Source organism: Nocardioides terrigena (assembly GCF_003047265.1).
Classification (GTDB): Bacteria; Actinomycetota; Actinomycetes; order Propionibacteriales; family Nocardioidaceae; genus Nocardioides; species Nocardioides terrigena.
Window position 1 is genome coordinate 57,206 of record NZ_PZYY01000006.1, and the last position, 56,293, is coordinate 113,498.

Consider the following 56,293-nt stretch of genomic DNA (forward strand, 5'->3'; position numbering starts at 1 on the left):
CCCGCGGGAACGCGGTGAAGGCGGTGACCTCGGTCTTGGCCTCGTCCGTCAACGGCCCGATCTTCGGGAACGACTTGGCGAGCTGGTCGCGGACCTCGTCCCAGGTGTCGCTAACCGCGGCGGCGTCGGGCTGGGCGAAGATCGTGCGGAACACCGCGGCGACCATGTCGCCGTGGGACTTGGGGACGTGGGCGAGCAGGTTGCGGGCGAAGTGGACCCGGCACCGCTGGTGGCCGGCGCCCTGGAAGGACCGTTCGAGGGCCTTGACGAGGCCGGAGTGCTGGTCGCTGATCACCAGTCGCACCCCGTGCTGCCCACGCTGCTTGAGTGCGATCAAGAAGCCGCGCCAGAACGTCTCGTCCTCGCTGTCGCCCACGTCGAGCCCGAGCACCTCACGTGAACCGTCGGCGGCGATCCCGGTGGCGACCACGACCGCCATCGACACCACCTGTGAGGTGGCGTTGCGGACGTGCAGGTAGGTGGCATCGAGGTAGACGTAGGGGAACTCGATGTGCTCCAGCGAGCGGGTCCGGAACGCGCCTGCTCGTCGAGCCCCGCGCAGATCCGCGACACCTCCGACTTGCTGATCCCGGCGTCCACGCCCATCGCCTCGACCAGGTCGTCCACGCTGCGAGTGGAAACGCCGTGGACGTAGGCCTCCATCACCACCGCATACAGCGCCTGGTCGATGCGTCGCCGTGGCTCGAGGATGACCGGGAAGAACGACCCCTTGCGCAGCTTCGGGATCCGCAGCTCGACGTCACCGGCCTTGGTCGAAGGCAGCCGGGCCCGGTGACCGTTGCGGTCGGTCACGCGGGTCTCGGCGCGCTCGTACGGTGCAGCGCCGATGCGTTCGCTCGCCTCGGCTTCGATCAGCTCCTGCAACGCCACTCGAACCGATTCCCGGATCAGATCCACGCCGTCACCGGCACGGAACGCCTCGAGCAGCTCGGACAGGGCAGACTGGGGTAGGGCCATCGGTGAACTCCTCTTCGATGTGTGCTTGGCCGTTCACACCGAAGATCTCGCCGATGGCCCCCTCACATGCGGAGCCCCGCCGTCCTACCCCAAACCCCCACCACTCCACGGGACGCTTACGATCGGTCGGCACCGAGGGCGGTGCGGCTCTGATTGATCGTCTCCCCAATGCGAGGGATCTAGGCCCAGCGGAGCTCATGGGCATCTGCGGCTCGCCATACCTTCCCTGAGCGGCGCCCGGGGCGCCGCTTTTGGTTGTCGCAGCCTAGGAGGCTCATGTGAGCAGGACAACGCCCCGCCAGCCGTCGAGCGGCTCTGGACTCGCGAGTCGACTCGCGACCTGGGCGGCCGTTGCGGCCATGGCCCTCGCCGTCGCGCCTGCCGGTGCCCGCGCGGCGCAGGCCGCCCCGCAGACCGTCGCGCCGGCCGGGCCGGGCTGCTCGCCCGTGGCGATCATGGCCTTCCGCGGCTCTGGCGAAGGCTCGGTCGGCGCGCAGGACTACCGGGGTCAGGCGTCGAACGGCTTCGAGGGCCCGACGCTCCAGCGGCTCCTGCGCGAGTACGCCTACTCCGAGTTCTGGGAGCAGGGGCTCGCCGGGGTGCCCATCGTGGGTGTGTCGGCTGACGACGGCTACGACGCGCCCGCGGTCGACATCGACTTCGAAGCCACCCGGATGTTCGCGACCGAGTCGAGGATCTGGCAGGGCGCTAACAACGGAGTGCTGGCCGCCGTCAGGAAGATGGGCACCTTCCAGCAGGCCCAGCCGGACTACTGCCCCATCACCAAGTGGGTGCTGGTCGGCTATTCGCAGGGCGCGATGGCGGCGCGGTGGACCTACGACACGATCGGCTCTCGCGTGGCGTCGCTCTACCTGGTCGGCGACCCCTTCCAGAAGCCGAGTGCGGCCGGCACCACGGGAGCGGGCGCCAACGGCCAAGGGATGCTGCGCTGGAACTGGCCAGGCATGCGCGACTCGTTGGACGCCTACTACGCCAAGAAGCCCTCGACGGCGATGAGCCTGTGCCACAACAACGATGTCATCTGTGACTTTGGGACGTATGGCCAAGCGGAGCACGAGAACTACTACAAGACGGACGCGGAGAAGAAGGAACAGGGCAAGGCACTCGGAGCCATCGTCCGCACGGCGGTGCAGGAGTCACTCAACCCGACCCGCACGCGCGACGTCGAGATCATGATCGCCGTCGACACCACGGGCTCGATGCAGGACTACATCGACGACGCCGTGGCCTCCGCGCAAGCACTGGGAAACCGGGTGCTGGCGATCTCGCCCGGCAGCAGGGTCGGCCTCGTCGAGTACCGCGACCACGGCGACTCGTTCGTGGCACGCACCGTTGTCGGCTTGACCCGCAACGTGTCCGTCCTCCAAGGGGGACTGGTCAACCTAGTGGCCGACGAGGGTGGCGACACCCCAGAGGCCGTCTACAGCGGAATCGTGCAGGCCGGACGTGCCGGGTGGGCGTCCGGGAGCACCCGAGCCATCGCGGTGCTGGGCGACGCCCCTGCCCACGACCCAGAGAGCGTCACGGGCTACACCGCGACAAGCACCAAGGCCTACCTGCGCTCATTGGCCTCGGGCGTGGTCGCCGCCCGAGCGGTCGGTGCCAAGGCCGGCCGCGCCACACCGGCCGCCGTCGCCGGCGCTGACAGTGCCCTCCTGTTCGGGCTCAGCGCGGATCCCTCGCTCACAGGTCAGCTCCAGGACATCGCGGATGAGATCGGTGGCGGCGTCTTCGACATCGGCAGCGACGGCACGGTCGCCCAGCTGCTCGAGGAGGTGGTCGCTGAAGCGGCCGCGGCACCCCAGGTGGCGCTGGGCGTCGGCCCGTCCATCACCGGTCAAGACACAGTCGTTTCCGCCTCCGCGATCGTCGCCGACGGTCCCGCCGTCTACGACTTCGACCTTGACGGCAATGGCACCTACGAGATCCTCAATGCGTCGCCGGTCCAGGTGTTGCGACTGGCGGCGGGGACACACGCGTTCGGCGTGCGCGTGACGGATTTGCAGGGCAGGGTCGGACAGGCCGCCGCCAGCACCCTCACCCTGGACGGTGCGACTTTCCTTGGCGGAGCCGGAGCCATCCCCGACGTCCGTCTCAAGCCGCGCAAGGGCGTGGCCGGCGAGGCACTTCGTATCGTCGTGGCCGGCTCGTCGGCCACCCACGTAGCGGGACTGGTGAGGAAGGCGGGGACCGCCGTGCTTGCCGGCACCGCGAGCGTGTCAGCGGGCCGGCCGCTGAGCCTTCAATTGCCGGGCACGCTGCGGCCCGGTGTCTACGAGGTGATCGTGACCGGTGACGACGGTCGTTCGCGCACCCTGCCGGTCAGGGTCCGCCAACGTCCTCGGTTAAAGGTGAAGGTGCGCGGTGGGTGGCCGGGAGCGACCACCCTCCGTGTTCGTGCAAAGTCGAAGGTAGGCGTGCCACGAGGCAAGGTAGTGGTGAAGGTCGGCAAGCGGAAGTTCCGCGCCGTCACCTTGAGACGCGGTCGTGCGGTACTCGTCCTGCCCACGTCTGCCATGCCGCCGGGAGGCCGAAAGGTCAAGCTCACCGTGCGGTTCCCGGGGAACAAGAAGTACGCCCCTACAAGCCGCACCGTGTGGCGGCGCCGCTGAGCCCCGAGGAGGACGCCCATCTCGTCCGTGCGCGTCTAACGTGTGACGTCATATCGCCGCGTTCCGGTGAGCCCCTGCGGTGATGATGCCGTCATCGAGCGTTGACGATCTACGCGCATACCTAGACAGAGCCTGGAAGTCGGTACCTATCGCGAGCTGTGTTGGTCGTGCTGGACCGGCGTCGGAGCATTTGGGTCGGACAGAAGTTCTGGAGCGAAGAGGCTCAGTGCCGCTACTACCAGAGACGCGACTCCGAAGAGCGCCATACCCTTTGACCAGATCGCGTACCCGCCTCGATACCCCAACTAGTTCCATACTCGTCCGGCGTCCGGGGAGACCCCGTTTCTGTACACCCGCCAGGCAGGTCCATGCATCGGCCACTGGATCGGCACACGTGGACCCTCTTCTCCCGATGCGATGAGCTCGGGCGCGGTGGCGAACAGGAGTTCAACTCTGCCCAACCACTCGCCGTCGGCGATCTCAGCCTGCCGGTGGCGCGTCAGCAGGTGGATACTCAGGAACAATATGAGAGTCGCCAATAGCGAGGTCAATATGCGTGCCGCCCGACTCGAATCCGGAGCGAGCGCGATCGAGAACAAGAAGGCCTGGGCCGTGAAACTGAGAACCGGCACCCGCCACAGCATGTTGTCGAATCCTGTTCTACGAGCAGCAACTGCGGCGTACACATCGCGCAAGTGATCCCTGTCCAGACGCTTCGACCAGGTCTGTCTGAAGAACCTGCCGGATGCGCTCTTTGCGGAAAGCGTCATCCTGGTTTGGACGCCCCCGGAAACGACATTGATGACATCGCCGCATTCTTATCGAGCGAGCGATCCGATATGAGCATGCCAGCCCCGAGCGTGTCGCTTCACGACGTTGTGTCTGCTGCACGAGTCAGTGTTGCGTGGACCTGACCCATTCCGGCGCCTGTTGGCGTCGGCCGACATTCGGGACTGCTGCACGGATGGGACTGCTGCACCGTGACGCTAGAAATCGCACCTAGCTGTTGAGGCCCCCGGTTTTCGCAGATGACCGGCGATGGGTGTCCGTCCACATCGCCGACCTTGCGCTTGTCAGGGGTGAGAACCATTCAACCCATCGGAGGAAGTCATGACCGTCACCAGCAGCACAGTCCCGTTCCACCAGCGCCACGACGAGGATCTCCTCACTCTTTCGGATGTCGCCGAGATCCTGAAGACTCTGGAAAACACGCTCCGCTGGTGGCGCCAGATCGGCAAGGGGCCGCAGTTCTTCAAGATCGGCCGACGCCTGGTGACCACCGCCGGCGACGTGCGCCAGTTCATGCGCGAGCAGCGTCTCGCAGCCCGACCCCTCATTCCTGAACCGCGGAGGCACTGATGGCCCGCATCAGCAAACGAACGATCCAGTGGACGACCCAGGACGGGGAGTCCAGGACGAGCGAGAAGTACGAAGCGTCTTTCCACGACCGGGTCGGCAAATGTCACCGGCGACTGTTCAGCCTCAAGAAGGACGCTCAACGCTGGCTCGACGAGCAGACCGCCGGGCTCGTCAGCGGGCAGTGGGCCGATCCGCGCGCCGGACGCGAGAGCGTCCGGGCGTACGGAGAACGCTGGCTCCGCCGTCAGGTGCTCGTGGTCAACACCGCGTCGACGTACGGCATCGTCCTGTCCAACCACATCCTGCCCACCCTCGGCACGATGCGGATGGACGCTGTCAACCGCGCCGACATCCAGTCGCTCGTGAAGGAGTGGGAAGCATCGTCGGCCCCCAGCACCGTGGCGGCCAGGTACTCGATCCTCGCGATCATGCTGAGGGCTGCCGTCAAGGACCGGGTCATCCCGGCCACGCCTGCGTGGACATCACCCTGCCCAAGACGGGGTCGAAAGCGGCCCTGGTGCCGATCTCCACCGACACGGTGGTCGCACTCCGCGACTAGTTGCCGGAGCGCTATCGCGCCGTCGCCACCGTCGCCGCGGGCACGGGCATGCGTCGGGGAGAGATCCTCGGACTGACGCTCGACCGGATCGCGTTCGACTTCGGCACCATCCGCATCGACCGACAGCTGGCGCGCTCCAGCAGGGCCGATCACCCGGTGTGGGGTCCGCCCAAGACCGAGTCCTCGACCCGGACGATCCCGATAACCGACGTCGTGGTCGAGGCGATCAGCCGGCACGTCCGGGACTTCGGACACCACGAGTCCGGTCTGCTCTTCACCACCGACGTCGGTGCCTTCATCGGCACCAGCACCCTCCACGGCGCCTGGCAGCGCGCGGCGAAACGAATCGGCACCGACGCCACCCCGCACGACCTGCGTCACTACTTCGCCTCGGTCCAGATCCGGGGCGGTCTGTCGATCAAGGTCCTTCAGGCGCTGCTCGGCCACAAGTCGGCGGTCGAGACCTGGGACACCTACGGCCATCTGATGGGCGACGAGGACGACCGCAGCCGCGCCGTCATCGACATGGCGCTCGGCAGCGGGCCACGCCCCTCCGCTGCTGCGACACCGACGAATGGCGGCGGTCGCGCACGACGGCGGCCGACAGACGAGTCGAAAACACTCCTACAGCAGCGCCACAGTAGGGGCGTGTGATTCACGTTTCCGCAGGTCAGGGGCCTGTGGCGAATGGGCTGGCCTGTAGGCCGGGTTCTGTCCGCCGTGAGGCGGGGCGACCATCCATCTAGGGGAGCCGTTGCCGGCCCCCTCGAGCGATCTACCCGTGCGCTCGGGCGGGCCGCCCTCGGTCACACACTGCTCGATCTTGCTCCGGGTGGGGTTTACCTAGCTGCGCCGGTCGCCCGGCGCACTGGTGGTCTCTTGCACCACCGTTTCACCCTTGCCGCTCCCCGTGGGGAGAGGCGGTCTGTTTTCTGTGGCACTGTCCCGCGGGTTGCCCCGGATGGCTGTTAACCATCACCCTGCCCTGTGGAGCCCGGACCTTCCTCGGTCCCCCCGTGAGGGGAACGCGGTCGCCCGGCCAGCCCATTCGCTGGCCCGAGCATGACAGGTGCGGAGGTGCTCAGGCCAGTCGGGTGACGGCGACCTCGACGAAGACCGACGAGGTGCCGGCGCCGTGGAAGATCCCGTGCAGCGGGCGCACGTCGAGGTAGTCGCGCCCGGTGGCCACCACGACCCACCGGTCGCCCGGCTCGAGGTCGTTGGTCGGGTCGAAGCCCTGCCACCCGTCGTCCCACCACTCGACCCACGCGTGCGACTCGCCCGCCACCGTCTCGCCGATCTCGGCGTCGGCCCGCGGGTGGAGGTAGCCGGAGACGTAGCGGGTCGGGATGCCGATGCTCCGCAGCGCCCCGATGACGAGGTGGGCCATGTCCTGGCACACGCCCGAGCGCTGGGCCCACGCCTCGGCCGCGGGGGTGGCGACGTCGGTCGTGCCCGGGATGTAGGCGACCTGCTGGTGGACGTGGTCGCAGATCCGGCGTGCCGCCTCGCCGGGCGTCGCGCTGTCGTCGGCGATCTCGCGGGCAGTGGTGGCGACGTCCTCGGGGGGAGCGACGAGGGGCGGCAGCTCGAGGTACTCCGTCCACCGGTCGGTGACTGCGGGGTCGGCGATCTCCGCCCACGAGAGGACGGGCCCGGGGGAGGGTGCCCGCTCGGTGTGCACGGTCGACGTCGCGGTGATCGTCATCGAGTCGTGCGGGTCGAGCACCTCGAATGACGTCACCTCGTTGCCGAAGTAGTCGCGGTAGGTCGCCGTCCACGGGGTCGGGCTCACCACGAGGCGGTTGTGCACGACGATCTGGCCGGGGGCGGTGAGCGGCGTCATCCGCGCCTGGTTGTACGACGCGAGCGCGTTGCCGTCGTACTCGAATCCGGTCGTGTGGATGATCCGGAGCTGCATCAGACCCGCCCTCCCTGCCAGTTGGTGCCCTCGGAGCCGGCGAAGAACCGCCGGGTGACCGCGTCGGTGGCCAGCGCGCAGGTGCGCTGGAGCTTCTCCATCTCGCCGGGCAGGTCCGCCACGACGTCGCTCAGCGAGCGGTACTCCAGGTCGGCACGGGTGCGGCCGATGAGACGCAGGGCGTCGTTCTGGAAGCCGGCGCGGCCGCCGGCCTCGAGGTTGTGCAGGCACTGCTCGGCCCGGTTGAGCGAGAAGATCACGGACCGCGGGAAGAGCCGGTCGAGCAGCAGGAACTCGGCCGCCATCCGCTCGGTCTCGGCGCCCTTGTAGGTGCGCAGGAAGGCCTCGTAGCCGCCGCACGCACGCAGCGTGTTGGTCCACGGCGAGCCGCTGCCCCCGGCGTACGCCGCCGTGGCGACGAGGCGCGACGTCATGTCCGCCCGCTCCAGGCACCGTCCCAGCATGAGGAACTGCCAGCCCTCGTCGCGGGTCATGGTGGCGTCGGCGGCACCGTTGATCAGCGCTGCCCGGTCGCGCACCCAGCGGAAGCCGGACGCCGGCCCCGCGGCCCGGAACTGCCCCGAGACCACGCTGCGGTGGGTGGTGTTGAGGGCCTCCCACATGGCGACCGAGAGCGTCTCGCGGGCCCGCCGGGCGCTCTCGCGGGCGGCGGCGAGGACCGCGGCGACCGAGGCGGGGGCGTTGGCGTCGTAGGCCAGCTGCTCGAGCACCAGCCGGGTGTCGACGCGGGCGTCGGGGTCGAACTCGACGCCCATGATGGCGAGCAGGTTGCGGCAGGTGGTCTCCTCCGAGCCGGAGGTGTCCTCGAGCAGGAGCTGGGTCTGGACGTCGAGGATGCGGGCGGTGTCCTCCGCGCGCTCGACGTACCGGCCGATCCAGAACATCGACTCCGCGATGCGGCTCAGCATGCGGTCCCACCCTTCTCGCGCGCCTGCTGCTGCTGTTGCTCCTGCTCGCCGGGTCCGGTCAGGTCGGTGATCGCCGGACCGCTGCTGGGCGGCTCGGCCTGGTGGGCGTGGACGACCACCTCCTCACGCACGGGGGCGACGGTCGGGCCGGCCAGCACCCAGGTGTCCTTGGAGCCGCCGCCGCGCGACGAGTTGACGATGAGCTCGCCCTCCGGGAGCGCGACGCGGGTCAGGCCGCCGGGCAGCACCCACACCTTGGTGCCGTCGTTGACGGCGAAGGGGCGCAGGTCCACGTGCCGCGGACCCAGCTTGCCGTCGACGAAGGTCGGCACGGTGGAGAGCTGGACGACGGGCTGGGCGATCCAGTTCCGCGGCTCGGCCAGCACCTTGGACCGCAGCTCGTCGAGCTCGGGCCGCGACGCCGCCGGCCCGATCACGATGCCCTTGCCGCCCGAGCCGTCGACCGGCTTGACGACCAGCTCGTCGAGGCGGTCCATGACCTCCTCGCGGGCGTCGGCGTCGCCGAGTCGCCAGGTGTCGACGTTGCGGAGCACCGGCTCCTCGTCGAGGTAGTAGCGGATCAGGTCGGGGACGTAGGTGTAGACGAGCTTGTCGTCGGCCACCCCGTTGCCGACCGCGTTGGCCAGCACGACCTGGCCGGAGCGGGCCGCGTCGATGAGGCCCGGGCAGCCGAGCAGCGAGTCGCCGCGGAAGTGCACCGGGTCGAGGAACTCGTCGTCCACGCGGCGGTAGATCACGTGCACCGGCTCGGGGCCGTTGGTGGTGCGCATCATCACGCGACCGCGGCGGCACTCCAGGTCCCGGCCCTCGACCAGCTCGACGCCCATCGTGCGGGCGAGCAGCGCGTGCTCGAAGTAGGCGCCGTTGAAGACGCCCGGGGTGAGCACCACGACGGTCGGGTCGGCGACACCGGCCGGTGCGGCCGCCCGCAGCGCGGCCAGCAGCCGCTGCGGGTAGCCGGCCACCGGACGGATGCGGTGGTGCGCGAACGTCTCGGGCAGCGCGGAGGCGATGGCGCGCCGGTTGGTCATCACGTAGGAGACACCGGACGGGACGCGCACGTTGTCCTCGAGCACGCGGAACTCGCCGTCGTTGTCGCGGATCAGGTCGATGCCGCTGACGTGCACGCGGACGCCGTTGGGCGGTCGCACGCTGGCCGCGGCCCGGTGGAAGTGGCTCGACGTGGCAATGACCCGGCGGGGGATGACGCCGTCGGTGAAGACCTGCCCGGCGTCGTACACGTCGGCGAGGAACGCCTCGAGCGCCCGCACCCGCTGCTGGACGCCGCGCTCGATGGTCGACCACGAGTCCTGCTCGATCACGCGCGGCAGGATGTCGAGCGGGAACGCCCGCTCCTCGCCGCCGATGTCGAACGTGACGCCCTGGTCGAGATAGCTGGCCTGCAGCGCCTCCACCCGGCTCGCCAGGTCGGCCATCGTCATCGTGTCGAGCGTCGAGCGGAACTGGTCGTACGCCGGGCGCATGGTGCCGGCGTCGAACATCTCGTCGTACGCCGGCCCGGTGCCCCCGGGGTAGTGGTGGAACATCGAGTCCATGGCGAGTCACCCTAGGGGTAGCGGTGTTACGCCGGGGTGAACTACGGGAGGGTCAGCACCTCGGCGCCGGACGGCGTGACCAGCAGCGTGTGCTCGAACTGCGCGCTCCGACGGCCGTCGCGGGTCACCGCGGTCCAGCCGTCGTCCCACATCTCCCACTCGTGGGTGCCGAGGTTGAGCATCGGCTCGATGGTGAAGGTCATCCCGACACGGATCTCGTCGTCGTAGCGCGGGTCGTCGTAGTGCGGCACGACGAGCCCGCTGTGGAACGACGTGCCGATCCCGTGGCCGGTGAACTCGCGGACGACGCCGTAGCCGAACCGCTTGGCATAGGCCTCGATGACGCGGCCGATGACGTTGATCCGGCGGCCGGGATGCACCGCCCGGATCGCCCGGTCGAGGGCCTCGCGGGTGCGCTCGACGAGCAGCCGTGACTCCTCGTCGACCTCGCCGGCCAGGAAGGTCGCGTTGGTGTCGCCGTGCACGCCGTCGAGGAAGGCGGTGATGTCGATGTTGACGATGTCTCCGTCCTCGACCACCCGCGAGTCGGGGATGCCGTGGCAGACCACCTCGTTGACGCTCGAGCACAGCGACTTGGGGTAGCCGCGGTAGCCCAGCGTCGAGGGGTAGGCGCCGTGGTCGCAGAGGAACTCGTGGCCGATCCGGTCGAGCTCGTCGGTGGTGACGCCGGGCGCGACGTGCGAGCCCACCAGCTCGCGGGCCTGGGCAGCCAGCCGGCACGCGGCACGCATCCGCTCGATCGTGTCCGCGTCCTTGACCTCGCTGCCCTCGAAGGGCGCGGGCGCCGGCCGGTCGACGTACTCGGGGCGGGGGATGGAGGCGGGGACGGCACGACGCGGCGAGATCGCCGCAGGAGCTAGGGCTGGCACGACGGCGAGTGTAGTTTCTCGATCATGAGCGACTCGGAGTACTGGTACTGCCTGACCCACAAGACGGTCGAGGGCCACGACGGCTGCCGCAACTCGGACCGCCTCGGCCCCTACTCCTCCGCGGAGGAGGCCGGCCGCGCGCTCGAGAAGGTCGAGGAGCGCAACGAGGAGTGGGACAACGACCCGAAGTGGAACGACGACGCCCCCGGCTCGGGCGACGGCCCGGTCGACGGCACCCCGGACAACTGAGCGGTCCCGCCCCGGCCCGCCGCGACGACGCGTCCCCGTGGGCGTTCGCGGGGATGATCGGGCTGGCGTGCGCCTTCTTCCTGCTGGCGGCGACGCCGACGGTGGTCGCCGCCCCGTGGTGGGTGACCGCGCTGATGTTGCTGGCGTGGGCGGTCGCGCTGGTGCAGGGCTGTCGCTGGTTCGTACGCCGCCCGCGCGCGGTCGCCGCGCTGCCGGCGCTGCTCGCGGTGGGCTGGTTCGCCGTGGTGCTGGCCGGCGCCCGCTGGCTCGGCTGGGCCTGAGTCGCCCGGTCGCAGGTCGGTCGGGGTCGGAGGTCTCAGCGGGGCGAGACGCGCAGCACCCTGTCGTCGGCGCCGTTGCTGGTGGTGACCAGGAGCTGGCCGTTGGCCAGCCGGGTGACCGACCGCAGCCGGCCGTAGCGCTGGAGCGCCGCCGGGGCCGACGTCCGCTGCAGGACCAGGTCGTCGTCGAAGCGGAGGAACAGCACCTCCTCGCCCTTGAGCACCGCGACCGCGAGCGTGCCGGCGTACGAGCCCCACTGCCGGCCCTCGACCCACGTCGCACCGGACGTGGCGATGGTCGGGTTGCCCGAGCTCCAGATCGCCTCGGTCTGCTCACCGGGCAGGGACTGGTCGGTCATCGGCACGCTCTCGTCGTAACCGGGGCCTGGGTTCCAGCCGAAGTCGGCACCGGGGGAGAGGGCGTTGACCTCGTCGTCGCGGTCGGAGCCGTGCTCGACGCTGACGACGGATCCGTCGGAGGGGCGCTGGGCCAGGCCCTGCACGTTGCGGTGCCCGTAGGTCCACACGAGGCGCTGGCGAGGGTCGGCCGCGTCGGCGAACGGGTTGTCCGGCAGCGCCCGGCCGGTGCGGCGGTGGACGCGCAGCACCTTGCCGCCGAGCGAGGTCAGGGAGCGGGGGTTGGCGGGATCGGCGGCGTCGCCGGTGCCGACGTACAACGCTGTGGACCCGGTGTCGAGCAGCACCCGGCAGCCGCCGTGGCGTCCGCTCGTCGTCGGCAGGCCGGTGACGACGTGGCGCACGAGGGTGGCCCGACGGGTGTCGTCGCTGAGCTTCCACAGCGACACGCGGACGTCCTGGCTGCTCCCGGTCTGCCAGCCCTGGCAGGTCCAGAAGCGGCGGGTGCGGTCGAAGGCCGGGTCGACGGCCAGCGACATCAGGCCGGTCTCCCCGCTCACCCAGACCTTGGCGCTCGGGAAGCGGACGGTCCGCCGCTGGCCCTTGCGCACCACGGAGAGGCGGGCGCGGTCCCGCTCGGTGACGAGGAACCGGCCGCCGCCGATGGGCTGGACGTCCCACGGGTTGGTCAAGCCGCCGACGACGGTGCGCACCCGCAGTCCCGGTGCCTTCGCGCGGGGTGCCGGGGCCTCGGCCTGGATGGGGGAGAGGCTGCCGGCCGCCTCCTTGGCGAGGGCGGGCGGGACCGTTCCGAGCGCGCCGAGCCCGAGGGCGGCGGCCAGGACGAAGACGGCGGACCGAGACGTCATGTGCTCGACGGTACGCGGTGGACCCGTCAGAAGGTGTGCTCCGGCCCGGGAAAGGTGCCGCCCCGGACGTCGTCGGCGTACGCGCGCGCCGCGTCGAGCAGCACGGAGTGGACGTCGGCGTACTGCTTGACGAAGCGGGCCATCCGACCGGTGCGCAGGCCGAACGCGTCCTGCCAGACGAGGACCTGGCCGTCGCAGCCGTTGCCGGCACCGATGCCGATGGTGGGGATGACCAGCTCCTTGCTGATCTGCTCGGCGACGTCGCCGGGCACCATCTCCATGACGACGGCGAACGCGCCGGCGTCCTGGACGGCGCGGGCGTCGGCGAGGACCCGGTCGCCGGCGTCGCCGCGGCCCTGGACGCGGTAGCCGCCGAGGGTGTGCTCGCTCTGCGGCGTGAAGCCGATGTGCGCCATCACGGGGATGCCGCCGCGGGTGCACTTCTCGATGACCGGCGCCATCTCGGCGCCGCCCTCGAGCTTGACGGCGTGGGCGCCCGCCTCCTTCATGAAGCGGACGGCGGTGAGGTAGCCCTGCTCGGGGCTGGCCTGGTAGCTGCCGAACGGCAGGTCGCCGACGACCATGGCGCGGCTGACGCTGCGGGCGACGGCCCGGGTGAGCGGGAGGAGCTCGTCGACGGTGACGGGCAGCGAGGTCTCGTTGCCGTAGACGTTGTTGGAGGCGGAGTCACCGACGAGCAGGAGGTCGATGCCGGCCTCGTCGAAGGTGGCGGCGGTGTACATGTCGTACGCCGTGAGCATGGTGATCTTGTCGCCACGCTCCTTCATCTCACGCAGGTGATGGGTGCGGACCTTCTTGACCGGGGCCGCCGCCTGCGGGGCTCCGGAGCCGTACGGCGCCGTCTCTTCGCTCATGGTGCTCTCCTCGTGACATCTCGCAGCTCCCCGATGGAGTCCACGGACCACCAGTCAGGCTAGTGCGGCTGCGCGCTGGTGGCGCTGTGGCGCCGGTCACGCGGGTGGTCACTGCACGAAGGCGAGGTAGTCCTCAGCGGGTGCGCTCTCGGCGAAGTCGTCGCCGTCCTGGATGCCGCTGACCCCGATCCTGACGTTGAGTCCCGACCCCTTCTTCTCGGCGGTGAGCAGCGAGGCCTGGGCGATGACCGTCACGTTGCCCTTGGTGCCGGTCACGCGCCTCTGGGCGTCGTCGGTCTCGACCGCGTAGCCGTGCTCCTCGAGGACGCCCTCGACGGCCGCCAGTGACTCGGTCATGGTGCCCGACGGCTTCACGAGGGAACCGCTGGCGGTGTAGTCCCAGATGCCGAAGCCGCCGCGCTCGAGGAACGTCGCCTGCATGCCGTTGAACTGCCCCCCGAGCCTGCCGACGAGATCGGGCAGGACGGCCTCGGCCTCGGCGTCCATCTCGGCCTTCACGGTCCGGGCGTCGGGACCGTCTCCCGAGCCGTCCAAGTCGGAGCCGCCGTCGGAGGTGCAGGCCGCGAGGAGGAGGACGACGACCAGCCCGAGCACGATGCGCGTCATGGCCGCCACCCTAGGCGTCATGGCCACAGGTCCGAGAAGTCGTCGACGCGGTCGCCGACCCAGTCCCGGCCACCGTCGTAGATGTCCTCGATCTCCTGGCGTCCCTCCTCGATCTCCTTCTCCACCTGGTGGACGACCTCGTCCTTGACCCAGTCGAGGGCCATGTCGTTGGCGTCCTGGGTGCGACCGGTCGTCACCTCGGGCTCGTCGCCGCGGACGATGGCGGACAGGTTGTCGAGGGACTGCTGGTTGGTGCTCGGGTCGAAGTAGGACGTGTGGTTGTCGACCCCCTGGCCGAGGTCGTCGGCGTGGAACTCCTCGCCGGGGGCCACCGGGAAGACGGTGGCCCCGAAGTCCTCCTGGGCCGGGTCGCGTCCCATGCCAAGGTCGCCGTCGCGGCCGAGCCAGGTGACGAAGTCGTTGTCTGCGGCACCGACGTAGACCCTGCCCTCCGGCATCCCGAGGTCGCTGGCGTGGTCGACGTCGTTGCCGCCTGCGCCGGGACTGCCGATGAGGGTCAGCGAGTCGGCGTCGAGGCCGTGGTCGTGGGCCGCGTGGGCGGCCGTCGTGGAGCCGTAGCTGTGGCCGATGACGCTCAGGTGGGACCGGTCGCCCTCGTCGGTGGAGCGCAGCCCGTCGACGAAGTCGGCGAGGCTGGCGCCGCCCTCGATCGCCTTGTCCTCGCGGGCGACGCTGCCCATGTCGAGTCCGTCACCCGGCCAGTCGAGGGCGTTCTCGGGGTTCCAGCTGGGGGCGTCGTAGCCCATCCACGCGATGGTGGCGGCGGACTCGCCGTTGCGGATCGCCTGCTGGTAGAGGGTGTAGGCGTCGGCCGCGTTGCCGGGGATGGTGGTGCCGTCGTTGGTGATCCCGGGGACGATGACGGCGGTGTTGTCGGCCGTGTCCGGGTCGCCGTAGCTGACCGCCACGGCGCCGTCGCCGCCGAAGGCACCGGGCTGGTAGACGAGCAGGTTGACGTCGACCGGATCGCCCACGCCGTCACCGTCGACGTCCGGCAGGCCGTTGGCCGCCGGGATGTCCAGGGACGTCTGGGCGGCTCGGGCCCGGTCGAGCAGGCGTTGCTCCGCCTGGGTGAGGTCCTCGCCGGCCTCCTGCTTGGCCGTGAGGCGGTCGAGGTCGCGGTCGAGCGACGTGCGGTTGGCCTCGTCGCGGTCGCCGGTCGGGATGCCGTTGGTGTTGCCGACGAGGTCGGGGTCGCTGATCTTCAGCGCCTCCTGCTCGGCCCGGGTGAGCCCCTCCCACCACTCGTTGATCGCGTCCGGGTCGCCGCCGAGGGCGGTGAGCTCGGAGCGCAGCGCGCTGACGTCGGTGGTGTCGCGGTCGGCGGCATCGGCGCCCTCACCCGTGGTGTCGACGGCCCGGAAGGCCTCGATGAGGCGGTCCTCCGCGGCCTCGACGTCGTCCCACAGGGCGGTGATGTCGTCGACGAGTCGGTCGGCCCGGCCCTGGAGGGCCCGGGACTGGGCCTCGAGCGCGGCGACGTCGTCGGCCGTGGACTGCGCGATCCGGGTGTGCAGGTCGTCGATGTCCTGGTTGAGGCGGGTGCGGCGGGAGACCAGGCCCTCGCGGACCGTGGTCAGCGCGACGATGCGGTCGACGTAGCGGTCGCAGGCCGCGGCGACCCGGGTGAAGGCGGCCGTGGCGGCGGCGGTGTCCCGGGCGTAGCCGGTCATGGCGTGGTCGGCGGCCTCGGCGGCGTCACCGGTCCAGTCGTCGGGGGCGCCGTGGGCGGTCATCCAGTCGGCGACGTCCGACATGGTCGTGCCGGTCGAGCGGAGTCCCGTGGTGACGGCGGATGCGGCGGACGTGGCCTCCATCTCCGCGATCGCGGAGACGTGGGCGGGCACCATGATGGTGGTCATCCCAGACCCCCCGTGGTCGGGGAGACGTTGCGGTCGGTCCAGGTCATGAGCTGCTGGCTGCGCTCGACGACGTCCTGGTCGGACTGCTGGAAGAGCAGTGACGCGTCGCGCAGGGCCTCGCCGTGATCGACGGCGGCGTCCTCGAGGCGCTTGATCTCCGTCATCCAGGTGTCGATGAACGCCTGGGCCGCGGGCTGGGCCCGGCTGCCGAGGAGGGACGCGTCGACCTCGCCGAGTGACTTGCGGCCGCCCCGGACGACCTCGCCCTGGTCCTCCCAGCCCTGGGCCGAGCGGGCCAGCGCGGCGAGATAGACGTGCAGGCTCATGCGTCGGCCCCCGACGCGGGCCGGGTCCCGGCCTGGACCTCGGCGTGCAGGTCGGCCGGGATGTGCAGCGGCTCGCTCGTGATCCGCACCGACACGGCGTCGGTCGTGGCCTCGGCGATGAGCTCGAAGGGACCGGCCACGCCGCGCACCCGGGGGCTGCCGTCGGCGGCGGGGCGGGGCTCCCAGCCGAGGTGGACCAGGGTGTTGGCCAGCCGGCGCAGGAGCGGGACCGCGCCCTCGTCGCCGACGTCGCCGTAGCTGGCGGCGGTGACCCAGCGGCGTACCTCCGGGTGGGCCTGGCCCCACCAGTAGTCGGCCCGGGTCGTCGGCTCGCGGTCGAGGCGCTCGCTGAGCGCGGCGAGGACTCGGTCGGCGTGCCGGGTGCGGGCGTGGCACTGGGCGGCGGTCGCGACGGGCTCGTCGAGCGGTGGCACCGGGGGCAGCAGGACGATGTCGACGTCGGGGTGGCGCTCGCGCAGCTCGCGCATCATCGGGTCGGTCAGTGCCGGGTCGGGTGGGAGCGAAGCCATGACGTCCTTGTTCCGTCCGCGGATCCCGCTCAAACCCCGGCGGGCGCATCTGTGGACGCCAGGTCAGGTGAGGGGGAGTCCGCGCGAGACGGTGATGCTGGTCCTGCTCGTGGTGTAGCCGAGGCGCTCGTTGAGGGTGCGCATCGCGACGTTGCCGTCCTGGGTCCACGTGTAGACCTCGTCGACGTCGTGGGCCGCCGCCCACTCCAGGGCGCGCAGCTTGAGGTGGACGGCGATGCCACGCCCGCGCCAGTCGCCGCGCACGGCCGTCAGCGCGTTCTCGGCGCGCGTGGGCTCGTCGGTGTCGAGGAGCAGGCCCGCGCAGCCGATGACCTCACCGTCGTGCACGGCCAGGAACATCGGGTCGCCCCGCCAGGTCGTCGCCCACCGCTCGGGGGTGACGTCGAGCGGGGTGTCGACGGCGAAGCCGGCCACGGCCTCGCGCCCGAAGCGGTCGTACGACGCCTCCCACAGCCCGGGACGCTCGGCGCTGGTGACGACCTCCACGCCCTCGGGCAGCGCGGGAGACGACGGGGCGCCGGCGACACTGCGGGTCAGCTCGACCTCCCGGTCCACCTCGACGAAGCCGAACCTGCGGGCGAACGCGAGCGACTCGTCGTCGTCCACCTTGGCGCGGAGGCGGGGCAGGCCGAGCGACGTGCAGTGGTCGGCCAGCGCACGGAGGATCCCCTCGCCGATCCCTCGCCGACGGTGGTCCGGCAGGACCCGCGGCGCCGCCGCCCCCGAGTCGGCGGACTCGCCGCGGTCCGCCATGCCCGAGCCGACCACCGTGTCGCCCTCGCGGGCGACCAGCATCAGCCGGTCGGATGACTCGCGGGCGCGGAGCTCCTCGACGGATTCGCAGCGCTCGTAGGGCAGCACCGCGATCCGGACCGAGCGCCAGGCCTCGTAGTCGGCGTCGGTCACGCACGGGCTCAGCTCCATGCCTTGCACGCTAGGACGGGCGTCAACCGGGTTCTTTGCCCGGTCGCCGAGCAGTGGAGCGCAGGAGTCACCCGATCTGGGCCAGGAGAAACCGTCGGCCCGCGCCCAGGATGAGTGGTCATGGACGACTCGGCGGCCTCGGACACGGGCGCCGTGCACGTGGAGAGCCTGCGACTGCGCGCGGCGCGCTTCGGCTGGATCACGGTGGGCCTCCTGGGACTGGCGCTGGCACTCCTGGGGACGGCGGCCTGGCTCGTGACCACGACCGAGGGTCCGGCGGACTCGACGGACGTCGTCCTGCTGCCCCTCGACGTGGAGTTCAGTCCGCCCCGGCTGGCAGCGCTTCTGGCCGCCGTCGCTCTCGTCGGGGCCACGTTCGTGGGCATGGCTGGGTTGGAGTCGGCCACGGCCATGCAGGTGCTCAACCGGGACCGTCGGGTGCCGCCCCCGTTGCCCCCGCCGCTGAAGCTGGCCCGTCGGTGGACCCTGGGCCCCGTGGCGGTGCGAGCGCTCGGAGTCGAGCGCCCCCCGGCCTGGCCCGTGGCACTCGTCGCCGGGGCGGACGACCTGCCAGCCGGGACCCGCCTGCGCTGCACGGTCCTGGTGCCCGCGCACGACGAGGAGGCGGTCCTCGCCCGCACCCTGGACTCGCTCGCGAGCCAGTCGAGGCGTCCGGACCGCGTGCTGGTGATCGCCGACAACTGCAGCGACGGGACCGTGGACGTCGCCCTCGCTCACGGCGTCGACGTGGTCGAGACCGTCGCCAACACCGAGAAGAAGGCCGGCGCCCTGAACCAGCAGCTGGCTGTCCTGCTGTCCCGGCTGGAGGCACGGGACGTCGTCATGGTGATGGACGCCGACTCCACGATCTCCACCGAGTTCCTCGACATCGCCCTCGGCCTGCTGGAGGACGACCCCGACCTGATGGCCGTGGGAGGGCTCTTCTTCGGCGAGGACGGCGGCGGACTGGTGGGTCAGCTCCAACGCAACGAGTTCGGGCGCTACCAACGCATCGTCGCTCGCCGACTGGACCGGGTCTTCGTGCTCACCGGGACGGCGTCGGTGATCCGCGGCTACGCGCTCGCCGCGGTCGCCCAGGCACGAGGGACGCTGATTCCGGGACCGCCGGGCAAGGTCTACGACACCCTCGCGCTCACCGAGGACAACGAGCTCACGCTCGCCCTCAAGTCTCTCGGCGCGCGGATGACCTCACCGCCCGGGTGCCGGGTCACCACCGAGGTGATGACCCGGTGGCGCGACCTGTGGCGACAGCGGCTGCGTTGGCACCGTGGGGCACTGGAGAACATCGGCGCCTACGGGTTCACGCGCGCCACCGCGATGTACTGGACCCAGCAGCTCATGCTGGGCTACGGCGTGATCGCCCTGTGGTCCTACTTCGCGCTGCTGGCCATCTCGCTGCTGGCCGCGGACAGCATCCGCTGGTCGCCCTTCTGGGTGGCGATCGGGCTGGTGTTCCTCGTCGAACGTCTCGTCACCGTGTGGGCAGTCGGATGGCGCGCCCGCCTGGTGGCCGCGCCCGTCCTCATCGAGCTCGCGTACGCCGCGTACCTCCAGGCCTGCTTCGTGACCGGGTTCGTCCAGATGGTCACCGGCCGCAGAGCGGGGTGGAACTACGTCCCCCGTCCCACGGTGCATCCCGCGACCCTGCTGCCGGTCCTCACCACGTTCGGCATCCTGCTGCCGTCGTCGGTCCTGCTCACGGACTGGTACCAGGCGCTCAGCCTGTGGGTGGCGTTCAACACGCTCGTGTTCGTGGTCCTCAGCCTGCTGCAGCTGTTGCCGCCGCTGCGGCGTGACGCCCGCCGCGGCTGGACTCGATCCCGCGCCGCGCGGAGGGGCGGGTGACGGGCCGCCCTAGAGTGACCGCGTGGACTTCTTCTCCGCCTACGACCAGGGCTTCGCGCGGGTCGCGGCCATCACCGTGCCGGTCGCGATCGCAGACCCGGCGGCCAACGCCGAGCGAGTGATCGCGGAGGCGCGGCGGGCGCACGAGGAGCACGTGGCGGTCGCGGTGTTCCCGGAGCTGGGGCTGAGCGGCTACTCGATCGACGACCTGTTCCTGCAGGACACCCTGCTGGACGGCGTACGACGCGCGATCGACGCCATCGTGTCGGCCAGCGTCGAGCTGCTGCCCGTCATCGTGGTCGGTGCACCGCTGGCCCGTGGCAACCGCGTCTACAACTGTGCCGTGGTCATCCACCGCGGCGAGGTCCTCGGCGTCGCGCCGAAGTCGTACCTGCCCAACTACCGCGAGTTCTACGAGCGCCGGTGGTTCGCGCCGGGCGACGACACCTACGGTGAGTACATCGAGGTCAACGACGACGAGGTCCCCTTCGGGCCCGACCTGGTGTTCCGCGCCAGCGACGTCGAGGGGCTCGCCCTGCACGTCGAGATCTGCGAGGACATGTGGGTCCCGATCCCGCCGAGCTCGGAGGCCGCGCTCGCCGGGGCGACCGTGCTGGCCAACCTCAGCGGCAGCCCGATCACCGTCGGGCGCGCCGAGGAGCGACGCCTGCTGGTCCGCAGCGCCAGCGCGCGCTGCGCCGCGGCGTACCTCTATGCGGCCGCCGGCCAGGGCGAGTCGACGACGGACCTCAGCTGGGACGGCCAGACGATGGTCTACGAGTGCGGCGACCTGCTCGCCGAGGGGGAGCGGTTCCCCGCGAGCGCGGTGCACACCGTGGCGGACGTCGACCTCGACCGGCTGCGGCAGGAGCGGCTGCGGCAGGGCAGCTTCGACGACAACCGCCGCGGTGCGGGGGAGACCGAGTTCCGGATCGTCGAGTTCGACCTCGAGCCGCCGAGCGGCGACATCGGGCTGCGGCGCAAGGTCGACCGCTTCCCGTTCGTGCCCGACGACCCCGAGCGGCTCGCGCTCGACTGCTACGAGGCCTACAACATCCAGGTCTCCGGGCTCGAGCAGCGGATCGTCGCGATCGGTGCGCCCAAGGCCGTCATCGGCGTCAGCGGTGGTCTCGACTCGACGCACGCGCTGATCGTCGCTGCCAAGGCGATGGACCGGCTCGGCCGTCCGCGCAGCGACATCCACGCCTTCACGATGCCCGGCTTCGCGACCGGCGCGACCACCAAGTCCTACGCCACGAGACTGAGCAACGCCCTGGGCGTGACCTTCGAGGAGATCGACATCCGGCCGGCGGCCGAGCAGATGCTCGAGGACCTGGGCCACCCCTACGCCGATGGCGAGAAGGTCTACGACGTCACCTTCGAGAACGTCCAGGCCGGGCTGCGCTACGACTACCTCTTCCGCCTCGCCAACCACCGCGGCGGCATCGTCGTCGGCACCGGTGACCTCAGCGAGCTCGCGCTCGGGTGGTGCACCTACGGGGTCGGCGACCAGATGTCGCACTACACGGTCAACGCGGGCGTGCCCAAGACCCTCGTGCAGCACCTGATCCGCTGGGTCATCTCGCACGGGGAGTTCGACGAGGACACCAACCAGGTGCTCCGCGAGATCCTCACCCAGGAGATCACCCCCGAGCTCATCCCGGTCGAGGACGGCGTCAAGCCGCAGGCCACCGAGGACTCGGTCGGCCCCTACAACCTGCAGGACTTCACGCTCTTCCACGTCGTACGACGCGGCTACCGGCCCAGCAAGATCGCCTTCCTCGCGTGGCACGCGTGGCGCGAGGTGGCGACCGGCGAGTGGCCCCCCGGCTTCCCCGCGGACGCCCACGTCGCCTACGACCTGCCCACGGTCAAGCACTGGCTCGAGGTCTTCGTGCGACGGTTCTTCGCCAACCAGTTCAAGCGGTCGGCGCTGCCCAACGGTCCCAAGGTGAGCGCCGGCGGGACGATGAGCCCCCGCGGCGACTGGCGGATGCCCAGCGACGCCAGCTCGGCGGCCTGGCTGGCCGAGCTCGAGCGCGTCCCCGACACGCACTGACCCGGGGGTCCGCAGCCTTAACCCCGCCTTAACGGTCGCATGGTTCGCGCTTAGCGACCCCTCGACGAGTCTCCTTCCTGTCGTACCAATCGAAGGAGACCGCAGTGAACCGCACCAAGATCGTCATCGCCACCGTCATGGCCCTCGTCGTCGTCACCGTCGTGGGCGGCCTCGTCTGGTGGCAGTCCGGCGACGACGGCGCCCGCCAGGCCGGCTCGTGCGACGGGGCGTCGTACACCCTCGAGACCGAGCGCGAGGACAACACCACCGAGGTGTCCTTCGAGGTCCAGGCCAACGAGCCCGGACAGACGTGGGAGGTCCGCATCGAGCACGACGGCGAGGCGCTCGTCGAGGGCACCCGCACCACCGACGAGGACGCCGAGATCGACGTCGACGCCTACCTGCCCCAGGACGCAACCGGCGAGATCACCGCGACCGCCACCCAGGGCGACCAGACCTGCACGGCGACCCTCGCCGCCTGAGCACGACCCGACCCACACCCCAGGAGAACGCCATGAAGAACAGCACCCGCCTCACCGCCCTGGCCGGGACCGCGGCCCTGCTCGCCGCGCCCCTCACCCTCGCCGCGATCGCCCCGGCCCACGCCGACGTCGACCGCAACGGCACCTGCGGTGCCGGCCGCTACGAGCTCAGCGTGGACCGCGAGCGCCGCGCCGGGCAGGCCGGCTTCGAGGTCGACGCCGGCCTCGAGGGCGTCGCGCCGTACTCGCGCTGGACCTTCGTCGTGCGCCACGACGGCAAGCGGGTCCTCAAGGTCACCCGCACCGCCGACGACGAGGGAGACGTCGACGTCGACACCTGGCGCCGCAACACGGCCGGCAAGGACAAGCTCGCCTTCCGGGCCACGCAGGTCGGCGGCACCACCACCTGCGGGTCGAGCGTCACGGTCCGCTGACCCGGACGACCTCAGGCGGGTGGCCCCAGCTCCACGGCCACCCGCCCGCCGCCCGTCGGCGAGGCACCCACGGACAGGCCGCCACCGGACTCGGTGGCGGTCTGCTGCGCGATGGCGAGCCCGAGGCCCGTGGAGTCGGCACCGCTCTCGCCGCGGCGCACGACGTCCACGCCGGCCGGGAAGCCCGGCCCGGCGTCGTCGACGGTGAGCACCAGCCCGCCGCCGTCCCGCCGCACCACCGTCACCGCGACGCCCGCGCCCTCGGGGGTGTGGGTGAAGACGTTGTCGAGGAGCACGTCGACCAGTGCCACCAGGTCGGGCTCGCTGGCGTGCACCGGGACCTCCGGCCCCTCCGGCACCGACACCGTGAAGTCGCGGCCCTGGTCCTCGGCCAGCGGCACCCAGAACGCGGCCCGGTCGGCCAGGAGGGCCAGCGCGGGCGTGCCTGCGACCAGGCCCTCGCGCTCGGAGCGACGGGCCTCGCTCACCACGTGGTCGACCATCACCTGGAGCCGGTCGAGGTCGTCGGAGAGCCGGGCGCGCTCCTCGTCGGCCGGCAGTGCCTCGATGCGCAGGCGCAGCGCGGTGATCGGCGTACGGAGCCGGTGCGAGAGGTCGGAGACGGCCTCGCGCTCGCGCTCCAGCAAGAGCTCGATGCGGCCGACGAGGCGCTGGAGGACCTCGCCGAGGTCGCGGACCTCGCGTGGTCCCGAGGCCGCGGGAGGCGGCGTACGACGATCGCCCAGCGTCTGCGCCCAGGTCGCCAGCCCACCGATCGGCTGGACGAACGACCGCCCCACCCGGTCGGCGATGAGCAGGGCGCCCAGCAGCAGCACCAGGCCGAGGCCGGCCAGCACGAGGTAGGCCAGGGTGGTCGGTCCGGACGTCAGGCCCGGCTCGGGCACGAACACCCGGATCACCGGCGTGGTCGCGGGACCCCCCGAGGACCCGCCGAGCGAGACCGGGACCAGGATCTGCGCGCCACCGTCGACGTCGTCGACCCGCGCCTGCCCGGTCTGGCGCGCCTGGAGCACCCGGTCGTCCTCGCCCGGCTGCGGGCCGATGTCCTGACGGTTGCCGGGGTAGAGCACGGTGGTGAGGGTCTCCGAGTCGGCGTTGATCCGCTCGAGGTAGACCGACACGTCGCCGTCGTCGTCGCCCGCCCCGGACACCACCGACTCGGTGGCCTGCACCTCGAGCGCCGCGCTGGCCAGCCGGTCCTCCAGCGCGTAGTCGCGCAGCAGGATCGCCATCGGCACCAGCATCGCGAGCAGCACCATCGCGACGGCCGCTGCCACGGTGAGGATCAGGCTGCGCCGCACGTCAGGTCCCGGGAGGGGACAGGCGTACGCCGACCCCGCGCACGGTGTGGAGGTAGCGCGGCTCCGCGGCGGACTCGCCGAGCTTGCGCCGCAGCCAGGACAGGTGCACGTCCACCGTCTTGTCCGACCCGCCCCACGCCTGGTGCCAGACGTCGACGAGCAGCTCCTTCTTGCTCACCACGTCGCCGGCGCTCTCGGCCAGCCGGGCGAGCAGGTCGAACTCGCGGGGGCTCAGGTCGAGCAGCCGGCCGTCGAGGGTGGCCGTGCGGGCGAGCACGTCGAGGCTCAGGCCCCCCACGACGGTGGCGCGGGGGCGCTCGCCGGTCGTCGACGTACGCCGCATCACGGCGCGGATCCGGGCCTCCAGCTGGGCGGTCGTGTAGGGCTTGACGACGTAGTCGTCGGCCCCGGCGTCCAGGCAGCCGATCAGCGACGGGTCGTCGTCGCGGGCGCTGGCCACGATGACCGGCACGTCGCTCACGGCCCGCAGCATGGCCAGCACCTGGGTCCCGTCGACGTCGGGGAGGCCGAGGTCGAGGATGACCAGGTCGGGGCGGGTGTCGACCGCCATCGACAGCCCGGACATGCCCGTGGACGCCGACGCGACGGCGTACCCCAGCTCGCCCAGCGACGCCATGAGCAGGGGCCGGATGCGGGGGTCGTCCTCGATGATCAGCACCTGCGCCACGCCACGAACCTAGCGGGCGGCACACTGGACGCGTGAGCAGTCGACGGGCGTGGGCGCGACCGGCCGGCCTGGTGGCCGTCTGGATCGTCGTCGCGGCGGTGGCCGTGACCGTGGGCGTCGTCGCGGTGACCCGGGTGGGAGCCACGCTGAGCGACCGCGGGCCGCTCGGCAACGAGGCCGCCCGCAACGACCTGCGCGAGGGTAGGGCCAGCCCCGACCCCGCCGCCCCGATGGTCGAGCGGACGTTCACCGAGGAGTTCGGCGAGATCGACGTCGCCTGCCAGGGCGCCTTCGCGATCGGCCTCGACGTGCGCCCCGACGAGGTGCAGGGCTGGCGCACCATCAGCTTCGAGACGAGGCCCGACGACGACATCGACGCAGTCTTCGCCAAGGGGGACCGCTCCATCGAGATCGAGGTCTTCTGCAACCTCGGGGAGCCGACGGTCAGCGAGGTCGAGCGCAGCACGCTGGCCGAATAGCCCCCAGCGGAGGGGTGGCCTGGAGCAGGACCGGGTGCCACGATGCGGATGGGCGCGACCGGTGCCCGGAGTCGACGGGGGAGCCCCATGTCCGCACGCATCCTGGCCGCCGGAGTGACGCTCGCCCTGGGAGCCGCCCTGCTCGGTGCGCCGGGCGCGACGGCCGCGCCCACGACGGCCCGGACCGCACCGGCGAGGTCACAGGCCGCCGCCCCCTCCATCGACTGGGGACGCTGCCGTGACGGCTTCCTCCGGGCGTCCGGGGCGAGGTGCGCGATGCTCACCGTCCCGCTGGACCACGCGGACCCGACCGGACCGACCATCGAGCTGGCCGTCTCGCGGGTCCGGCACCGCGGCCCGAAGGACCGCGGCGTGATGTTCACCAACCCCGGCGGCCCGGGCGGCAGCGGCACCTACCTCGCCGGCTACGGACAGTTCGTGCCCCGCGGGGTCGGGCGCACCTACGACTGGATCGGGATGGACCCGCGCGGCGTCGGCGAGAGCCGGCCGGCGCTCACCTGCGACCGCCGGATCGGCAAGATCGGCACCCGCCCGCCCTACGAGCCCTCGACCGACGCGATCGTCGACGCCTGGGTGTCGAGGAGCGAGGCGTACGCCGCCGACTGCGGCACGGCCGCCGCTGCGGCGTTGCTGCCGCACCTCAGGACGACCGACACGGTGGCCGACTTCGAGGTCCTGCGCGAGGCCCTCGGGGTCGACGAGGTCAGCTTCTACGGCTTCTCCTACGGCACCTACATCGCGCAGGTCTACGCCACCCTGCACCCCGAGCGGATCGACAGGCTCGTCCTCGACGGCGTCGTCGACCCCCGCGACATCTGGTACGCCGCCAACGCGGCCCAGAACGTCGCCTTCGAGAAGTCCATGGGCGGCTTCTGGCGCTGGGCCGCCCGCGGGCACGCGGACGTGCGGCTCGGCCGGACGGCGGCCCGCGTGGAGAGGACCTACTACCGGCTGCTGCGGCGGCTGGCCCGCAGGCCCGTCAGCGGGGTCGGTGCCGCCGACCTCGCCGACGTCGTGCTGGGCGCCGGCTACGCCAGGTTCCTGTGGCCGGACGTGGCATCGGCCCTCTCCGAGATCACCACCCGGGGCACCGCCCGGCAGGCCCGCCGGGCCTACGTCTCGGCCAACCCCGCGACCGCGGGCAGCGACAACGGCTACGCGACGTACCTCGCGACCATCTGCACCGACGCCCCGTGGCCGACCGACCTGGCCACGCTGCTCGCCGACAACGAGCGGCAGGACCGCCGGCACCCGTTCCTGACGTGGCCCAACGGCTGGTTCAACGCCCCGTGCCGCACCTGGCCGGCACCGCCGGCCGCCGCGGCCGTCGAGATCGCCACGTCGGACCGGGAGGCGTTGCTCGTCAACGAGACCTTCGACGGCGCCACCCCGATCGCCGGCGCCCGCGAGCTCCGTCGCCGCTTCACCGGCGCGGTGCTGATCGAGGGTGTCGGGGGCTCCACCCACGCGGGCAGCCTCAGCGGCGTCGCGTGCGTCGACGACCGCATCGCCCGCTACCTCGCGACCGGCCGACTGCCGGCGCGTCGGTCGGGTGCTCGCGCCGACGTCCGCTGCCGCCCCGTCCCCGCGCCCCCGGTCGGACTCCCCGACCGGGACGGGGGGTTCACGCCGCTAGCGCGCCCGGTGGTCCCCGTCGGGTAGCGCTCGCCCGATGCGCCATAGTTGCCCGCATGGGCAAGCAAGAAGACTTCGTACTCCGCGCTCTCGAGGAGCGTGACGTCCGGTTCGTCCGGCTGTGGTTCACCGACGTGCTGGGCTTCCTCAAGTCCGTGTCGGTCGCCCCGGCCGAGCTCGAGGGCGCCTTCGACGAGGGCATCGGCTTCGACGGCTCCGCCATCGAGGGCTTCGCCCGCGTCTACGAGGCCGACATGCTCGCCAAGCCCGACCCGTCGACGTTCCAGATCCTGCCGTGGCGCGGCGGCGGCGACGGCCCCGCGACGGCGCGGATGTTCTGCGACATCTCGATGCCCGACGGCAGCCCGTCGTACGCCGACCCGCGACACGTCCTCAAGCGCACGCTGGGCGTCGCGGCCGACAAGGGGTTCACCTTCTACACGCACCCCGAGATCGAGTTCTACCTCTTCAAGGACTCCCCGGTCGCCGGTGCCGACCCGATCCCGGTCGACCGCAGCGGTTACTTCGACCACACCGCGCAGTCGCGGGGCTCGGACTTCCGTCGCGAGGCCATCTCGATGCTCGAGGCGATGGGCATCTCGGTCGAGTTCAGCCACCACGAGGGCGGTCCCGGCCAGCAGGAGATCGACCTGCGGTACGCCGACGCGCTGAGCACCGCCGACAACATCATGACCTTCCGGACCGTGGTGCGCGAGGTGGCGCTGAGCCAGGGCATCTGGGCCTCCTTCATGCCCAAGCCCTTCACCACCCACCCGGGCTCGGGCATGCACACGCACGTCAGCCTCTTCGAGGGCGACCGCAACGCGTTCTTCGAGGCCGGCGCGGAGTACCAGCTGTCCCGGACCGGGCGCCAGTTCATCGCCGGCATCCTGCGCCACGCCAACGAGATCAGCTGCGTCACCAACCAGTGGGTCAACTCCTACAAGCGGCTGCTCGGCGGCGGTGAGGCGCCGTCGTACATCTGCTGGGGCCACAACAACCGCTCCGCGATGATCCGGGTGCCGATGTACAAGCCCAACAAGGGCCAGTCGACCCGCATCGAGCTGCGCACCATCGACGCGGCCTGCAACCCCTACCTCGCCTTCGCGGTCACCCTGGCGGCCGGCATGAAGGGCATCGAGGAGGGCTACGAGCTGCCCCGCGAGGCCGAGGACGACGTCTGGTCGCTCACCGAGCGCGAGCGCAAGGCGCTGGGCATCCAGCCGCTCCCCAAGAGCCTGTACGACGCGATCGGCATCGCCGAGGACTCCGAGCTGCTGGCCGAGACCCTCGGCGAGCACGTCTACGACTTCTTCCTGCGCAACAAGCGTGCGGAGTGGGAGGAGTACCGCACCCAGGTCTCCGCCTACGAGCGGGACATGATGCTGCCGGTGCTGTGAACGAGCAGCCTGCAGGCCCGCGCCTGCTCGTCGTCGAGCACCAGGCCTCCTGCCCGCCCGCCCTCGTCGGCGGGTGGCTCGAGGAGGCCGGGGCGGTGCTCGACGTCTGCCGGCCGTGGGCCGGCGACGCCCTGCCCGCGCTCGCGTCGTACGACGGGCTGGTCGTGCTGGGCGGCGAGATGGGCGCCAACGACGACGCCACCGTGCCTTGGCTCGCGCCGCTCAAGGACCTCGTCCGGGAGGCGGCCGCCGCCGGCCTGCCGACGCTGGGGATCTGCCTCGGCCACCAGCTGATCGCGGTCGCCCTCGGCGGCGAGGTGCGGCGCAACCCGCTCGGTCAGGCCGTCGGGGTCCTGGCGACCGGCTGGACCCCGGCGCGTGCCGACGACCCGCTCACCTCCGGCCTCACCGGGACGCGGGGCATCCAGTGGAACAACGACGTCGTCACCCGGGCCCCCGACGGCACCGTCGTGCTCGCGGAGTCGGCGGCCGGCGAGCTCCAGGTGGCCCGCTTCGCACCCGGCGTGTGGGGGGTCCAGCTCCACCCCGAGGCGGACGGGGCCATCGTGCAGGCGTGGGCCGAGAGCGACCGCGCCGACCACCTCGAGCGCGGCCTCGACCAGGACGCCGTGCTCGCGGAGGTGGACGCCGCCCGCGCCGAGCTGGACGCCGCGTGGCGGCCGCTGGCCCACAGCTTCGCCGCGATCGCGGGGGAGCGGCCATGACCACCTCCGGCAAGCTGGTCCGCCTCGGCTTCCAGGACGGAGCGGCCGCGCTGGCCGGGATCGCGCGACTCGGCGACGCCGGGATCGCCCTGCGCACCCACCTGGCGGCCAGCGCCGACCCCGACGCCTCCCTCGCCGGGCTGCTCCGGCTGGCCGACGAGGTCGAGGACCGGGAGGCGATGCTGACCGAGGTCGCCGACGACGAGGGCACCGCGATGCGGCTGTGCGCGGTCCTCGGCGCCAGTGCCGCCCTGTCGTCGCACCTCGCCCGCCACCCCGAGCACTGGCGCGAGCTCACCGACCCGACGCTCGGCACCACCCGCCCCGCGGCGTACGCCGTGCGCGAGGCGCTGCTGCGGGCCGTCGGCGCCGACCCGCACGACCCGGCCCCCGTCGCCGGCCTGCCGGACGCCCAGGCGGTCGACGCGTTGCGCGTGGAGTACCGCCGGATCCTGCTCCGCCTGGCCTCGCGCGACCTGGCCCACCACCTCTCCGTCGACGACGCGGCGGCGGAGATCGCCGACCTGGCCGCCGGCACCCTCGAGGCCGCCCTGGCCGTGGCCCGGGCCCGCGTGGGCGAGCTCGCGGCCACGACCCGGCTCGCCGTCGTCGCGATGGGCAAGTGCGGTGGCCACGAGCTCAACTACGTCTCCGACGTGGACGTGATCTACGTCTTCGAGCCGGCAGACGGGGCCGACGAGTCGCAGGCGCTCCGCGCGGCCACCCAGCTCGCCTCCCACCTGATGCAGGTCTGCTCCGACCACACCGCCGAGGGCACGATCTGGCCCGTCGACGCCAACCTCCGCCCCGAGGGCTCGTCCGGGCCGCTGGTGCGGACCCTGGCCAGCCACCGCGGCTACTACGAGAAGTGGGCCAAGACCTGGGAGTTCCAGGCTCTCCTCAAGGCCCGCCCGGTCGCGGGGGACCTCGCGCTGGGTGCGGCGTACGTCGAGATGATCGCGCCGATGGTCTGGACGGCGGCCGAGCGCGACGGCTTCGTCGCCGACGTGCAGGCCATGCGCCGCCGCGTCGTGGACCACATCCCCGCCCACGAGGCCCGGCGGCAGCTCAAGCTCGGCTCCGGCGGGCTGCGCGACGTCGAGTTCGCCGTCCAGCTGCTCCAGCTCGTGCACGGTCGCGCCGACGAGACCCTGCGCTCGGGGGCCACCCTCAGCGCGCTGGCCCAGCTCACCGCCGGCGGCTACGTCGGGCGTGAGGACGGGGAGGCGTTACACGAGGCCTACGCGTTCCTGCGCACCCTGGAGCACCGCATCCAGCTGTACCAGCTGCGGCGCACGCACGTCGTGCCCGACGACGAGGCCTCGCTGCGCCGGCTCGGTCGCTCCGTGGGGCTCTACTCCGAGCCCGTCGTGCAGCTCGACAAGCAGTGGCGCTACCACCGCCGCGAGGTGCGCCGGCTGCACGAGAAGCTCTTCTACCGCCCGCTGCTCGCGGCCGTCGCCAAGCTCCCCGGTGAGGACGCCCGGCTGTCGCTGGACGCCGCCCAGGAGCGGTTGGCCGCGCTCGGCTACCTCGACCCGCGCGCCGCGCTGCGGCACCTCGAGGTGCTCACCAGCGGGGTCTCGCGGACCTCCGACATCCAGCGCACGCTGCTGCCGGTCATGCTCGAGTGGTTCGCCGACGCCCCCGACCCCGACGCCGGCCTCTTCGGCTTCCGCCGGATCAGCGAGAGCCTCGGCACCACGCCGTGGTACCTCAAGATGCTCCGCGACGAGGGACAGGTCGCCCAGCGGCTCGCCGTCGTCCTCGGCACCTCCCGCTACGCCACCGACCTGCTCGAGCGCGAGCCGCAGGGCGTGCGGATGCTGGGGGAGTCGGTGGCGCCGCTGTCCGCCGAGGTGCTCACCACCGAGATGCTCGCCATCGCCGGGCGGCACGACGAGCCCGAGGCCGCGGCGCGGGCGGTGCGCGCCGTACGACGCCGGGAGCTGTTCCGGATCGCGTGCGGCGAGCTCTTCGAGGAGATCGACGTCGCCGAGGTCGGCAAGGGGCTGTCGCGGCTGACCGACGCGACCCTCGAGGCCACCCTCCGGGTGGCCATGGAGGCGGTCCGCCGACAGCGGTCGCTGGACGCGGCGCCGACCCGGATGGCCGTCGTCGCGATGGGCCGGTACGGCGGCTTCGAGCTGTCCTACGGCAGCGACGCCGACGTGATGTTCGTGCACGAGCCGATGCCCGGCGTGGAGGCGCAGGTCGCGGCGTCGTACGCCCAGGCCGTCGTCGGGGAGCTGCGCCGCCTCCTGTCGATGCCCGCCACCGACCCGCCGCTGGAGGTGGACGCGGACCTCCGCCCGGAGGGCAAGCAGGGGCCGCTGGTGCGCACCGTCGAGTCGTACGCCGCGTACTACGCCAAGTGGTCGCACGTGTGGGAGTTCCAGGCCCTGCTGCGCGCCGACGCGGTGGTGGGGGACGAGGGCGTGCGCGCGAGGTTCACCGCGCTCATCGACCCGCTGCGCTTCCCCGAGGACGGCATCAGTGAGGACGACATCGTCGAGGTGCGCCGCATCAAGGCGCGCGTCGACGACGAGCGGCTGCCGCGGGGGGCCGACCCGCACACCCACCTCAAGCTCGGTCGCGGCGGGCTCGCGGACGTCGAGTGGACGGTGCAGCTGCTCCAGATGCGGCACGCCGGCCGGGTCGAGGGGCTGCGGACGCCGCAGACGCTGGAGGCCCTCGAGGCGGCGGTCGCGGCCGGGATCGTCGACCGCGAGGACGCCGACACCCTCGCCGCGTCGTGGCGGCTGGTGAGCCGGGTGCGCAACGCCGTCACCCTGGTCCGCGGCAAGCCCGCCGAGCAGCTGCCCCGCGACGCCCGCGAGCGGGCCGCGGTGGCCGCGGTGCTCGGCTACGCGCCCGGCACGTCCGACCTCATGCTCAACGACTACCTGCGGACCACCCGGCGGGCGCACGCGGTCGTCGAGAAGGTCTTCTGGGAGTGAGCGCACCACCCCCGCGTCGGTACCAGCGCTGAAGGACATCACTTCACTCAGGCATAAGTGAAGTGATAACCTTCTTTTCAGCGAGGTGAAGCCATGACAGCGACGACGCTCATCGGTGACCTGATCGGGTCGCGGGGCAGCACCGACCGTCGGCGACTGCACGCCACCTTCGCGGCGGTGCTCGACCGGGTCAACACCGAGCTGCGCCCGCCCACCCCGGTCCGGATGCAGGTCGGTGACGAGTACCAGGGCGTCTTCGCGTCCCTCGGCGACGCGCTGCACGCCTCGCTGACGGTGCGCCTGGCCATGCTGCCCGGTGCCGACGTCCGGCACGGGATCGGCCGGGGGAGCATCGAGGTGCTCAGCGAGGAGCCACGCGTGGAGGACGGCCCCGGCTGGTGGGCGGCCCGGGCCGCGATCGGGCGGGTCGAGGACGCCGAACGCCGCCCGGGGGAGCGCTCGCTGCGCACGGCGTACGTCGCTGCGCACGACGCCGCCGTCCCGGGCAGCGAGGAGGCGGCGGTCAACGCGGCGCTGGTGCTGCGCGACCACCTGGTCGGCGGCCTGTCGGAGCGATCGTTGTCGGTGCTGCGTGGTCTGCTGGTCGGAGAGTCACAACGCGACCTGGCCGAGGCGCTCGGGATCAGCCCGTCCGCGGTCTCCCAACGGGTGCGCGCCGACGGGCTCGCGGCGATCATCGCCGCCCACGACCTGACGAGGGGGATGCCATGAGCTGGATCGCGGTCCTGCTGATCGGGTGGGCCGTGGCCGACCTGACGCACTCGGTGCGGCCGGTGCGCATCGTGCCCGAGGCCACCGGAGCCGTCGTGGCGGTCCTGGTGGGGCTGCTGGCCGGCCTGACCGAGCCGCTGGACGTGCTCGCGCTCGTCGTCATCGCCGGCCTCGTCGTCGCGTGGGGCCAGACCGTGACCCACGGCTTCGCCCACCGCATCCCGGTGTGGGTGCCCCTGCTCGTCCTCGGCGGCGGGCTCGCGTCGGCCGTGCTGTTCTCCGGGGCTGCGGGGCAGGCGGGCGGAGCGTGGGGTGCGTGGCTCGAGGGCAGCGGGCTGCCGGCCCTCGCGGCGCTCGACCCCGACCGGGCGCTGCTCCTCGTCGGCGCCTTCCTCGTGCAGCTCAGCACCGGCAACGTCATCGTCCGGCTGGTTCTCGCGGCGACCGGGACGGCCGACCCCGACGAGCACGGCTCGATCGAGGCCGACCCGTCCGTCGTCCGTCTCAAGGGCGGCCGGCTGCTCGGTCCCATGGAGCGCGTCTTCATCCTGGCCCTCGCGCTGGCCGGCCAGATCACGGCCGCGTCCATCGTGGTCGCGGCCAAGGGGCTGCTGCGCTTCCCGGAGCTGTCCTCGCGGGGCGAGCAGGAGCGCATCCACCAGCTGACGGAGTACTTCCTCGTCGGCAGCTTCATCAGCTGGCTGGTCGCGCTGGGCTCACTCGTGCTGCTCAGCGTGTGAGCGTGGGCCCAGCGCGACCGTCGGTGCCGTCGGGGGACCGCGTCAGCGGCGGGTGACCTGCACGACCGTCGGTCGCGGCCCGGCGAACTGGCCGCGACGCGGGGTGCCGCCGGCGCCCACGAAGTCGGGGAAGTAGGACTGCTGGGCCTCCCACGAGCCGTCCTCGCCGGGGTGCTGCACGGCCACGAAGACCGAGTCGTCGCGGTCGTGGACCACCGGCCCGCAGGTCTCGGCCCCGGTGGGGACCGCGAGGAACTGCTGCACGCGGCCGCGCTCGGGACCGGCGACCGGCACCTTGAAGAGACCGTCGGACTTCTTGATCGCGCTGGGCTGGCCGTCGGTGGAGACCCAGAGGTTGCCGACCGAGTCGAAGGCGACGTTGTCGGGGCAGGAGATCGGCGACACGGGTCCGGTGTACCCGCCGAAGTAGCGACCCGCGGAGGCCTCGTCGCCGCAGATGAGGAAGAGGTTCCAGGCGAAGGTCGGCGCCGTGTGGTCACCACCGGTCGGCATCATCTCGACGACGTGGCCGTCCTTGTTGGCATTGCGCGGGTTGGGCTCGGTCGGGCCCTCCTTGCCGACCTTGCCGCGGTCGGTGTTGTTGGTGCACGCGACGTAGACGAACCCGTTGACGTAGTTGGGCTCGACGTCCTCCGGCCGGTCCATCTTGGTGGGCTGGACCGTGTCGGCGGCCAGGCGCGTGTAGACGAGCACCTGCTCGGTGGTCATGCCGGGCACGACGGACTCGCCGCCGACGGTGAGCGGCAGCCACTCGCCGGTGCCGTCGCTGACACCGTCGTCGAGGCCGTCGCCGGTGAAGCGGGCCACCGACAGGTCGCCGTGCGACAGCAGGGTCTTGTTGTGGGCGCGGTCCCGCTTCGACCCGCCGGGGCGGTAGGTGTCGCGGGAGACGAAGCGGTAGACGTAGTCGAAGCGCTCGTCGTCGCCCATGTAGGCCACGACCTTGCCGTCCCGGTTGACGATCACGTTGGCGCCCTCGTGCTTGAAGCGGCCCATCGCGGTGTGCTTGACCGGGGTCGAGCGGGGGTCCTCGGGGTCGACCTCGACGATCCAGCCGAAGCGGTTCGGCTCGTTCGGGTTCCTGGTCGCGTCCCAGCGATCGTCGAACGCGCGCCAGCCGCGGGCGTCCTGCGCCCCCAGCCCGTAGCGCTTCTCCTCCGCCGAGGTGCCGGCGGCGAGGAAGTACTGGTTGAAGTTCTCCTCGCCGGACAGGATCGTGCCCCACGGGGTGGTACCGCCGGCGCAGTTGTTCAAGGTGCCGCGGACGCGGGTGCCGGTCGGGTCCTGCGCGGTCTGCAGCAGCGGCGAGCCGGCGGCCGGGCCGTCGACGGTGAAGACGGTGTCCAGGGTGATCCGGCGGTTGAGGCGACCGGTGCGCTCGTAGCGCCACGGCTCGCCCGCGTGCCGGCGACGCAGCTCGACGACCGACATGCCGTGCGCGGCCCACGCGGTGCGGACCTTCTCCTCCGCCGACATGGTCGGCGGGAACATGATGGCCTCGTTGGTGTACTCGTGGTTGGCCACCAGCAGTGCTCGGGTGCCCTTGCGGTCGGTCACGATGATGTCGAGGTAGTCGCAGTTGTAGCCGAACTGCTGGGCCTGCGCCCGGTGGTCCTGGTCGTCCTGGTCGAACTCCGGCGCCCTCGCCGTGACCGGGTCGCCCCAGCGGATGATCGGGTCCCAGCGGTAGCCGCCCGGCACCGTCACGTCGTCGACCGTCGTGGCGACCGGGCCGATGGCGTCGAAGGTCAGCCCGGTCGGGCGCGGAGCCTTGCCGGGGGCGGTCACGAGCGGGGCGGCGGTGGCGCGCCCCGAGGTCTGCGGGGCGAAGGCGACGGTGGCGGCACCGACGGCCGCGGCGCCGAGGACCGTACGACGCGACAGCGCCGTGGCGGCCACGTCGCGGAAGTAGGTGGTCTCCGTCGTGTTCGGCACCTCCTTGAAGCACGCGTCGCCGCACCGCAGGTGACAGGTGACGGCGCTGCGAGTGCCGTGCGTGTGGCCGAGCATCGGCAGCAGGGCGCGGGTGCCGTCGGGTCGAGCGGGACTGAGGGTCATCGAGCACTCCTGGAGAGCTGGGTCCGTGGTGGGTGGTGACTGCTGACCCGACCCAACCGGTGCCGGCTGGCCGGACGGTGACCTCCACGTGAACAGCGGCTGATTCCAGGAGGTCGAGGACGGACGCACCGCCCGGCGTACCTGAATGGGAGGATGTGGCCATGACCGAGCGCGCCGGCCCCCCTCATCGGGGGCAGGATGTCGGCGTGCAGTTGCCTGCCGACCCCCTCCTGCTGTGGGGGCGCGCACTGGTCCTGACGGTGGCCACCTTCCTCGTCGGGGCGCTGGGGCACGTGACCGCGGGCGGGTTGCTGCCCGGCGTCCCCGCCCTCGTGCTGCTGCTCGCGACCGGGACGACGCTCGCGGCCGCCTTCCTCTCCCGGCCGGCATCGACGCGCCTGCTCGTCGGCCTCGTGGTGCTCGGCCAGACGCTGGTCCACGGGGCACTGAGCCTGACGGCCGGCCACGGTGATGGCCACGGAGCCGGCGACACCGCGGCGGCGTCGTACACCTCCCCACCCCTCACCGGCTCGCTCCCGACCGGCTCCGGAGGCCGGGTCGGCTCGCTGCAGGACCACTACGAGGCGACCGTCGAGGCGCCCGTCGCCGCCGGGCTGACGGTGCCGGACCCGGCGTCCCTGCTCGACCACGCACCCATGTTCCTCGCCCACGCCGCCGCCGGAGTGCTCGTGGGCCTGTGGCTGGCCGTGGGGGAGCGGGCCGTCTGGTCCCTGCTCACCCTCGCGGTGCGCACCGTCCTCGCGCCGCTGGTCGCCGTCCTCGTCCCGCTGACCCCCGCCCGGCGGCTCCGTCCCGCCGTCGCGCACCTCCACCCCCTGCACCGCACGGCGCTCGAGCGCGTCGGCGGCAGCGTCGTACGTCGCGGTCCACCGGCCCTCCTCGCCGCCTGACCCGACCCTCCGCCTCCCGCCGCACGCCTGCCGTGCGGCGGTCGAGGCGTCGTACGCCCTCGAGGAGACCCATGACCACCGCCCCACCCCGTCCTGCCCGCAGCACCGCGCCCGCCCGCCGCTCCCGACCGGGAGCGAGCGGCATGTTCCGCGCCTTCTGGCGCTGGCACTTCTACGCCAGCTTCCTCGTCATCCCGATCCTGCTCGTGCTCGCCGTGACGGGGCTGATCTACCTGTTCCGCTTCCAGCTCGAGCCGCTGCTGCACCCCGACCTGATGACGGTCTCGGCGCCCAGCGAGACCGCGATCCAGCAGCCCTACGCCAACCAGCTCGCCGCCGTCGAGCGGGCGTATCCGGACGCCACCGTGGTCTCGATGTCCGAGCCGCGCGAGGACGGTCGCAGCACAGTCTTCTCGGTCACCACCGACGACGGCGCGGCCCGCGACGTCTTCGTCAACCCGTACGGCGCCGAGGTGCTCGGCTCGCTCGACCCCGACCGCACGGTGTCGGGCATCGCGGTGCTGCTGCACGGCGAGCTGATGAGCGGCACCGTCGGCGACCTCGTCATCGAGCTCGGCGCCTGCTGGGCGATCGTGATGGCGCTGACCGGCTACTACCTGTTCGTGCGCGGCTGGAAGGCCCGCCGCCGGCGGCTGGCCAAGGGCGCCCCGGGGGCGCGGCTGCGGTCCAGCCACGGCGTCGTCGGCGCCGTCGTCGGCGTCGGGCTGCTCTTCCTGCTGGTGTCCGGGCTGCCCTGGACCGGCCTCTGGGGGGCGAAGGTGCAGGAGCTCGCCACCGCCCAGGGGTCGTCGCTGTGGAGCGAGGACCACGGCGCGCTGTCCGACCCGACGTCCTCGCTGGACGAGTCGCTCCCGCACAGCCACTCGGTCGAGGTGCCGTGGGGGATGGGGGAGTCGGAGGTGCCGCGGTCGACGGCGCCCGAGGACGGCGAGGAGGGGCGCAGCGTGGCCAACCTCGACACCGCGGTCCTGGCGGCGGCCGATGCCGGCCTGCGCCACCCGATGACGATCGCCCTGCCGGCGGACGAGGAGGGCGTGTTCTCGGTGATCGGCTACGCCTTCGACGCCCCGTCCGACGAGCGCACCGTCCACGTCGACCGGTACGGCGGCGAGGTCGTCTCGACGTACGGCTTCGACGACTACCCGGTGCTCGCCCAGGTGGTCGCGCAGGGGATCGGCCTCCACGAGGGCCGCTCGTTCGGGACCTGGTCGATGGTGGGGACGACGCTCATGTGCCTGGCGATCGTCTTCTCCTGCGTCACCGGGCCGCTGATGTGGTGGCGTCGCCGCCCGTCGCGGTCCGGCTCGATGGGGGCGCCGCGCGGCCGGATGCCGCTGCGGGCGACGCCGCTGCTGATGGTCGGTCTCGTGACGCTGGGGATCTTCCTGCCGCTCTTCGGCCTGTCGGTGCTCGCGATCCTGCTGCTCGACCAGCTGGTGGTGCGACGCGTGCCGGCGCTGGCGGGATGGTTCGATGCAGCATGACCGACGAGACGGACTTCCCCGACCGCTTCCGCGCCGCCGCGCGCTCCTGCGACCGCACCGTGTTCTGGCGGCTCACCCGGCCGGCCGACGACCTCGCCCGGCTCGCGGGCGCGTGCACGGAGCTGGGGATCGACGAGTGGGACGGCTACGGCTCGCGCGGCGCGGTGGCCGAGCTGGAGTCGCAGGTCGCGGCGCTGCTCGGCAAGCCGGCGGCGCTGTTCGTGCCGAGCGGCACGCTGGCCCAGCAGGCGGTGCTGCGGATCTGGTGCGACCGGTCCGGCAGTCGCCGGGTCGCGCTGCCGGACCTCTCGCACCTGGTCCACCACGAGGAGGACGGACCGCGTCGGCTGCACGGCCTGGAGTGGGACTTCCTCACCACCGGTCGGCGGACCCCCGTGGCCGCCGACCTCGCGGCGGTCCCGGGCCGGCTCGGCGCCGCCCTCACCGAGGTGCCCCTGCGTGACGCCGGCTGCCTGCTGCCCTCGTGGGACGACCTGGTCGGGCTGTCCACGGCGGCCCGGGAGCGCGGCGTACCGCTGCACCTGGACGGTGCCCGCCTCTGGGAGTCCCAGCCGTTCTACGACCGCCCGCTCGCAGAGATCGCGGGGCTCTTCGACAGCGTCTACGTGTCGTTCTACAAGGGACTCGGCGCCCAGGCCGGCGCCTGCGTCGTCGCCGACCAGGACGTCGTCGACGAGCTCCGGGTGTGGCGCAAGCGGATGGGCGGCACGCTGTTCGCGATGACGCCGTACGCCGTGGGCGCCCTGCTCGGCCTGCGCGACGAGCTGCCCCGGATGGGGGAGTACGCCGACTGGGCCCGCTCCCTGGCGGCCGCGCTGCCGTCGCGGGGGCTGCGGGTGCACCCGGCCGAGCCGGGCATGTGCACCTTCGAGGTGTACGCCGACGGCGTGGCCGAGGTCGTCAACGAGCGGCTGCTGGCCTTCATGGAGGCCGAGGGCACCGTGCTGTGCGGCCCGTTCCGCCAGACCGACGACCCGGGCACGGTCGTCACCGAGCTGGCCTGCTACGCCGCGGCCACGTCGTACGACCCGGAGAAGGTCGCCGACTGGCTGGGCCACGTCGTGAACGGCTGAGTGGCGGGGCTGAAATGACCGCTGGGACCTGAGTCACGTGGTGACTCAGGTCCCAGCGGGAGGGAACCAAGTGGCTCGATCAGCCGTTGACGGCCGTCTTGAAGGCGGAGCCCGCCTTGAACGCGGGGGCCTTGCTGGCCGCGATCTCCATCGTCTCGCCGGTCTGCGGGTTGCGGCCGGTGCGGGCCGAACGCTCGCGCGACTCGAACGTGCCGAAGCCGGGGAGGGTGACCTTCTCGCCCTTGGCCACGGTCGAGGTGATCGAGGTGATCACGGCCTCGAGGGCCTTGTCGGCCTGCGCGTTGGTCAGGTCGGCGTGCTGGGCGATGGCGTCGCGAAGCTCGGTCTTGTTCACGTGTATTGCTCCTTGTTCGATCCTTGGGATTTCACTCCACCCAACATGATCCGGGGGTTGATCCCCAAACCTGGCTGCTACCGGGCGGCGTGCTCGGTGGGCAACGCTATAGGCACACCCGGCCCGGACGTGGCACCGATCCCCGCAAACCGGGCCCCGGGGTGTCGCCTCCGGAGTGGTGGTGACGTCCGACCGTGAGGTCAAGGGCCCTTCGACCCTCCCGGTCCGCAGCCCTCTAGCGGGACCGTGGAGGCAGCACCCACACCGAGCAGCGGAGGCCGTCATGACCGAGCACCACACCGTCGCGGAGCACGACGTCCCGCCCGTCCTGGTCGCCGTCGGGCACGACCCGATGGACGCGGCGCTCGAGCTCGCCGTCCACGTGGCGGTCCGCGAGGGGTGCGGACTGCACCTGCTGCACGTGCTCCACCACGTCGCCCAGGGACCGGAGATGGTGCTCGTCGACATCGTCGACCTCGAGCACGCCGCCCGGTCGGTCCTGGCCGCCGCGGAGGAGCGGGCGCGCGACCTGATGCCTGAAGGGCTGCCCGTGTCCACGCAGCTGCTGTGGGGCGGTCCGGTGTCCTCCATCGTGGCCGCCTCCAAGGACACCCGCATGGTCGTCCTCCAGCGCCGGCCGCTCTCCCGGGTGCTGCGGGTCGTGACCCGGTCCACCTCCAGCGGCGTGGCCGCGCACGCCCACGTCCCGGTGGTGTCCGTGCCGGCGCGGTGGAGCCCGCCCGGCTCCGGGGACGCCGTCCCCGTGGTCACCGTGGGGGTGGACGTGCCGGAGCGCGCCGAGAACGTGCTCCGCGCTGCGGTGCACGAGGCCCGCGGTCGCGGGGCGACGCTGCGGGTGCTGCACACCTGGTCGTTCCCGGGTGCCTACGACGACATCATCGTGTCCCGCGTCGAGCACGAGAGGTGGACGGAGCGGGCCACCAGCGACATCCGCGAGGCGCTCTCCGGGCTCGGTGAGGAGGCCACGGGCCTCACCGTCGAGATCGAGGCCAGGCACGCCTTCCCCGGCGATGCCCTGATCCAGGCCGCGCGCACCTCCGACCTGCTGGTGATCGGCCGGCACGACCCCCTGGTCCCGGCCGGGTCGCACCTCGGCCCGGTCGCGCGGGCGGTCCTGCGCGAGGCCGTCTGCCCGGTGATGCTGGCCGACCCCCGACCCCGGCACCACTGGACCACGCACCGCCAGCACGCCGACGTGGTCTGAGGGAAGGGGCCGGACCGCGGTCCATGGTCTAGATTGCGCTCCCGTGAGTGCACAGGCCCCTTCCGCAGTCATCCTGATCCGCGCCGAACGGTTCACCCCCAACCCGGCGACGGCCGCCGACAACGCCTTCCAGGCCGACGCCCCGGCGGGCCAGACCGACGACGCCACCGCCGCGAAGGCACTGGCCGAGATGGACGCCCTGGCCGCCGCGCTGCGGGCGGCCGGCGTCCGGGTCCACGTCTTCGACGACGAGGACCACACCCGACCCGACAGCGTCTTCCCCAACAACTGGCTCTCCACCCACGCCGGCGGCATGGTCGCGGTCTACCCGATGTACGCCTCCAACCGGCGCCACGAGCGCCGCTCGGACGTGCTCGAGCTGCTCAAGTCGTCCTACCGCGTCCAGACGATCGTCGACTACTCCGGCCTCGAGCCCGACGGCATCTTCCTCGAGGGCACCGGCGCGATGGTCCTCGACCACGTCTCCCGGGTGGCCTACACGGCCCGCAGCCACCGGGCGGACACCCACGTGCTGGAGCGCTTCTGCACGGACTTCGGCTACGAGCCGATGGCCTTCGAGGCCGTCGACTCCGAGGGCGTGCCGGTCTACCACACCAACGTCATCGCCTGCATCGGCACGGACGTCGCGCTGATCGCCCTCGACATGATCCCCGACCTCGACCGCCGGGCCCAGGTGCGCGAGCGCCTCTCGGTCAACGGCCGCACCGTCGTGGACCTGACCGAGGACCAGATCCGCGAGTTCGCCGGCAATGCGGTCGAGCTCTGCGGTCGTACGCCGGAGGGCCGGCGCCGCTACATCATGGCCATGTCGGCGCGGGCGCGGGCCAGCCTGCGCCCCGAGCAGGTCGCGGCGATCGAGGAGTCGTGCGAGATCGTCGCGGTCGACATCCCCACGATCGAGCTCGCTGGCGGGTCGGTGCGCTGCATGATCGCCGGCGTCCACCTCGACCGTCGCCCCGCGGCGGAGCCCGAGCTCACCGAGGCGGTCGAGGCGATCAACGAGGACGACCCCGAGACCCTCGACGGCAGCGACCTCATCCGCGCCGACGAGGAGGGCTGACGCCCGTCCGGTCGTACAGGTCGACGAGGAAGCGCGCGAGGTCGACGCGCTGGCGGAAGGCGGGGCTCGGCTGATCGCCCGCGCGGGCGTCGTCGAGCTCGCCGTAGAGGAAGCCGTCGAAGCCGCTGCGGAGCAGCGCGGACGTCGCGAAGGCCTCACGCACGGCGGCCGGGGTCTCGTGCACGCCCTCGGCAGCCAGGCCCTCGACGTACGCCGGGACGACGGCGGTGGCGATCCCCGGCAACCGGCCGGCGGGCACGACGTCGGAGTGGACGAGCCCGACGAGGAGCTGTCCGAGGTCGAAGCCCAGCGCGTGCGGGCTGCGGAAGGACACGTCGATGGCGACCAGCCCGTCCGGGTCGTCCGCCGGGGCGAGGAGGTTCTGCGGGCTGGCGTCCCCGTGCGGGAGGGCCTGCGTGAAGCCGTCGAGGCGGTCGAGGAGAGCGGGGATCTGCTCCCCGAACCCGCGGAGGGCCTCCGCGACGTCCCGGTCGCCGGCGAGCCAGGGGTGGCTCCAGAGGGCCTCGTCGGCCAGCGGCGCGAGCCCGCGCATCGGGACGGCCTGCTCGGCGTACATCCTCAGCGCGAAGCCCGGCGGCAGCTCGCTCACGGCCAGGACCTCGTCGGTGGTGGAGCGGGCGTTCCAGCGTCCGAGGAGGTGGGCCGCCCGGGCGTAGGCCGCGTCGTCCCACACCAGCGGGCGCTCGGCGACGTCCTCCTGCCAGATCGCGACCCGGTCCTCGGGGAGCTCCACGAGCCGGTGCAGCCGCGGGGCGCGCAGGCGGCGGGGGAGCGAGGCCAGGACCCGCGGGTCCCAGAGCTCGAGCTCGGAGCGCCACGGGAAGGTGTCGGAGAAGTGCTGCGCCATCGGGGGCGGCATCAGCTGCAGGCCGGACCAGTGGCGCACGTGCTGGAGCACCTTGCAGAAGAGCGACCAGGGGGCACCCGCGGTGTCGCGTCCGTGCACGCGGTGCACCCCTCCGGTGGCGGGGGAGCCCAGGGCGTGGGGGACGGTGTCGACGGCGGTCGTCCCGGGGTCGGGGTGGCGGCCGAGGGCCTCGTGCACGAGGTCGTCGAGGGCGGCGACGGTGTCCGCCCCGTCCGTGCCGAGCAGGGCGGCCGGGGTCGCGGCGGTCGCGGCGGGGAGGTCGTCGCGCGAGCGGGCCCCACGCGTGGGTGCTGCGGTGGTGTCGTCCATCGTCGTCCCCGATGTTGTCAGGTAGCCTTACCGTTTCGTCGATAGTAAGGTTGCCTTATGACATCGGTCAAGGACGATCTCCCGGACCACGCGCTGGCCCTGCTCGGCTACGTCATGGACGGCATGCGTCGCGACCTGGTCGCGAGGAGCGCCGACGGGGCCGGGGCGGCGACCGGGCTGCGTGCGAGCCAGCTCCGGCTGCTCAGCCTCACACCGGTCGACGGGATGCGGGTCACCGACCTGGCGGACCGGGTGGGCATGACCAAGCAGGCGCTGGGCGAGTTCGCCAACGCCCTCGAGGAGCAGGGACTGATCGAGAGCGTCCGGGACGACCGTGATCGCCGGATCCGCATCCTGCGCCCGACCGAGCAGGGTCGTCGCGCCGTCGCGGACGGGGACGCCCTCATCGGCGAGGTGGAGGCGGACTGGCGCCGACGGCTCGGGGCGCGGCGCTGGGACGACCTGCGTGCGCTGCTCCGCGCGGCCGCGGAGCTGGGCCCCGGTCAGCCCGCGGAGTAGGCCTCGACCAGCTGGGACTCGGCGGCGTCGAGGTAGGTCGCCATGGCCGCCTCGGCCCCGGCGAGGTCGCGCGCCTCCAGCATCCCCAGGATCCTCCGGTTGTCCGGGAGGTAGGCCTCGTGGAAGGCCTGCGGCGCCGCCATCACGTGGAAGACCAGGCGCAGCTCGGCAAGCAGGTGGCCCATCGCCTCCGCGACGCGGGGGCTCTCGGCGAGGGCGGCGATCGCCTGGTGGAAGTGCATGTTGGCGGTGCCGACGTCCACCCAGCGCCCCTCTTCGGCGGCGGCCTGGCCCTCCTCGGCGGCCGCGCGGGCGGGCTCGACCAGGGTGGCCCAGCGATCGGCGTACGACGGGTCGGACGCGAGGCGCTCGGCCGCGCGGCGCGCGGCGCCGCACTCGAGGATGCGGCGCAGCTGGTAGAGGTCGCGGACGTCGTCGACGGTGAGCTTGCGGACGAACACGCCGCGGTTGAACTCGTGCACGAGGAGGCGCTCGTGGCCGAGCAGCCTGAACGCCTCGCGGAGCGTGTTGCGAGAGACCCCCAGGGCGGCACCGATGTCCTCCTCGGAGAGCCTGGTCCCGGGGGCGAGGTGGCCCTCGGTGATGCGGGTGCGGAGCACGTCGGCGACCCTTCCGGCGGTGCTGGCGCGACCCAGTCGGGGGCGCTCGGCCTGCAGCTCCTCGAGCCAGTCGGTGGTGGTCACGCGGGAACAGTATCGGACGGGGGTATTGACGAATTGTTCAACAATCCCTCACTCTGGTGTGACGGGGACCACCTCTCCCGGCATCGCACGGGACCGACAGATGGGCCACACATGACCGACGACACCAGCCAGCAGAGTGCGACAGGCAGCAAGCCAGCAAGCGCGACGGCCAAGGCCGGGGCGGCACGCGGGGCACTCCTCGGCGCCATGTTCCTCATGGCCACCAGCGCCATCGGGCCGGGCTTCATCACCCAGACCACCGTCTTCACGGCCGAGCTCGGGGCGGCCTTCGCCTTCGCGATCCTGGTGTCGATCCTGGTCGACATCGCCGTGCAGCTGAACGTCTGGCGGGTCATCGGGGTCTCCGGCATGCGCGCCCAGGAGCTGGCCAACTCGGTCCTCCCCGGCGCCGGCTACTTCCTGGCGGCCCTGGTCGTCCTGGGCGGCCTGGTCTTCAACATCGGCAACATCGGCGGCACCGCGCTGGGCGCCAACGCGATGTTCGGCCTCGACGTCAAGATCGGCGGTGCGATCTCCGCGGCCATCGCGATCGGCATCTTCCTCAGCAAGAGGGCCGGCGTGGCGATGGACCGCATCGTCGTGGTCCTGGGCCTGCTGATGATCGTCATGGTCACCTACGCGGCCATCGTCTCGGGCCCGCCCGTCGGTGAGGCGCTGCGCCAGACCGTGCTGCCCGACGAGGTCGACTTCCTCATCATCACCACGCTGATCGGTGGCACGGTCGGCGGCTACATCACCTACGCCGGTGCCCACCGGCTCGTCGACTCCGGCATCACCGGCAGCGACCACGTCCGCGAGATCACCCGGGGCTCGGTGACCGGCATCCTGGTGACCGGCGTGATGCGGGTCCTGCTGTTCCTCGCCGTGCTCGGCGTCGTCGCCGGGGGCGTGACCCTCGCGGTCGACAACCCGCCGGCCTCCGCCTTCGAGGCGGCGCTGGGCGACGTCGGGGTCCGGGTCTTCGGCATCATCCTGTGGGCCGCGAGCATCACCTCGGTGATCGGTGCGTCGTACACCTCGGTGTCGTTCCTGGCCGGCTTCTCCAAGCGCCTCGAGGCCCGCCGGCCGCTCCTCACCGTCGTCTTCATCCTCTTCTCGACCGTCGTCTACCTCGCGCTGGGCAAGGCCCCGGTGACCCTGCTCGTGCTGGCCGGCGCCCTCAACGGCCTCATCCTCCCGGTCGGCTTCGCCGTCATCCTCTGGGTGGCCGCACGCCGCACCGACCTGCTGCGCGGCTACCGCTACCCCCGCTGGCTCCTGGTCATCGGCGTGCTCGTGTGGGGGCTGACCGTCTACCTCGGCTGGAACTCCCTGAGCGGGATCGCGGCGCTGTGGTGATGGGCGAGCAGCGGATCGATCTCAACGCCGACCTGGGCGAGGCGTTCGGCGCCTGGACCCTCGGCGACGACGACGCCCTCCTGGAGCTGATCACCAGCGCCAACGTGGCCTGCGGCTTCCATGCCGGGGACCCGACGGTGCTGCGCCGCACCTGCGAGCGCGCCGCCGAGCGCGGCGTGGTGATCGGCGCCCAGGTCGGCTACAACGACCTGGCGGGCTTCGGACGCCGGTTCCTCGACGTCGAGCCCCACGAGCTGACCAACGACGTGCTCTACCAGCTCGGCGCACTCGAGGCCTTCGCCCGGGTCGCCGGCACGCAGGTGCGCTACGTCAAGCCGCACGGCGCGCTCTACAACGCGATCGTGCACCACGAGGCGCAGGCCGAGGCGGTGGTCGAGGCCGTGCTGCGCTACGACCCGACCCTGCCGGTGCTGGGCCTGCCCGGCTCGGTGTGGCTCGCGACCGCCGAGGCGGCGGGGCTGACCACCGTGCCCGAGGCGTTCGCCGACCGCGCCTACACGCCCGAGGGCACGCTGGTGTCCCGGCGCGAGGACGGCGCCGTCCTGCACGACGTCGACCACGTCGCGGAGCGCAGCGTCCGGATGGCCACCCACCGCGAGGTGGTGGCCGTCGACGGCTCGCTCGTGGAGGTGTTGGCCGGATCGGTGTGCGTCCACGGCGACAGCGAGGGCGCCGTCGCAATGGCGGCCGCCGTACGCCGCGGCCTCGAGGAGGCGGGCGTCCGGGTGGCCCCCTTCGTCGGAGGCGACGTCGCATGAGGCTGCTTCCGTGCGGTGACTCGGGCCTGCTGGTCGAGCTGGCGGACCTCGACGAGGTGCTGGCGCTGTACGCCGAGCTCGTCGACGACCCGCCCGCGGGCGTGGTCGACCTGGTGCCGGCCGCTCGCACCCTCATGCTTCGCATCGACCCGACCCGGACCGACCCCGCCCAGGTGGGTCGCGCTGTCCGGGCCACGGCGACGCGACCCGGGCAGCGGCCCGACGAGGGGCTGGTGGAGGTGCCGGTGACCTACGACGGCGAGGACCTCGCCGAGGTCGGTCGCCTCACCGGGCTGGGGGAGCGCGGCGTCGTCGAGGCGCACACCGCGCAGGAGTGGACCGTCGCGTTCTGCGGCTTCGCGCCCGGCTTCGGCTACCTCGTCGGCGCCGACGAGCGGCTCACGGTGCCGCGGCGCAGCGTCCCGCGGACCCGCGTCCCGGCGCGGTCGGTCGCGCTGGCCGGCGAGTTCACCGGTGTCTACCCGCGCGAGTCGCCCGGCGGCTGGCAGCTCATCGGGCACACCACGCTCCAGCCCTGGGACCTCGACCGCGAACCGCCCGCCCTGCTGGTGCCGGGCGTCCGCGTCAGGTTCGTGGCGGCGTGATGCCGCTCGGGAGGAGGGCCGCCCGCTCCACGTCGTGGCTCGAGGTGGTCGCCCCGGGCCCGTTGACCACCGTGCAGGACCTGGGCCGCCCCGGGCTGGGAGCGCTCGGCGTCGGTCACTCGGGTGCCGCGGACGTCCCGGCGCTGCGGCTGGCCAACCGGCTGCTCGGCAACCCCGAGTCCGCCGCCGCGCTGGAGGTGACCTTCGGGGGACTGGAGGTCGTCGCCCACGGGTGCATGACCGTGACGGTCACCGGGGCACCCTGCCCGGTGGCGGTCGACGGCCGCGAGCACGGGGCCTACGGCGTCGTCCGGGTGCCCGACGGCGCCTCCCTGCGCCTGGGTACGCCGCGCTCCGGCCTGCGCAGCTATCTCGCGGTGCGCGGCGGCATCGACGTGCCGGAGCAGCTGGGCTCGCGGGCCGCGGACACCCTGGCGGCGCTCGGTCCGGCGCCGCTCGCCCCCGGGGACCGGCTCCCCGTCGGCACCGCCACCGACGCCCACCCCGGCGTCGACGTGGCGCCGGTGCCGGTGCCCGAGGACGGTGACGTCACCCTGCGCGTCGTCGACGGGCCCCGCGCGGACTGGTTCACGCCCGCCGCGCACACGGCGCTCGTGTCGCAGCCCTACGAGGTCACCTCCGACAGCAACCGCGTCGGGATGCGGCTCTCCGGGACCGTGCTCGAGCGGATGCAGGACCAGGAGCTGCCCAGCGAGGGGATGGTCTGCGGCGCGCTGCAGGTCCCGCCGTCCGGGCAGCCGACGCTCTTCCTCGCCGACCACCCGGTCACCGGCGGCTACCCCGTGATCGCCGTCGTCGTGCCCGCCGACCTGCCCCGGGCCGCGCAGGTGCGCCCGGGCCAGCGCATCACCTTCCGGCGGGTGTCGACCCCGCCGCTGCCCCCCGCGTCGCCCACCACAGGAGACACCGATGACTGAGACCGACCGTCCCGACACCCTCTCTCCCGCCGAGGCGCGCGAGCTGTTCCGCGGCGGGCTCCGGGTGCCGACCTCGGGCTGGTGCGCGGGCTGGACCCAGGCCAACCTCCTGGCCGTGCCGCGCGACCTCGCTTACGACTTCCTGCTGTTCGCGCAGCGCAACCCGGCGGCGTGCCCGGTCCTCGACGTGACCGAGCCCGGGGCGGTGAGCAGCCCCCGGTTCGCCGGTGACCTGCGCACCGACCTGCCGGCCTACCGCGTCTACGAGCACGGCGAGCTGGTCGACGAGGTCGACGACGTGACCGCGCGCTGGCGCGACGACATGGTCGCCTTCCTGATCGGCTGCAGCTTCACCTTCGAGGACGCACTGCTCGCCGCCGGGGTGCCCGTGCGCCACATCGAGCAGGGCAGCAACGTGCCGATGTACCGCACCGACGTCGCGTGCCGCCCGGCCGGGTCGCTGTCCGGCCCGCTGGTCGTGTCGATGCGCCCGATGGCCGCGTCGCAGGTGGCCACCGCGGTGCGGGTGACCTCGCGCTACCCGGCGGTCCACGGGGCTCCGGTGCACATCGGGTCGCCCGCCGAGCTCGGCATCACCGACCTGGACGCCCCCGACTTCGGTGACCCCGTCGAGGTGCGGCCGGGTGAGGTCCCGGTCTTCTGGGCGTGCGGCGTGACCCCGCAGGCGGCGGTCATGCAGTCCCGTCCGGCCCTGGCGATCGGCCACGCTCCCGGGCACATGGCCATCACCGACATCCGCGAGAGCGAGCACGTGGTCCCGTGAGGCCCGTGCTCGTCACCCGTCCGGGCCGTGCCTCCCCGCGATCCTGAGGGCGAGGAGCTTGTCCGCGGAGATGACGAGCGCGATCGCGGCCGTGACACCGAGGATCGCCAGCCAGGCACTGCCGTCGAGCGGGGCGGTGCCGAAGACCGCGTTCATGAACGGCAGGTAGGTGAAGGCCGCCTGGGCGGCCACCTGCACGACCACCCCGCCGATGATCCACGGGTTGGAGAAGAAGCCGAGGCGCCACGAGGGCCCGACCAGTGAGCGGCAGCTGTAGAGGTAGAAGATCTCGACCGCGACGAACAGGTTGACCGCGGCCGTGCGGGCCTCGGCCAGGTCGACGCCTCGGCCCTGCTCGGAGACGAAGATCCACCACGACCCCACGACCAGCAGCCCGGCGACGAGGACCGTGCGCCACACGAGGGTGCGGGTGAGCAGGGGCAGGTCCGGGGCACGGGGAGGCCGGTCCATGATGCCGGCCTCCCGGGGCTCGAAGGCCAGCATCAGCCCCAGGACGACCGCGGTGGTCATGTTGATCCACAGGATCTGGGTGGGGAGGATCGGCAGCGCCGACCCGAGGACGATGGCGACGAGGATGACGAGTCCCTCGCCCATGTTGGTCGGCAGCGTCCAGACGATGAACTTGGTGAGGTTGTCGAAGACCCCGCGGCCCTCCTCGACCGCCGCCTCGATCGTCGTGAAGTCGTCGTCGAGGAGCACCATGTCCGCGGCGTCCTGTGCGACCTGCGTCCCGCCCCGACCCATCGCGATGCCGATGTCGGCCCGGCGCAGCGCCGGGGCGTCGTTGACCCCGTCGCCGGTCATCGCCACGACGTGGCCGGCGGACTGCAGGGACTCCACCAGGCGCAGCTTCTCGCCGGGGGAGACCCGGGCGAAGACACCCGCGGCGGCCACGGTCGCGGCGTACTCGTCCTCGGGCAGCGACGCGAGCTCGGTACCCGTGACGACGCGACGTCGGTCCGCCGGCCGGTGGTCCAGTCCCAGCTCGTCGGCGATGGCGGCCGCGGTGGCGGCGTGGTCGCCGGTGATCATCTTGACCTCGATCCCGGCCGCGTGGCACGCCGCGACGGCCGCGGCCACCGCCGGTCGCGGCGGGTCGAGCATCGCCTGCAGGCCGGTGAGCACCACGCGACCGTGGAGGCCGTCGGTCGTGAAGTCGTCCGGGTCCGCGTCGCGCACCACCCCCGTCGCCAGGACGCGGAGCCCCCGGGCGGCCAGGCGGTGGACCGCGTCCACGACGACGGCCCGGTCCAGCGGCTCGACCGTGCCGTCGGCCCTCATCCACTGCTCGCACAGGTCCGCCACCCGCTCGACGGCTCCCTTGACCAGGACGAGGTGGTGGTCGTCGGAGGGGCGATGGTGCAGCGTGGCCATGTACTGCCGCTCGGAGTCGAACGGGATGGTGGCCACCCGCAGCGTCTCGGAGTCGAGCGCCCCGGCCGGTCCAGCCTTGAGCCCCACGACCTTCATGGCGGCCTCGGTGGGATCGCCCGAGATCGTCCACTGCTCGCCGTCGCGGACGACCCCGGCGTCGTTGCAGTCCGTCCCGGCGGTCAGGCACCACCGCAGGCCGGTTGCGCCGTCCAGGTCGGCCCGGACCCCGTCTCGACGCAGCTCCCCGGCCGGGTCGTAGCCCAGGCCGGTGACCTCGAGCTCGCCGTCGGGGGTCCACACGCGCCGCACGGTCATCTCGTTGGTGGTGAGGGTGCCGGTCTTGTCGGTGCAGATCACCGTGGTGCTGCCCAGGGTCTCGACCGCCGGGAGATGGCGTACGACGGCACGTCGGCGCACCATGCGCTTGACGCCGATCGCCAGCGTGATCGTGACGGCGGCCGGGAGACCCTCCGGGATGGCCCCGACGGCGAGGGCCACGGCGGCGGTGAACATCGCCGGGGCACTCTCGCCGCGCAGCAGCCCGACCACGAACGCCACCACCGCCAGCGCGACGATCACCACGGTGAGCAACGAGCTGAAGCGCGCGAGCTTGCTCGTCAGGGGCGTCGCCAGCACCGTGGCCCCACCGACCATGCGGTGGATGCCCCCCAGCTCGGTGCGCTCCGCGGTGGCCACGACCAGGCCGCGTCCCGTCCCGGCGCGCACCAGGCTGCCGGCGTAGAGCATGTTGGTCCGGTCGGCCACCCGGGCGGCCAGTTCGAGCACCGCGTCCGCCTTGCGGATGGACGCCGACTCCCCGGTCAGGCTGGACTCGTCGACCAGGAGCTCGGTCGCATCGACGACGCGCAGGTCGGCGGGCACCTTCTCGCCCGGCTCCAGCGCGACGAGGTCCCCGCTGACCAGGTGCTCGGACGCGATGGTGCGGCGCTGTCCCGCACGGACGACGCGGGCCTCGCCCCGGACCATCGACCGCAGGCTGTCGAGGGCGGCGAGGGCCTTCGACTCCTGGACGAAGCCGACCAGCGCGTTGACGAGGACGACGCCCATGATGACTGCGGCGTCGACGTACTCACCGAGCAGCAGCGTCGTCAGCGCGGCCGCCAGGAGGACGTAGATCAGCGGGTTGTGGAACTGGAGGAGCACGCGCCGCACGAGCGAGTCGCCCCGTGCCTCCGGCAGGGTGTTGGCCCCGTCGCGGGCGAGGCGGTCGACCGCGACCGGCTCCTCCAGTCCCCGGTCCCGGTGGCTGCCCAGGCGGGCGACGACCTCCGCGACCGGGACGGCGTGGTGGTGGTGGTGCTCCGGAGCAGTGTCGATGGTGCTGTGGTCCGGCAACGCGTCAGGCCCGGTAGTCGTCCGTGGGGACCACGACCGCACGCCCGGTGACGGTGCCGTGCGTCAGGTCGAGGTAGGCCTGGGCGGCGTCATGGAGCGTGTAGAGCGTGGTCTCGGCGGTCAGCAGCCCGCGGGCGCCGAGGTCGAGGACCTCGACGAGCTCGTGGCGGTTGCCCCAGTAGGTCGTCTGCACGCTGGTCTCGTAGGGCAGGGAGAAGAACGACACCGGCAGCGTGCCGCCGCCGATCCCGACGAGGGTGAGGTCGCCGAGCGAGCGGGACACGGCGGCGGCGAGGGCCAGCGTGTCGTCGCTGCCGACGTGGTCGAGCACGAGGTCGGCGCCCAGCCCGCCGGTGAAGTCGCGGATCTCCTGCACGGCGTCGGGGCCGGGGGCGACCGCGAGGTCGGCGCCACCCCGCAGCGCACTGTCGCGGGAGGACTCCCGCGGGTCGACGGCGACGATCCGGGCTGCGGTCGTGGCCTTGAGCACCTGGACGGCGAGGTGGCCCAGGCCGCCGACACCGATGACCACGGCGGTCGAGACGGGTCCCAGCTTGTGCTGCGAGCGGCGCACCGCGTGGTACGGCGTGAGCGCCGCGTCGGTGAGCGGCGCGGCGGAGACGGGATCGAGCCCGTCGGGAAGCGGCACCAGGTGCCGCGCGGCCGGGACGAGGAGGTACTCCGCCATCCCGCCGTCCATGCCCAGCCCGCCTCCACCGCCGGGGACGGGGGCCAGGTCGGGGCGTGCGCACAGCGTCTCGTAGCCGCCCAGGCAGCGCTGGCACTGCCCGCACCCCCAGGCGCCGACGACGGCGACCGGCTGGCCGGGCTCGAGGCCGCGGACGCCCTCGCCGAGCGTGTGCACCCAGCCGGCGTTCTCGTGGCCCAGCGTGAAGGGCGGCTCCCACGGCAGGGCGCCGGCCTCGAAGTCGTGCATCAGGTGCAGGTCGGAGTGGCACGCCCCGGCAGCGCCCACCTGCACCAGCACCTCACCCGGCCCCGGCACCGGGACCGGCACCTCGACCAGTTCCGGCTCGCTCTTCCACGACGGCAACCGCAACGCCCACATGGGGTCCTCCTCGTCGATGTCCTGTGCCCAGCATCGCGGTGACCGGGCGGGCGATGAAGAGGCCAGCGACTCCGTCGACGGGGGCCGTTGGTCCCTAGGAGCCGGGCGTCGCCCGCGGGATCGTGGAGGTCCCACCTCCCGCGAGGAGCCACCCGTGCTGACCGCCCACCCCACGCCCGCGCAGGCCGCTCCGCTGCCCCAGCTGCCCGGTCCGGTCGACCAGTACGTCTCCCTGCGGATCCCGGTGTGCGGCCTCGCCGACACCGTCGAGGAGGTCCTGGTGCGGCTGCGCGCGGGCGCCCACGACTCGGTGGCGGACGTCGCCGTGTGCACGGAGCCGGGCACGCCGTCGCGGTTGCTCGGCCTGGTGCCGTTCGCCCGGATGCTGGCGGCGCCGCCGGGGACGACTGCGGCGGAGCTGCTCGACCCCGACCCGCCCGTCGTCGCCCTCGGCCACGACAGCGAGCAGGCGGCCTGGAAGGCCGTCCGGCACGGGGAGTCGAGCCTCGCCGTCGTGGACGAGGACGGCCTGTTCCACGGGCTGGTCCCCTCGTCGCGGCTGCTCGGCCTGCTGCTGCGGGCCCACGACGAGGACTTCGCCCGCCTCGGCGGCTATCTCGCGTCGTCGCACACCGCGCGGGTGGCCATGGAGGAGCCGGTGACGCACCGGCTGTGGCACCGGGTGCCGTGGCTGGTGCTGGGCCTCGCCGGCGCGGCGCTGTCCGCCTGGTTCGTCGGACTCTTCGAGGGCCGGCTCACCGCCGACGTGCGCCTCGCGTTCTTCATCCCCGGCGTCATCTACCTCGCCGACGCGGTGGGCACCCAGACCGAGGCGCTCGTCGTACGCGGACTGTCGGTGGGCACGTCGTTGCGCTCGACGATCCGGCTGGAGGCGCTCACCGGTCCGCTGCTCGGGCTCCTGCTGGCCGCGGTCGGCTATCCCGCCATCCTCTCCGTCCTCGGCGACCCGGGCATCGCACTCACCGTCTCGATCGCCCTGGTGGCCGCGTGCAGCGTCGCGACCGTCGTCGCCGCCGTGCTGCCGGTGCTCATGTCCCGGACGGGCCGGGACCCGGCCTTCGGCAGCGGTCCGCTCGCCACGGTCATCCAGGACCTGCTCTCACTGGTGATCTACTTCCTCGCCGCCGTTCTGGTCCTGGGGTGATCGACATGGTCCAGCCCACGCTCACCTTCCTCGGCGCCGCCGGCACCGTCACCGGGAGCCGCTTCCTCGTGGAGGGTGCCGGCGCCCGGGTGCTCGTGGACGCCGGCCTCTACCAGGGCCCGTCGAGCCTGCGGCGGCGCAACTGGGACGAGTTCCCCGTCGACCCCGCCTCCATCGACGAGGTGGTGCTGACCCACGCCCACCTCGACCACACCGGCTACCTGCCGCGCCTGGTCAAGGAGGGCTTCCGCGGGCCGGTCCGCTCCACCCCGGAGACCGCCGAGCTCGCCGCGATCGTGCTCCGCGACAGCGCCCACCTCCAGGAGGAGGACGCCCTGTACGCCAACAGGACGGGCTTCTCCAAGCACCGGCCCGCCCTCCCGTTGTACGACGCCGCCGACGTCGAGCGCACCCTGCCGCTGCTCGAGCCGGTGCCGCTCGACGAGGACGTGACCATCGCCGGCGGCATCGTCCTGCGGCTGCGGCCGGCCGGCCACATCCTCGGCTCGGCGACGGTGTCGCTGACCGTCGACGGGCACCGGGTCCTCTTCAGCGGCGACCTCGGGCGCCGGCACCACCCGCTGCTCCGGCCCCCCGCGGACCCGCCGGCCGCCGACACGATGGTGGTCGAGTCGACGTACGGCGACCGCCTGCACCCGGTGCCCGACCCGCAGCGACTGGCCGACGCGGTCCGGCGGACGATCGGCAGGGGCGGGAGCGTGCTCGTGCCGGCCTTCGCCGTGGACCGCACCGAGCTGGTCCTGATGGCGTTGCGGCGGCTCACCGAGGCCGGTGACATACCCCGCGTCCCGGTCCACGTGGACAGCCCGATGGCGCTGGCGGCGCTGAGGGTCTACGAGCGGGCGATCGCGGAGGGCAGCGGCCAGGTGCGCGCGGACCTGTCCCGGACGAGCGGGCTCTTCGACCCCGGGGACCTGCACGCCGCCCGCACGCCGACCGAGTCCCGCGAGCTCAACGACCCGCGACACCCGTGCATCATCATCTCGGCGTCCGGGATGGCCGCCGGCGGCCGGATCATCCACCACCTCGAGCACATGCTCCCGGACCGGCGGCACACCGTCGTGCTCACCGGCTACCAGGCGGTCGGCACCCGCGGACGGCAGCTCCTCGAGGGGGCGCGGGACGTCAAGATCCACGGCCGCTACATCCCGGTGCGCTCCGAGGTCGTCTCGATCGACGACTTCTCCGTGCACTCCGACGCGGGGGAGACCCTCGACTGGCTCGAGCGCGCGCCCCGGCCCCCCGGCACGGCGTACGTCGTCCACGGCGAGCCCGACTCCGCCCGGGCGCTGGTGCGGCGGATCCGCGACGACCTCGGCTGGAACGCCGTCGTCCCGTCGTACGGCGAGCGGGTCCTGCTCGACTGAGGCCCGTCCTCAGGAGAGGGAGAGGGCGACGCCCACCACGACCACCGCCGGCAGCAGCAGGAGCAGCAGCGCGCCGGCGAAACGGGCACCGCCGGCCGCCGCACCCACCAGGACCTTGCCGAGGGTGTTGGTCGCCAGGCCCGCCCCGATCGCCACCACGGCGGTGGCGAGGGGGAGGTCGCCGCTGTGCACCAGGGTGGCCATGGCGACGCTGGCTCCGTGGACGTCCGCCAGCGCCGCGGTGGCGCTCGCCGCTGTTGCACCGGCGGCGCCGTACCGGTCCTGGAGCCACAGGGCCAGGGGCAGCACGGCGGAGATGATCGCGGCGAGGAGGAGGGCCGGACCGATGGCGAAGGGACGACCGGTGGGCGTGGAGTCGTCCTCGCCGTGGACCGACCGGCCCAGCCACCACGCCTCGAGGGCCAGCACCAGGCTGCCGGCCACCACGGCGGGGAGCAGGCGGACCGTCACGGTGGGGTCGACCAGCGCCGTCACCAGGGCCAGCTGGACCAGGGTCGCGACGCTGGCGAGCAGCGTGCCGGCGAGGGCCGCCCGCACCGGCACCTCGCTGCGGCGGGCCCGGGCCGCCATCACCCCGGTGGTCGCCGTCGCGGACACGAAGCCGCCCGCCAGGCCCGCGATCATCACCCCACGCCGGGCGCCGAACATCCGGGTGGCGGCGTAGCCGACCCAGCCGATCGCGATGATCAGGACGACCAGCAGCCAGATGCGCTGCGGCACCCACGCGCCGTACGGCCCGACGGGACCCGACGGCAGGACCGGCAGCACGACGAAGGCGGCGACGAAGAAGACGAGGGCGTCCGAGCGCTCCTGGTCGGTGACAGTCTCGCGGACGAAGCGGTGCAGCGTCTCCCGGGAGACCAGCAGCACCGTGACCGCGACGGCGACACCGACGGCGACGGCGGGGTCGGTGTGGCTGAGCGCGCCGAGGCCGAGGGTGGCCAGGACGGCCGTCTCGGTGGTGATGCCGCGGTCCTGGTCGCCGGTGACGACGTAGCCCGCGACGACGAGCAGCGCGACGCCCGCGCACAGCACCGCGGCCACCACGAGCGGCACCTGGACGGCCAGGGACCCGATGACGGCGACGAGGGCGAAGGTGCGGATCCCGGCCGTGCGCCCGGGCTGGTCGCGCTCGCGCTCGGCACCCACGAGCAGGCCGATGGCCAGCGCGACACCGAGCGACTGCCACAGCTGGAGCTCGCCCATGGGTCCAGCGTCGTGGAGGCACCGGGCGGCCGGCAGGGCCCGACGGTCCCCCGGAACGGGCCCAACGGCCCGTGCGACGGCCGCGTCGCGGTGCCATGGTCGAGGGGAGAGGGAGGACCGCCATGGACGAGACGACTGCCACGGGGACCGGGCAGGGGACCGGCCTCACCGCCCATGCCTTCGAGGTGACGCGCCGGCTGGCGTCGGCGGGCGGCTCCGTCGTGGG

General features: G+C 72.6%; 51 protein-coding genes, 1 other RNA gene and 1 pseudogene (2 of these 53 cut by a window edge). 31 read left to right on the top strand and 22 right to left on the bottom strand.

The annotated features are described in order from the left end of the window. A pseudogene (locus DAE25_RS14005) lies at window positions 1-978 on the bottom strand (IS256 family transposase) (it extends 248 nt beyond the left edge of the window). 359 nt (window positions 979-1,337) lie between these two features. On the opposite strand from DAE25_RS14005, the gene DAE25_RS14010 reads away from it, so the two are divergent. The 4 genes from DAE25_RS14010 (at window position 1,338) to DAE25_RS14030 (ending at window position 6,183) form a co-directional block, all read left to right on the top strand. Next, entirely contained in the window at window positions 1,338-3,611 is a 2,274-nt protein-coding gene (locus DAE25_RS14010) for a cutinase family protein (RefSeq protein WP_107766791.1), read from the top strand. 1,110 nt (window positions 3,612-4,721) lie between these two features. Then, window positions 4,722-4,970 (top strand): helix-turn-helix transcriptional regulator, encoded by a 249-nt coding sequence (locus DAE25_RS14020; protein WP_107766793.1) that lies wholly within the window; start codon window positions 4,722-4,724, stop codon window positions 4,968-4,970. Then, window positions 4,970-5,605, top strand: coding sequence for a tyrosine-type recombinase/integrase (locus tag DAE25_RS14025; RefSeq protein ID WP_107766794.1), 636 nt, complete (start codon window positions 4,970-4,972; stop codon window positions 5,603-5,605). The genes DAE25_RS14020 and DAE25_RS14025 overlap by 1 nt, the downstream gene beginning before the upstream one ends. Beyond that, entirely contained in the window at window positions 5,578-6,183 is a 606-nt protein-coding gene (locus DAE25_RS14030; RefSeq protein ID WP_159083733.1) for a site-specific integrase, read from the top strand. The genes DAE25_RS14025 and DAE25_RS14030 overlap by 28 nt, the downstream gene beginning before the upstream one ends. Before the next feature lie 30 nt (window positions 6,184-6,213). On the opposite strand, the gene rnpB is transcribed toward DAE25_RS14030, so the two are convergent. From rnpB to map, 5 genes are all read right to left on the bottom strand, one after another. Continuing rightward, window positions 6,214-6,576, bottom strand: an RNA gene (gene rnpB / locus DAE25_RS14035) — RNase P RNA component class A. A 34-nt stretch (window positions 6,577-6,610) separates the two neighbouring features. Further along, on the bottom strand, window positions 6,611-7,450 hold the full coding sequence (locus DAE25_RS14040; RefSeq protein WP_199907595.1) for a transglutaminase family protein: 840 nt from the start codon (window positions 7,448-7,450) through the stop codon (window positions 6,611-6,613). Beyond that, window positions 7,450-8,379 carry an alpha-E domain-containing protein gene (locus DAE25_RS14045; protein WP_056886305.1) on the bottom strand — a complete coding sequence of 310 codons (930 nt, stop codon included), beginning with the start codon at window positions 8,377-8,379 and terminating at the stop codon, window positions 7,450-7,452. Before DAE25_RS14045 ends, DAE25_RS14040 begins: the two co-directional genes overlap by 1 nt. Further along, window positions 8,373-9,956: a circularly permuted type 2 ATP-grasp protein gene (locus DAE25_RS14050; RefSeq protein ID WP_107766796.1), complete on the bottom strand. Its 1,584-nt coding sequence runs from the start codon at window positions 9,954-9,956 to the stop codon at window positions 8,373-8,375. The genes DAE25_RS14045 and DAE25_RS14050 overlap by 7 nt, the downstream gene beginning before the upstream one ends. 41 nt (window positions 9,957-9,997) lie before the next feature. Next, window positions 9,998-10,846: a type I methionyl aminopeptidase gene (gene map, locus DAE25_RS14055; protein ID WP_107766797.1), complete on the bottom strand. Its 849-nt coding sequence runs from the start codon at window positions 10,844-10,846 to the stop codon at window positions 9,998-10,000. A 24-nt stretch (window positions 10,847-10,870) separates the two neighbouring features. On the opposite strand from map, the gene DAE25_RS14060 reads away from it, so the two are divergent. After that, window positions 10,871-11,095, top strand: a complete 225-nt coding sequence (locus DAE25_RS14060) for a hypothetical protein (RefSeq protein ID WP_107766798.1) — start codon at window positions 10,871-10,873, stop codon at window positions 11,093-11,095. A gap of 53 nt (window positions 11,096-11,148) precedes the next feature. Then, a complete protein-coding gene (locus tag DAE25_RS14065; RefSeq protein ID WP_107766799.1) occupies window positions 11,149-11,376 on the top strand; it encodes a hypothetical protein in 228 nt (75 codons plus the stop codon). A gap of 35 nt (window positions 11,377-11,411) precedes the next feature. Here DAE25_RS14065 and DAE25_RS14070 read toward each other — a convergent pair whose 3' ends face one another. The 7 genes from DAE25_RS14070 to DAE25_RS14100 form a co-directional block, all read right to left on the bottom strand. Next, window positions 11,412-12,602: a PQQ-dependent sugar dehydrogenase gene (locus DAE25_RS14070; RefSeq protein WP_107766800.1), complete on the bottom strand. Its 1,191-nt coding sequence runs from the start codon at window positions 12,600-12,602 to the stop codon at window positions 11,412-11,414. A 26-nt stretch (window positions 12,603-12,628) separates the two neighbouring features. Next, entirely contained in the window at window positions 12,629-13,477 is an 849-nt protein-coding gene (panB, locus tag DAE25_RS14075; RefSeq protein ID WP_107766801.1) for a 3-methyl-2-oxobutanoate hydroxymethyltransferase, read from the bottom strand. Window positions 13,478-13,585: 108 nt separating this feature from the next. After that, the gene (locus DAE25_RS14080) at window positions 13,586-14,104 is read right to left on the bottom strand and encodes a hypothetical protein (RefSeq protein WP_159083734.1); all 519 of its coding nucleotides are present in this window, start codon (window positions 14,102-14,104) and stop codon (window positions 13,586-13,588) included. A 17-nt stretch (window positions 14,105-14,121) separates the two neighbouring features. After that, complete coding sequence (locus DAE25_RS14085; RefSeq protein WP_107766803.1) at window positions 14,122-15,987, bottom strand: alpha/beta hydrolase; 1,866 nt, start codon at window positions 15,985-15,987, stop codon at window positions 14,122-14,124. Next, window positions 15,984-16,313, bottom strand: coding sequence for a hypothetical protein (locus DAE25_RS14090; RefSeq protein ID WP_107766804.1), 330 nt, complete (start codon window positions 16,311-16,313; stop codon window positions 15,984-15,986). Before DAE25_RS14090 ends, DAE25_RS14085 begins: the two co-directional genes overlap by 4 nt. Beyond that, entirely contained in the window at window positions 16,310-16,843 is a 534-nt protein-coding gene (locus tag DAE25_RS14095) for a hypothetical protein (protein WP_107766805.1), read from the bottom strand. Before DAE25_RS14095 ends, DAE25_RS14090 begins: the two co-directional genes overlap by 4 nt. Before the next feature lie 63 nt (window positions 16,844-16,906). Beyond that, window positions 16,907-17,788, bottom strand: a complete 882-nt coding sequence (locus DAE25_RS14100) for a GNAT family N-acetyltransferase (RefSeq protein WP_107766806.1) — start codon at window positions 17,786-17,788, stop codon at window positions 16,907-16,909. Between the two features lie 120 nt (window positions 17,789-17,908). On the opposite strand from DAE25_RS14100, the gene DAE25_RS14105 reads away from it, so the two are divergent. The 4 genes from DAE25_RS14105 (at window position 17,909) to DAE25_RS14120 (ending at window position 22,629) form a co-directional block, all read left to right on the top strand. Then, window positions 17,909-19,654, top strand: coding sequence for a glycosyltransferase family 2 protein (locus DAE25_RS14105; RefSeq protein WP_107766807.1), 1,746 nt, complete (start codon window positions 17,909-17,911; stop codon window positions 19,652-19,654). 22 nt (window positions 19,655-19,676) lie between these two features. After that, complete coding sequence (locus tag DAE25_RS14110; RefSeq protein ID WP_107766808.1) at window positions 19,677-21,713, top strand: NAD(+) synthase; 2,037 nt, start codon at window positions 19,677-19,679, stop codon at window positions 21,711-21,713. A 104-nt stretch (window positions 21,714-21,817) separates the two neighbouring features. After that, window positions 21,818-22,195 (top strand): hypothetical protein, encoded by a 378-nt coding sequence (locus DAE25_RS14115; RefSeq protein WP_107766809.1) that lies wholly within the window; start codon window positions 21,818-21,820, stop codon window positions 22,193-22,195. A gap of 32 nt (window positions 22,196-22,227) precedes the next feature. Beyond that, the gene (locus tag DAE25_RS14120; RefSeq protein WP_107766810.1) at window positions 22,228-22,629 is read left to right on the top strand and encodes a hypothetical protein; all 402 of its coding nucleotides are present in this window, start codon (window positions 22,228-22,230) and stop codon (window positions 22,627-22,629) included. A gap of 11 nt (window positions 22,630-22,640) precedes the next feature. On the opposite strand, the gene DAE25_RS14125 is transcribed toward DAE25_RS14120, so the two are convergent. Together DAE25_RS14125 and DAE25_RS14130 are read right to left on the bottom strand one after the other, a co-directional pair. Continuing rightward, window positions 22,641-23,951 (bottom strand): sensor histidine kinase, encoded by a 1,311-nt coding sequence (locus DAE25_RS14125; RefSeq protein ID WP_107766811.1) that lies wholly within the window; start codon window positions 23,949-23,951, stop codon window positions 22,641-22,643. Between the two features lies 1 nt (window position 23,952). Beyond that, window positions 23,953-24,639, bottom strand: a complete 687-nt coding sequence (locus DAE25_RS14130; RefSeq protein ID WP_056889103.1) for a response regulator transcription factor — start codon at window positions 24,637-24,639, stop codon at window positions 23,953-23,955. Window positions 24,640-24,671: 32 nt separating this feature from the next. Between DAE25_RS14130 and DAE25_RS14135 the strand changes: the two genes are divergently transcribed. The 7 genes from DAE25_RS14135 (at window position 24,672) to DAE25_RS14165 (ending at window position 33,331) form a co-directional block, all read left to right on the top strand. Next, window positions 24,672-25,118, top strand: a complete 447-nt coding sequence (locus tag DAE25_RS14135; RefSeq protein WP_159083735.1) for a hypothetical protein — start codon at window positions 24,672-24,674, stop codon at window positions 25,116-25,118. A gap of 87 nt (window positions 25,119-25,205) precedes the next feature. After that, the gene (locus tag DAE25_RS14140; protein WP_107766813.1) at window positions 25,206-26,801 is read left to right on the top strand and encodes an alpha/beta fold hydrolase; all 1,596 of its coding nucleotides are present in this window, start codon (window positions 25,206-25,208) and stop codon (window positions 26,799-26,801) included. A 29-nt stretch (window positions 26,802-26,830) separates the two neighbouring features. Beyond that, complete coding sequence (gene glnA / locus DAE25_RS14145; RefSeq protein ID WP_056889101.1) at window positions 26,831-28,174, top strand: type I glutamate--ammonia ligase; 1,344 nt, start codon at window positions 26,831-26,833, stop codon at window positions 28,172-28,174. Continuing rightward, window positions 28,171-28,899 (top strand): type 1 glutamine amidotransferase, encoded by a 729-nt coding sequence (locus DAE25_RS14150; protein WP_107766814.1) that lies wholly within the window; start codon window positions 28,171-28,173, stop codon window positions 28,897-28,899. The genes glnA and DAE25_RS14150 overlap by 4 nt, the downstream gene beginning before the upstream one ends. Next, the gene (locus DAE25_RS14155) at window positions 28,896-31,859 is read left to right on the top strand and encodes a bifunctional [glutamine synthetase] adenylyltransferase/[glutamine synthetase]-adenylyl-L-tyrosine phosphorylase (RefSeq protein WP_107766815.1); all 2,964 of its coding nucleotides are present in this window, start codon (window positions 28,896-28,898) and stop codon (window positions 31,857-31,859) included. Before DAE25_RS14150 ends, DAE25_RS14155 begins: the two co-directional genes overlap by 4 nt. A gap of 93 nt (window positions 31,860-31,952) precedes the next feature. Next, complete coding sequence (locus tag DAE25_RS14160) at window positions 31,953-32,591, top strand: SatD family protein (RefSeq protein ID WP_107766816.1); 639 nt, start codon at window positions 31,953-31,955, stop codon at window positions 32,589-32,591. Beyond that, the gene (locus tag DAE25_RS14165) at window positions 32,588-33,331 is read left to right on the top strand and encodes a hypothetical protein (RefSeq protein ID WP_107766817.1); all 744 of its coding nucleotides are present in this window, start codon (window positions 32,588-32,590) and stop codon (window positions 33,329-33,331) included. The genes DAE25_RS14160 and DAE25_RS14165 overlap by 4 nt, the downstream gene beginning before the upstream one ends. 42 nt (window positions 33,332-33,373) lie before the next feature. Here DAE25_RS14165 and DAE25_RS14170 read toward each other — a convergent pair whose 3' ends face one another. Beyond that, window positions 33,374-35,410 (bottom strand): PhoX family protein, encoded by a 2,037-nt coding sequence (locus DAE25_RS14170; RefSeq protein ID WP_107766818.1) that lies wholly within the window; start codon window positions 35,408-35,410, stop codon window positions 33,374-33,376. A 206-nt stretch (window positions 35,411-35,616) separates the two neighbouring features. Here DAE25_RS14170 and DAE25_RS14175 point away from each other — a divergent pair, with 206 nt between their 5' ends. The 3 genes from DAE25_RS14175 (at window position 35,617) to DAE25_RS14185 (ending at window position 38,920) form a co-directional block, all read left to right on the top strand. Beyond that, window positions 35,617-36,321 carry a hypothetical protein gene (locus DAE25_RS14175; protein WP_107766819.1) on the top strand — a complete coding sequence of 235 codons (705 nt, stop codon included), beginning with the start codon at window positions 35,617-35,619 and terminating at the stop codon, window positions 36,319-36,321. A gap of 71 nt (window positions 36,322-36,392) precedes the next feature. Beyond that, complete coding sequence (locus DAE25_RS14180) at window positions 36,393-37,826, top strand: PepSY-associated TM helix domain-containing protein (protein ID WP_107766820.1); 1,434 nt, start codon at window positions 36,393-36,395, stop codon at window positions 37,824-37,826. Further along, window positions 37,823-38,920: a threonine aldolase family protein gene (locus tag DAE25_RS14185; RefSeq protein WP_159083736.1), complete on the top strand. Its 1,098-nt coding sequence runs from the start codon at window positions 37,823-37,825 to the stop codon at window positions 38,918-38,920. Before DAE25_RS14180 ends, DAE25_RS14185 begins: the two co-directional genes overlap by 4 nt. A 79-nt stretch (window positions 38,921-38,999) precedes the next feature. Here DAE25_RS14185 and DAE25_RS23960 read toward each other — a convergent pair whose 3' ends face one another. Then, a complete protein-coding gene (locus DAE25_RS23960; RefSeq protein ID WP_107766822.1) occupies window positions 39,000-39,275 on the bottom strand; it encodes an HU family DNA-binding protein in 276 nt (91 codons plus the stop codon). A gap of 283 nt (window positions 39,276-39,558) precedes the next feature. On the opposite strand from DAE25_RS23960, the gene DAE25_RS14195 reads away from it, so the two are divergent. After that, on the top strand, window positions 39,559-40,500 hold the full coding sequence (locus DAE25_RS14195) for a universal stress protein (RefSeq protein ID WP_107766823.1): 942 nt from the start codon (window positions 39,559-39,561) through the stop codon (window positions 40,498-40,500). Between the two features lie 43 nt (window positions 40,501-40,543). Next, on the top strand, window positions 40,544-41,581 hold the full coding sequence (gene ctlX / locus DAE25_RS14200) for a citrulline utilization hydrolase CtlX (protein WP_107766824.1): 1,038 nt from the start codon (window positions 40,544-40,546) through the stop codon (window positions 41,579-41,581). On the opposite strand, the gene DAE25_RS14205 is transcribed toward ctlX, so the two are convergent. Then, on the bottom strand, window positions 41,556-42,779 hold the full coding sequence (locus tag DAE25_RS14205; RefSeq protein WP_107766825.1) for a hypothetical protein: 1,224 nt from the start codon (window positions 42,777-42,779) through the stop codon (window positions 41,556-41,558). The two genes, ctlX and DAE25_RS14205, sit on opposite strands and share 26 nt — an antisense overlap. 57 nt (window positions 42,780-42,836) lie before the next feature. Here DAE25_RS14205 and DAE25_RS14210 point away from each other — a divergent pair, with 57 nt between their 5' ends. Next, the gene (locus DAE25_RS14210) at window positions 42,837-43,298 is read left to right on the top strand and encodes a MarR family winged helix-turn-helix transcriptional regulator (protein WP_107766826.1); all 462 of its coding nucleotides are present in this window, start codon (window positions 42,837-42,839) and stop codon (window positions 43,296-43,298) included. Here DAE25_RS14210 and DAE25_RS14215 read toward each other — a convergent pair. Continuing rightward, window positions 43,283-44,002: a GntR family transcriptional regulator gene (locus tag DAE25_RS14215; RefSeq protein ID WP_107766827.1), complete on the bottom strand. Its 720-nt coding sequence runs from the start codon at window positions 44,000-44,002 to the stop codon at window positions 43,283-43,285. The two genes, DAE25_RS14210 and DAE25_RS14215, sit on opposite strands and share 16 nt — an antisense overlap. Window positions 44,003-44,113: 111 nt before the next feature. On the opposite strand from DAE25_RS14215, the gene DAE25_RS14220 reads away from it, so the two are divergent. Genes DAE25_RS14220 through DAE25_RS14240 form a run of 5 tightly spaced genes read left to right on the top strand, consistent with a single transcriptional unit; the run spans window position 44,114 to window position 48,467 of the window. Beyond that, entirely contained in the window at window positions 44,114-45,361 is a 1,248-nt protein-coding gene (locus DAE25_RS14220; protein WP_107766828.1) for an NRAMP family divalent metal transporter, read from the top strand. Further along, window positions 45,361-46,140: a LamB/YcsF family protein gene (locus tag DAE25_RS14225; protein ID WP_107767067.1), complete on the top strand. Its 780-nt coding sequence runs from the start codon at window positions 45,361-45,363 to the stop codon at window positions 46,138-46,140. The genes DAE25_RS14220 and DAE25_RS14225 overlap by 1 nt, the downstream gene beginning before the upstream one ends. Next, window positions 46,137-46,745: a 5-oxoprolinase subunit B family protein gene (locus DAE25_RS14230; protein WP_056889082.1), complete on the top strand. Its 609-nt coding sequence runs from the start codon at window positions 46,137-46,139 to the stop codon at window positions 46,743-46,745. Before DAE25_RS14225 ends, DAE25_RS14230 begins: the two co-directional genes overlap by 4 nt. Next, on the top strand, window positions 46,745-47,683 hold the full coding sequence (locus DAE25_RS14235) for a 5-oxoprolinase subunit C family protein (protein WP_107766829.1): 939 nt from the start codon (window positions 46,745-46,747) through the stop codon (window positions 47,681-47,683). Before DAE25_RS14230 ends, DAE25_RS14235 begins: the two co-directional genes overlap by 1 nt. Beyond that, complete coding sequence (locus DAE25_RS14240; protein WP_107766830.1) at window positions 47,676-48,467, top strand: putative hydro-lyase; 792 nt, start codon at window positions 47,676-47,678, stop codon at window positions 48,465-48,467. Before DAE25_RS14235 ends, DAE25_RS14240 begins: the two co-directional genes overlap by 8 nt. Before the next feature lie 12 nt (window positions 48,468-48,479). On the opposite strand, the gene DAE25_RS14245 is transcribed toward DAE25_RS14240, so the two are convergent. Beyond that, complete coding sequence (locus DAE25_RS14245) at window positions 48,480-51,218, bottom strand: HAD-IC family P-type ATPase (RefSeq protein ID WP_199907597.1); 2,739 nt, start codon at window positions 51,216-51,218, stop codon at window positions 48,480-48,482. A 4-nt stretch (window positions 51,219-51,222) separates the two neighbouring features. Beyond that, window positions 51,223-52,287: an NAD(P)-dependent alcohol dehydrogenase gene (locus DAE25_RS14250; RefSeq protein WP_107766831.1), complete on the bottom strand. Its 1,065-nt coding sequence runs from the start codon at window positions 52,285-52,287 to the stop codon at window positions 51,223-51,225. Window positions 52,288-52,441: 154 nt separating this feature from the next. Here DAE25_RS14250 and DAE25_RS14255 point away from each other — a divergent pair, with 154 nt between their 5' ends. Both DAE25_RS14255 and DAE25_RS14260 read left to right on the top strand, forming a co-directional pair. Continuing rightward, entirely contained in the window at window positions 52,442-53,452 is a 1,011-nt protein-coding gene (locus tag DAE25_RS14255; protein ID WP_199907598.1) for a magnesium transporter, read from the top strand. A gap of 5 nt (window positions 53,453-53,457) precedes the next feature. Continuing rightward, the gene (locus DAE25_RS14260; RefSeq protein WP_107767070.1) at window positions 53,458-54,840 is read left to right on the top strand and encodes an MBL fold metallo-hydrolase; all 1,383 of its coding nucleotides are present in this window, start codon (window positions 53,458-53,460) and stop codon (window positions 54,838-54,840) included. 9 nt (window positions 54,841-54,849) lie between these two features. On the opposite strand, the gene DAE25_RS14265 is transcribed toward DAE25_RS14260, so the two are convergent. Beyond that, complete coding sequence (locus DAE25_RS14265) at window positions 54,850-56,067, bottom strand: MgtC/SapB family protein (protein WP_107766832.1); 1,218 nt, start codon at window positions 56,065-56,067, stop codon at window positions 54,850-54,852. Between the two features lie 122 nt (window positions 56,068-56,189). On the opposite strand from DAE25_RS14265, the gene DAE25_RS14270 reads away from it, so the two are divergent. Then, window positions 56,190-56,293: the start of a hypothetical protein gene (locus tag DAE25_RS14270; RefSeq protein WP_107766833.1), read on the top strand. It continues 307 nt past the right edge of the window; the window shows 104 of its 411 coding nt (coding positions 1-104); its start codon is at window positions 56,190-56,192; its stop codon lies off the right edge, out of view.

Bases quoted from the DNA above. Each gene is read 5' to 3' on its own strand.
- DAE25_RS14010 (WP_107766791.1), top strand. From the start codon at position 1,338: ATGGCCCTCGCCGTCGCGCCTGCCGGTGCCCGCGCGGCGCAGGCCGCC.
- DAE25_RS14020 (WP_107766793.1), top strand. From the start codon at position 4,722: ATGACCGTCACCAGCAGCACAGTCCCGTTCCACCAGCGCCACGACGAG.
- DAE25_RS14025 (WP_107766794.1), top strand. From the start codon at position 4,970: ATGGCCCGCATCAGCAAACGAACGATCCAGTGGACGACCCAGGACGGG.
- DAE25_RS14030 (WP_159083733.1), top strand. From the start codon at position 5,578: ATGCGTCGGGGAGAGATCCTCGGACTGACGCTCGACCGGATCGCGTTC.
- DAE25_RS14040 (WP_199907595.1), bottom strand. From the start codon at position 7,450: ATGCAGCTCCGGATCATCCACACGACCGGATTCGAGTACGACGGCAAC.
- DAE25_RS14045 (WP_056886305.1), bottom strand. From the start codon at position 8,379: ATGCTGAGCCGCATCGCGGAGTCGATGTTCTGGATCGGCCGGTACGTC.
- DAE25_RS14050 (WP_107766796.1), bottom strand. From the start codon at position 9,956: ATGGACTCGATGTTCCACCACTACCCCGGGGGCACCGGGCCGGCGTAC.
- DAE25_RS14060 (WP_107766798.1), top strand. From the start codon at position 10,871: ATGAGCGACTCGGAGTACTGGTACTGCCTGACCCACAAGACGGTCGAG.
- DAE25_RS14065 (WP_107766799.1), top strand. From the start codon at position 11,149: ATGATCGGGCTGGCGTGCGCCTTCTTCCTGCTGGCGGCGACGCCGACG.
- DAE25_RS14070 (WP_107766800.1), bottom strand. From the start codon at position 12,602: ATGACGTCTCGGTCCGCCGTCTTCGTCCTGGCCGCCGCCCTCGGGCTC.
- panB (WP_107766801.1), bottom strand. From the start codon at position 13,477: ATGAGCGAAGAGACGGCGCCGTACGGCTCCGGAGCCCCGCAGGCGGCG.
- DAE25_RS14080 (WP_159083734.1), bottom strand. From the start codon at position 14,104: ATGACGCGCATCGTGCTCGGGCTGGTCGTCGTCCTCCTCCTCGCGGCC.
- DAE25_RS14085 (WP_107766803.1), bottom strand. From the start codon at position 15,987: ATGACCACCATCATGGTGCCCGCCCACGTCTCCGCGATCGCGGAGATG.
- DAE25_RS14090 (WP_107766804.1), bottom strand. From the start codon at position 16,313: ATGAGCCTGCACGTCTATCTCGCCGCGCTGGCCCGCTCGGCCCAGGGC.
- DAE25_RS14095 (WP_107766805.1), bottom strand. From the start codon at position 16,843: ATGGCTTCGCTCCCACCCGACCCGGCACTGACCGACCCGATGATGCGC.
- DAE25_RS14100 (WP_107766806.1), bottom strand. From the start codon at position 17,788: ATGGAGCTGAGCCCGTGCGTGACCGACGCCGACTACGAGGCCTGGCGC.
- DAE25_RS14105 (WP_107766807.1), top strand. From the start codon at position 17,909: ATGGACGACTCGGCGGCCTCGGACACGGGCGCCGTGCACGTGGAGAGC.
- DAE25_RS14120 (WP_107766810.1), top strand. From the start codon at position 22,228: ATGAAGAACAGCACCCGCCTCACCGCCCTGGCCGGGACCGCGGCCCTG.
- DAE25_RS14140 (WP_107766813.1), top strand. From the start codon at position 25,206: ATGTCCGCACGCATCCTGGCCGCCGGAGTGACGCTCGCCCTGGGAGCC.
- glnA (WP_056889101.1), top strand. From the start codon at position 26,831: ATGGGCAAGCAAGAAGACTTCGTACTCCGCGCTCTCGAGGAGCGTGAC.
- DAE25_RS14155 (WP_107766815.1), top strand. From the start codon at position 28,896: ATGACCACCTCCGGCAAGCTGGTCCGCCTCGGCTTCCAGGACGGAGCG.
- DAE25_RS14160 (WP_107766816.1), top strand. From the start codon at position 31,953: ATGACAGCGACGACGCTCATCGGTGACCTGATCGGGTCGCGGGGCAGC.
- DAE25_RS14165 (WP_107766817.1), top strand. From the start codon at position 32,588: ATGAGCTGGATCGCGGTCCTGCTGATCGGGTGGGCCGTGGCCGACCTG.
- DAE25_RS14170 (WP_107766818.1), bottom strand. From the start codon at position 35,410: ATGACCCTCAGTCCCGCTCGACCCGACGGCACCCGCGCCCTGCTGCCG.
- DAE25_RS14180 (WP_107766820.1), top strand. From the start codon at position 36,393: ATGACCACCGCCCCACCCCGTCCTGCCCGCAGCACCGCGCCCGCCCGC.
- DAE25_RS14185 (WP_159083736.1), top strand. From the start codon at position 37,823: ATGACCGACGAGACGGACTTCCCCGACCGCTTCCGCGCCGCCGCGCGC.
- DAE25_RS14195 (WP_107766823.1), top strand. From the start codon at position 39,559: ATGACCGAGCACCACACCGTCGCGGAGCACGACGTCCCGCCCGTCCTG.
- DAE25_RS14205 (WP_107766825.1), bottom strand. From the start codon at position 42,779: ATGGACGACACCACCGCAGCACCCACGCGTGGGGCCCGCTCGCGCGAC.
- DAE25_RS14210 (WP_107766826.1), top strand. From the start codon at position 42,837: ATGACATCGGTCAAGGACGATCTCCCGGACCACGCGCTGGCCCTGCTC.
- DAE25_RS14220 (WP_107766828.1), top strand. From the start codon at position 44,114: ATGACCGACGACACCAGCCAGCAGAGTGCGACAGGCAGCAAGCCAGCA.
- DAE25_RS14225 (WP_107767067.1), top strand. From the start codon at position 45,361: ATGGGCGAGCAGCGGATCGATCTCAACGCCGACCTGGGCGAGGCGTTC.
- DAE25_RS14230 (WP_056889082.1), top strand. From the start codon at position 46,137: ATGAGGCTGCTTCCGTGCGGTGACTCGGGCCTGCTGGTCGAGCTGGCG.
- DAE25_RS14235 (WP_107766829.1), top strand. From the start codon at position 46,745: ATGCCGCTCGGGAGGAGGGCCGCCCGCTCCACGTCGTGGCTCGAGGTG.
- DAE25_RS14240 (WP_107766830.1), top strand. From the start codon at position 47,676: ATGACTGAGACCGACCGTCCCGACACCCTCTCTCCCGCCGAGGCGCGC.
- DAE25_RS14250 (WP_107766831.1), bottom strand. From the start codon at position 52,287: ATGTGGGCGTTGCGGTTGCCGTCGTGGAAGAGCGAGCCGGAACTGGTC.
- DAE25_RS14260 (WP_107767070.1), top strand. From the start codon at position 53,458: ATGGTCCAGCCCACGCTCACCTTCCTCGGCGCCGCCGGCACCGTCACC.
- DAE25_RS14265 (WP_107766832.1), bottom strand. From the start codon at position 56,067: ATGGGCGAGCTCCAGCTGTGGCAGTCGCTCGGTGTCGCGCTGGCCATC.